The sequence below is a fragment of the Labrenzia sp. OB1 genome, assembly GCF_001624695.1.
Lineage (GTDB): Bacteria > Pseudomonadota > Alphaproteobacteria > Rhizobiales > Stappiaceae > Roseibium.
In genome coordinates, this window is sequence record NZ_JSEP01000019.1 from 1 (window position 1) to 57053 (window position 57053).

At 57.2% G+C, this 57053-nt stretch carries 53 protein-coding genes, 1 tRNA gene and 2 pseudogenes (1 of these 56 running past the window's edge); 29 read left to right on the forward strand and 27 right to left on the reverse strand.

Annotated elements, in window-relative coordinates:
* Together OA90_RS21020 and OA90_RS21025 are read right to left on the reverse strand one after the other, a co-directional pair.
* A pseudogene (locus OA90_RS21020) lies at positions 1-452 on the reverse strand (phage tail protein); the annotation flags it as partial.
* A 246-nt stretch (positions 453-698) separates the two neighbouring features.
* Positions 699-935 (reverse strand): hypothetical protein, encoded by a 237-nt coding sequence (locus OA90_RS21025; RefSeq protein WP_156510585.1) that lies wholly within the window; start codon positions 933-935, stop codon positions 699-701.
* A 129-nt stretch (positions 936-1064) separates the two neighbouring features.
* On the opposite strand from OA90_RS21025, the gene OA90_RS28135 reads away from it, so the two are divergent.
* Both OA90_RS28135 and OA90_RS21040 read left to right on the forward strand, forming a co-directional pair.
* Positions 1065-2525, forward strand: a complete 1461-nt coding sequence (locus OA90_RS28135; protein WP_082837185.1) for a tetratricopeptide repeat protein — start codon at positions 1065-1067, stop codon at positions 2523-2525.
* A gap of 64 nt (positions 2526-2589) precedes the next feature.
* Positions 2590-2994 (forward strand): annotated as a pseudogene (locus OA90_RS21040) (transposase); the annotation flags it as partial.
* 127 nt (positions 2995-3121) lie between these two features.
* Here OA90_RS21040 and OA90_RS21045 read toward each other — a convergent pair.
* From OA90_RS21045 to OA90_RS21055, 3 genes are read right to left on the reverse strand one after another with little or no spacing between them, the layout of a single operon-like run.
* Complete coding sequence (locus OA90_RS21045) at positions 3122-3634, reverse strand: hypothetical protein (RefSeq protein ID WP_068417026.1); 513 nt, start codon at positions 3632-3634, stop codon at positions 3122-3124.
* Complete coding sequence (locus tag OA90_RS21050) at positions 3631-4725, reverse strand: hypothetical protein (protein WP_068417031.1); 1095 nt, start codon at positions 4723-4725, stop codon at positions 3631-3633. Before OA90_RS21050 ends, OA90_RS21045 begins: the two co-directional genes overlap by 4 nt.
* An 11-nt stretch (positions 4726-4736) precedes the next feature.
* Entirely contained in the window at positions 4737-8405 is a 3669-nt protein-coding gene (locus OA90_RS21055; RefSeq protein WP_068417034.1) for a DUF4815 domain-containing protein, read from the reverse strand.
* A gap of 44 nt (positions 8406-8449) precedes the next feature.
* Here OA90_RS21055 and OA90_RS21060 point away from each other — a divergent pair, with 44 nt between their 5' ends.
* Positions 8450-9211 (forward strand): hypothetical protein, encoded by a 762-nt coding sequence (locus OA90_RS21060; protein WP_068417036.1) that lies wholly within the window; start codon positions 8450-8452, stop codon positions 9209-9211.
* A 96-nt stretch (positions 9212-9307) separates the two neighbouring features.
* Positions 9308-10186, forward strand: coding sequence for a pentapeptide repeat-containing protein (locus OA90_RS28665; protein ID WP_199823795.1), 879 nt, complete (start codon positions 9308-9310; stop codon positions 10184-10186).
* Positions 10187-10198: 12 nt separating this feature from the next.
* Here OA90_RS28665 and OA90_RS21070 read toward each other — a convergent pair whose 3' ends face one another.
* Both OA90_RS21070 and OA90_RS21075 read right to left on the reverse strand, forming a co-directional pair.
* A complete protein-coding gene (locus OA90_RS21070; protein ID WP_068417041.1) occupies positions 10199-10507 on the reverse strand; it encodes a hypothetical protein in 309 nt (102 codons plus the stop codon).
* Positions 10501-10728: a hypothetical protein gene (locus OA90_RS21075; RefSeq protein WP_068417044.1), complete on the reverse strand. Its 228-nt coding sequence runs from the start codon at positions 10726-10728 to the stop codon at positions 10501-10503. The genes OA90_RS21070 and OA90_RS21075 overlap by 7 nt, the downstream gene beginning before the upstream one ends.
* Before the next feature lie 260 nt (positions 10729-10988).
* Here OA90_RS21075 and OA90_RS21080 point away from each other — a divergent pair, with 260 nt between their 5' ends.
* Positions 10989-11306: a hypothetical protein gene (locus tag OA90_RS21080; protein ID WP_068417047.1), complete on the forward strand. Its 318-nt coding sequence runs from the start codon at positions 10989-10991 to the stop codon at positions 11304-11306.
* Positions 11307-11450: 144 nt separating this feature from the next.
* Positions 11451-12644, forward strand: a complete 1194-nt coding sequence (locus tag OA90_RS21085) for a pentapeptide repeat-containing protein (RefSeq protein ID WP_068417050.1) — start codon at positions 11451-11453, stop codon at positions 12642-12644.
* Positions 12645-12648: 4 nt separating this feature from the next.
* On the opposite strand, the gene OA90_RS21090 is transcribed toward OA90_RS21085, so the two are convergent.
* A complete protein-coding gene (locus OA90_RS21090) occupies positions 12649-13158 on the reverse strand; it encodes a hypothetical protein (RefSeq protein WP_068417053.1) in 510 nt (169 codons plus the stop codon).
* 119 nt (positions 13159-13277) lie between these two features.
* Between OA90_RS21090 and OA90_RS21095 the strand changes: the two genes are divergently transcribed.
* Both OA90_RS21095 and OA90_RS21100 read left to right on the forward strand, forming a co-directional pair.
* Complete coding sequence (locus tag OA90_RS21095; RefSeq protein WP_156510586.1) at positions 13278-14195, forward strand: helix-turn-helix transcriptional regulator; 918 nt, start codon at positions 13278-13280, stop codon at positions 14193-14195.
* A 127-nt stretch (positions 14196-14322) separates the two neighbouring features.
* The gene (locus OA90_RS21100) at positions 14323-14601 is read left to right on the forward strand and encodes a hypothetical protein (RefSeq protein WP_068417060.1); all 279 of its coding nucleotides are present in this window, start codon (positions 14323-14325) and stop codon (positions 14599-14601) included.
* 406 nt (positions 14602-15007) lie between these two features.
* Here the strand turns inward: OA90_RS21100 and OA90_RS21105 are convergent, their stop codons facing one another.
* Both OA90_RS21105 and OA90_RS21115 read right to left on the reverse strand, forming a co-directional pair.
* Positions 15008-15772, reverse strand: a complete 765-nt coding sequence (locus OA90_RS21105) for a hypothetical protein (RefSeq protein WP_068417063.1) — start codon at positions 15770-15772, stop codon at positions 15008-15010.
* Between the two features lie 685 nt (positions 15773-16457).
* Positions 16458-16718: a hypothetical protein gene (locus OA90_RS21115; RefSeq protein ID WP_068417070.1), complete on the reverse strand. Its 261-nt coding sequence runs from the start codon at positions 16716-16718 to the stop codon at positions 16458-16460.
* An 89-nt stretch (positions 16719-16807) separates the two neighbouring features.
* On the opposite strand from OA90_RS21115, the gene OA90_RS29330 reads away from it, so the two are divergent.
* Positions 16808-17170, forward strand: a complete 363-nt coding sequence (locus OA90_RS29330) for a GapR family DNA-binding domain-containing protein (RefSeq protein ID WP_068417073.1) — start codon at positions 16808-16810, stop codon at positions 17168-17170.
* Here the strand turns inward: OA90_RS29330 and OA90_RS21125 are convergent.
* Complete coding sequence (locus OA90_RS21125) at positions 17167-17460, reverse strand: hypothetical protein (protein WP_068417075.1); 294 nt, start codon at positions 17458-17460, stop codon at positions 17167-17169. The two genes, OA90_RS29330 and OA90_RS21125, sit on opposite strands and share 4 nt — an antisense overlap.
* A 176-nt stretch (positions 17461-17636) precedes the next feature.
* Between OA90_RS21125 and OA90_RS21130 the strand changes: the two genes are divergently transcribed.
* The 7 genes from OA90_RS21130 (at position 17637) to OA90_RS21160 (ending at position 23330) form a co-directional block, all read left to right on the forward strand.
* Entirely contained in the window at positions 17637-17954 is a 318-nt protein-coding gene (locus tag OA90_RS21130; RefSeq protein WP_068417078.1) for a DUF2312 domain-containing protein, read from the forward strand.
* Complete coding sequence (locus tag OA90_RS21135) at positions 17954-18217, forward strand: hypothetical protein (RefSeq protein ID WP_068417081.1); 264 nt, start codon at positions 17954-17956, stop codon at positions 18215-18217. Before OA90_RS21130 ends, OA90_RS21135 begins: the two co-directional genes overlap by 1 nt.
* The gene (locus OA90_RS21140; protein WP_068417084.1) at positions 18214-18840 is read left to right on the forward strand and encodes a hypothetical protein; all 627 of its coding nucleotides are present in this window, start codon (positions 18214-18216) and stop codon (positions 18838-18840) included. The genes OA90_RS21135 and OA90_RS21140 overlap by 4 nt, the downstream gene beginning before the upstream one ends.
* Positions 18841-19094: 254 nt before the next feature.
* On the forward strand, positions 19095-20231 hold the full coding sequence (locus OA90_RS21150) for a tyrosine-type recombinase/integrase (protein WP_082837186.1): 1137 nt from the start codon (positions 19095-19097) through the stop codon (positions 20229-20231).
* Positions 20232-20554: 323 nt separating this feature from the next.
* On the forward strand, positions 20555-20920 hold the full coding sequence (locus OA90_RS28675; protein WP_156510587.1) for a hypothetical protein: 366 nt from the start codon (positions 20555-20557) through the stop codon (positions 20918-20920).
* A gap of 32 nt (positions 20921-20952) precedes the next feature.
* On the forward strand, positions 20953-21444 hold the full coding sequence (locus tag OA90_RS21155; RefSeq protein ID WP_199823796.1) for a type II TA system antitoxin MqsA family protein: 492 nt from the start codon (positions 20953-20955) through the stop codon (positions 21442-21444).
* A complete protein-coding gene (locus tag OA90_RS21160) occupies positions 21444-23330 on the forward strand; it encodes an AAA family ATPase (RefSeq protein ID WP_068417098.1) in 1887 nt (628 codons plus the stop codon). The genes OA90_RS21155 and OA90_RS21160 overlap by 1 nt, the downstream gene beginning before the upstream one ends.
* A 378-nt stretch (positions 23331-23708) precedes the next feature.
* Here OA90_RS21160 and OA90_RS21165 read toward each other — a convergent pair whose 3' ends face one another.
* The 4 genes from OA90_RS21165 to OA90_RS21180 form a co-directional block, all read right to left on the reverse strand.
* The gene (locus OA90_RS21165; RefSeq protein WP_068417102.1) at positions 23709-24326 is read right to left on the reverse strand and encodes a hypothetical protein; all 618 of its coding nucleotides are present in this window, start codon (positions 24324-24326) and stop codon (positions 23709-23711) included.
* A gap of 435 nt (positions 24327-24761) precedes the next feature.
* Entirely contained in the window at positions 24762-25247 is a 486-nt protein-coding gene (locus tag OA90_RS21170; protein WP_082837195.1) for a DUF192 domain-containing protein, read from the reverse strand.
* Between the two features lie 277 nt (positions 25248-25524).
* Positions 25525-26106, reverse strand: a complete 582-nt coding sequence (locus tag OA90_RS21175) for a cold-shock protein (RefSeq protein WP_068417105.1) — start codon at positions 26104-26106, stop codon at positions 25525-25527.
* A gap of 137 nt (positions 26107-26243) precedes the next feature.
* Positions 26244-27023 (reverse strand): Sir2 family NAD-dependent protein deacetylase, encoded by a 780-nt coding sequence (locus OA90_RS21180; protein ID WP_068417342.1) that lies wholly within the window; start codon positions 27021-27023, stop codon positions 26244-26246.
* A gap of 52 nt (positions 27024-27075) precedes the next feature.
* On the opposite strand from OA90_RS21180, the gene OA90_RS21185 reads away from it, so the two are divergent.
* The 3 genes from OA90_RS21185 (at position 27076) to OA90_RS21195 (ending at position 30216) form a co-directional block, all read left to right on the forward strand.
* Positions 27076-27516 (forward strand): VOC family protein, encoded by a 441-nt coding sequence (locus OA90_RS21185; protein ID WP_068417110.1) that lies wholly within the window; start codon positions 27076-27078, stop codon positions 27514-27516.
* A gap of 125 nt (positions 27517-27641) precedes the next feature.
* A tRNA-Glu gene (locus OA90_RS21190) sits at positions 27642-27717 on the forward strand.
* Between the two features lie 960 nt (positions 27718-28677).
* On the forward strand, positions 28678-30216 hold the full coding sequence (locus OA90_RS21195) for a caspase family protein (RefSeq protein ID WP_068417113.1): 1539 nt from the start codon (positions 28678-28680) through the stop codon (positions 30214-30216).
* Between the two features lie 111 nt (positions 30217-30327).
* Here the strand turns inward: OA90_RS21195 and OA90_RS21200 are convergent, their stop codons facing one another.
* A complete protein-coding gene (locus tag OA90_RS21200; protein ID WP_279625826.1) occupies positions 30328-30750 on the reverse strand; it encodes a biopolymer transporter ExbD in 423 nt (140 codons plus the stop codon).
* A gap of 202 nt (positions 30751-30952) precedes the next feature.
* Here OA90_RS21200 and OA90_RS21205 point away from each other — a divergent pair, with 202 nt between their 5' ends.
* The 3 genes from OA90_RS21205 (at position 30953) to OA90_RS21215 (ending at position 32627) form a co-directional block, all read left to right on the forward strand.
* Entirely contained in the window at positions 30953-31390 is a 438-nt protein-coding gene (locus tag OA90_RS21205; protein WP_199823797.1) for a DUF1036 domain-containing protein, read from the forward strand.
* 70 nt (positions 31391-31460) lie between these two features.
* Positions 31461-31892 (forward strand): hypothetical protein, encoded by a 432-nt coding sequence (locus OA90_RS21210; protein WP_156510588.1) that lies wholly within the window; start codon positions 31461-31463, stop codon positions 31890-31892.
* A gap of 51 nt (positions 31893-31943) precedes the next feature.
* On the forward strand, positions 31944-32627 hold the full coding sequence (locus OA90_RS21215; protein ID WP_068417128.1) for a MotA/TolQ/ExbB proton channel family protein: 684 nt from the start codon (positions 31944-31946) through the stop codon (positions 32625-32627).
* A gap of 10 nt (positions 32628-32637) precedes the next feature.
* Here the strand turns inward: OA90_RS21215 and OA90_RS21220 are convergent, their stop codons facing one another.
* From OA90_RS21220 to tssI, 11 genes are all read right to left on the reverse strand, one after another.
* Complete coding sequence (locus OA90_RS21220; protein ID WP_156510589.1) at positions 32638-34431, reverse strand: hypothetical protein; 1794 nt, start codon at positions 34429-34431, stop codon at positions 32638-32640.
* Entirely contained in the window at positions 34428-34850 is a 423-nt protein-coding gene (locus tag OA90_RS21225; protein WP_068417145.1) for a biopolymer transporter ExbD, read from the reverse strand. Before OA90_RS21225 ends, OA90_RS21220 begins: the two co-directional genes overlap by 4 nt.
* A gap of 32 nt (positions 34851-34882) precedes the next feature.
* Positions 34883-36814: a serine/threonine-protein kinase gene (locus tag OA90_RS21230; RefSeq protein WP_068417150.1), complete on the reverse strand. Its 1932-nt coding sequence runs from the start codon at positions 36812-36814 to the stop codon at positions 34883-34885.
* Positions 36811-37578: a protein phosphatase 2C domain-containing protein gene (locus tag OA90_RS21235; RefSeq protein WP_068417159.1), complete on the reverse strand. Its 768-nt coding sequence runs from the start codon at positions 37576-37578 to the stop codon at positions 36811-36813. Before OA90_RS21235 ends, OA90_RS21230 begins: the two co-directional genes overlap by 4 nt.
* Entirely contained in the window at positions 37575-38270 is a 696-nt protein-coding gene (tagF, locus tag OA90_RS21240; protein WP_068417163.1) for a type VI secretion system-associated protein TagF, read from the reverse strand. Before tagF ends, OA90_RS21235 begins: the two co-directional genes overlap by 4 nt.
* Positions 38271-38413: 143 nt before the next feature.
* A complete protein-coding gene (gene tssM / locus OA90_RS21245) occupies positions 38414-42067 on the reverse strand; it encodes a type VI secretion system membrane subunit TssM (protein ID WP_068417166.1) in 3654 nt (1217 codons plus the stop codon).
* Positions 42068-42105: 38 nt separating this feature from the next.
* Complete coding sequence (gene icmH / locus OA90_RS21250; protein WP_068417169.1) at positions 42106-43713, reverse strand: type IVB secretion system protein IcmH/DotU; 1608 nt, start codon at positions 43711-43713, stop codon at positions 42106-42108.
* On the reverse strand, positions 43713-45047 hold the full coding sequence (tssK, locus tag OA90_RS21255; RefSeq protein WP_068417172.1) for a type VI secretion system baseplate subunit TssK: 1335 nt from the start codon (positions 45045-45047) through the stop codon (positions 43713-43715). The genes icmH and tssK overlap by 1 nt, the downstream gene beginning before the upstream one ends.
* 60 nt (positions 45048-45107) lie before the next feature.
* A complete protein-coding gene (tagH, locus tag OA90_RS21260; protein WP_068417174.1) occupies positions 45108-46907 on the reverse strand; it encodes a type VI secretion system-associated FHA domain protein TagH in 1800 nt (599 codons plus the stop codon).
* Between the two features lie 22 nt (positions 46908-46929).
* Complete coding sequence (locus OA90_RS21265; protein WP_068417176.1) at positions 46930-47526, reverse strand: hypothetical protein; 597 nt, start codon at positions 47524-47526, stop codon at positions 46930-46932.
* 64 nt (positions 47527-47590) lie between these two features.
* Positions 47591-49420: a type VI secretion system tip protein TssI/VgrG gene (gene tssI, locus OA90_RS21270; RefSeq protein ID WP_199823798.1), complete on the reverse strand. Its 1830-nt coding sequence runs from the start codon at positions 49418-49420 to the stop codon at positions 47591-47593.
* A gap of 388 nt (positions 49421-49808) precedes the next feature.
* On the opposite strand from tssI, the gene OA90_RS21275 reads away from it, so the two are divergent.
* The 7 genes from OA90_RS21275 to tssF all read left to right on the forward strand — a co-directional run.
* On the forward strand, positions 49809-50489 hold the full coding sequence (locus tag OA90_RS21275) for an OmpA family protein (RefSeq protein WP_068417183.1): 681 nt from the start codon (positions 49809-49811) through the stop codon (positions 50487-50489).
* A 73-nt stretch (positions 50490-50562) separates the two neighbouring features.
* Entirely contained in the window at positions 50563-51849 is a 1287-nt protein-coding gene (locus OA90_RS21280) for a type VI secretion system ImpA family N-terminal domain-containing protein (protein ID WP_068417184.1), read from the forward strand.
* Between the two features lie 292 nt (positions 51850-52141).
* A complete protein-coding gene (gene tssB / locus OA90_RS21285; protein ID WP_068417187.1) occupies positions 52142-52696 on the forward strand; it encodes a type VI secretion system contractile sheath small subunit in 555 nt (184 codons plus the stop codon).
* Positions 52697-54220, forward strand: a complete 1524-nt coding sequence (gene tssC / locus OA90_RS21290) for a type VI secretion system contractile sheath large subunit (RefSeq protein ID WP_068417190.1) — start codon at positions 52697-52699, stop codon at positions 54218-54220.
* 205 nt (positions 54221-54425) lie between these two features.
* Positions 54426-54911 carry a type VI secretion system tube protein Hcp gene (locus tag OA90_RS21295; RefSeq protein WP_068417192.1) on the forward strand — a complete coding sequence of 162 codons (486 nt, stop codon included), beginning with the start codon at positions 54426-54428 and terminating at the stop codon, positions 54909-54911.
* A gap of 142 nt (positions 54912-55053) precedes the next feature.
* Positions 55054-55605 (forward strand): type VI secretion system baseplate subunit TssE, encoded by a 552-nt coding sequence (tssE, locus tag OA90_RS21300; protein ID WP_068417195.1) that lies wholly within the window; start codon positions 55054-55056, stop codon positions 55603-55605.
* Positions 55602-57053: the 5' portion of a type VI secretion system baseplate subunit TssF gene (gene tssF, locus OA90_RS21305; protein ID WP_068417197.1), read on the forward strand. Its footprint extends 546 nt past the window's final position; the window shows 1452 of its 1998 coding nt (coding positions 1-1452); its start codon is at positions 55602-55604; its stop codon lies beyond the right edge, outside the window. The genes tssE and tssF overlap by 4 nt, the downstream gene beginning before the upstream one ends.

The window sequence follows — 57053 nt, forward strand, 5'->3', positions numbered from 1 at the left end:
CCGAGATTGGCTTCCAGCGCCGCAATCACCGGATTGGTCGTGTCAAGACCCGGACGCCAGGCAGTCCGACCGGCAACCACAATGCGCGGGGTCTTGTTCACCTTGGACGGGATGCTGGCAATGTCGTTGACCACGGCGGCGATCGATGCGGCTGTGGTCGCCGTATCGACGCCTTCGGCCACCCGGACAACAGTCACGTCTGCGCCCGAATTAAGGTCATTCAACTGGTCGTGGATGCCGTTCACCGCATCGGCAAGCAGGCCGGTACCAAGGGCATTGACCTTGGCTGCGTCACTCGTTGAAAAGCGAACCGGCTCGCCTTCCGGAAATTCGACCGCGGACGCGTCTTCCGAGGTTTCGATGATCAGGACATGCGAGAAGTCCGCACCAAGTGCGGGGATGACTTCATCATCCGGGCGCGTRAAACTCATTCCGAAGGTAGGGGTAGTCATGTCTTTCTCCTTGCCTGGCTGCGGGCACAAAAAAACCGCCTCRAGGGCGGTGTGTGAGCTGTTTGAGGGCCATTGTCCTGGTGGACACAGACCGAAATGGTGAAGCCGCGTCAGGCTACGCGGCGGGAGGTGTCAACGTCAGCTTCGAGCCCTCCTCTGCTTCTTGGGAGCCACAACGAGATTGACTCTTTCGGGCCGGAGCGGTCGTTCGATCAAGTCGCAGCGAATTCGCACTTTCCGGCCATTCTAGCCGCGATCTTCCCGCGGCGCTGTCGTGGCAGGTTTGTTGTGAAAGTGGCATCTGTCACCGGTGAGCTTTTCCGCCAAGTCGTCGATCGCGTCCATGACATATCCAGCCAACCGATACTCCATTGAGCCAATCTTCGCCTCTCGTGACAGCTGCACCGCGCCGTCGCGGCCGAGCGCAAGCTTTTCCAAAATCTGATCCGTCTTGATGTGTCCGCGACCACTTCTGCGTGCCAAGTCGGGTCACCGGTTGATTGTTCGTGTCCGGTGAAACAGGGGCCTGTTCAGGGGTGTTTCATTTGAGACATCTGTCGAGAAGGCCCTCGGATAGAATGAGGCATCGAAGCATGACATGGAGTTCACGAAATGTCCGGAATTTCGGCAATGACCGCAAATCGTTCTGCTCAAGGCACCGGGCTAACTCAGAGTGACCCACCAGCTGKGCAAGTCCCATCGCAGCCTGAGTTTCGTGCAAGTCAGAGCCAGCGACAGCCAGTTGTTGTTGCCAACAAATCTGCCGGAAAAATACAAGGGTTCTTCGAGCGCATTGCCTACRATRYCCATGAGTGGAAAAAAAATCGTGCTGAAAGTGCTCTGAATAAATCTGCCGATAAAGCAGGTAATGAAATTTTGAATGGTTTGAACCATGACAATCCCAGAAAGGTCTATCAAGGCCTTAAGCGACTTAACAACGCARCGCAAAAGTTCGGCCSCAAAACTGACGACTTTRACGAGAAAGMTTTTCTACGGAAAAAATGCAACAACCTTTCTGAAAGGATTAGCGGCGACCCAAAGTTGGTGGATAAGTTGACTGAATACGCCAACCGAAGCGAAGATTACGTCAATAATCATTCTGATCGTCATACGTGGTTTCATCGAATGCTCACTGGATTGGCAAAATACGGCTTGGTGTCCGACAGCTCCGTGAAGGCAAGAGAAAAACGTATAAAAACTCTTGACGCTAAAATCGTTACTTCGTTGAAGTCGATAAATGCCATTTTTTTGGAACCGAAAGCCAAGGCTGGAGACCCTCAGGCAATGTTCGACCTAAGTATTTGTTATGAGCACGGTCATGGTGTGGAAAAGAATGAGGAAGAAGGGCTAAATCTACTTCATCAAGCACATGAAGCTAAACACCTTCCGGCWACGCGCGACCTAGGTAATCGTTATCTGGATGGTGATGGTGTGGAAAAGGATGAGGAAAAAGGGATAAATCTACTTCATCAAGCAGCTGAAGCAGGGGACGATAGAGCAAAGAGCGATCTAAACTCCGCCACTAGATTCAACGACGATCTAAAAATCATCGAATTGAATTTAAAGGTCAAGGCTAGAGACCCTAGGGCAATGTGCGACCTAGGTGATCGTTATCTGTACGATGGTGGTGGTGTGGAAATGGATAAGAAAAAAGGGCTACAGCTATTTCAGCAAGCAGTTGTCGCTGGAGACCCTCCGGCAATGTGCGAACTAGGTGATTTTTATAACTCCGGTCGTCATGGTTTGAAATGGGATGAGGCAAAAGCGGTAGAGCTATATCAGCAAGCAGTTGAGGCTAAACACCCTCCGGGAATGCGTAAGCTAGGTATTTGTTATCTGCTAAGTAATACCTTGAAAAAGGATGAGGAAAAAGGGATAGATCTACTTCATCAAGCAATTGATGCTAGAGACACTCTGGCAATGTACGAGCTAGGTCGTATTTATCTTTTCGGTCGCGGCGTGGAAGTGGATAAGGAAAAAGGGAGAGCGCTAATTCAGAAATTCCTTAACGCAGGGGGCAAATTGCCCCGTTTTGAAAAGAACGATATTCTTAGAGATATGRTGCCGATTTAAAAGCAGTTGAGTGATATCAGTAGGTTGTTATTCAACCGTCCTTGTCGAGAAGATCGAGGATCAAATGCYCTGGACTGATATCACTCGCGGTCAGCGCAACCGGGACCATTTGCGTTATCCAACTGATTTGACGGATCGGGAGCGGGCTGTTTTGACACCACTGATCCCTCCCGCCAAATCCGGCGGCCGGCTGCGCAAGACCGACATGCGAGAGGTGACGAACGCGATCCTTTATATCCCGGGCAGTGGTAATCAGTGGCGGGCTCTGCCGAAAGACTTCCCCCCGGCCTCCACGGTGCGAGGCTATTTCTGTTGCTGGCGCGATACCGGTCTTTTGCAGACCATCAACCACATCCTTGTCGCAGCCACGCGAAAACTTGAAGGAAGCGAGGCCTCGTCCACAGCCGGGGTGATCGACAGTCAGTCGGTCAAAACCACGGAAAGCGGCGGGACCTCTGGCTATGATGCCCCCCTCTCAGCGATGCTTCGCATCGCCTGCCGGGCAACGGGCAAGAAGATCAAGGGACGCAGGATCGCAACCTATAGTTTTGTCTCATAGACTTTTGAATCGGACTCTAAGGCTAAAACGCCAGAGACTAGATCGTCCGGAAATACTCCCAAAGATCATCCATGACCTCCGGGGTGTAGCCGAGAGCGGCGCCGATGGTTTCCACCAGGGGATGATCCCGTCGGAACTCTGCAGCGTGTTTCCACTCGATTTCAGCAGCAGCGGCTTCGAACGGGTCCGCGATGGCGTTGAGATGAGCCTGCACCTCTGCCGAGGCTGTCCCGGAATTGAGGAGCCCAAGGTGGAATTGCCGGGCTGTGAGGGCTGGCATCGCCGCACGGATTTCCTCGGCAGTCGGCTCTTTCCACTCGGGGATCTCACCACCGGCATCCCGCCAGGCCTGTGCTGCCTCGATGACCTTCAGGTTCCATGCATTGTTTTCGCCGGGGCGGAGGCCCGTAACAAGGGCTTCGGTGTCCCCATCGTCATAGACAACGGAATAGTGAGCAGCGCCTATGATCTTGCTCATATCCGTCTCGGTGTGGTCGGTTTCCTTGTGGGGAAGGAAGCCGTGGAAGTTGGTGATCGTTGCTTTCATCATGCAACCCTCTGATAGATGTAGGTTTCGCCACCGGAGGCTACGCCACGGGCGCGGTAAGTCCCGGCCAGGATCGAACCTTTTCCGCTTGAGTGGGTGCTATCCACATACTGCTGACTATTGCCGGTGTAGAGGTAGATGCTTCGGGAAGCGTTGCGGTTCGTCCCGCCCTGAAATGAGGCCACGAGGACATGGCCAATTGGGAAATTGGTCGCAGAGGCGGAAGTCTGTGTGTCGCAGAAAGCGAGCTTATGGAAGCCGCCGTCATTCTCCTCTGCACCGAAGGCGTTCTGGCTGTCATCCCATCCGAGGTTTCTCCAGGTGTTGGAGTTGTCGTCGTAGAAAAAGGCCCAGCTATCTCCGCCGCCATTCTTTCCGACGTATATGTTGGTGTGAACTGTAAGGTTCCCGGCGATGGTGTAGGACCCACTCATCGTGTCGTTGCCGTCGGACCGCACCAACTGAGAGCTGTTCAGCCCGTCCAGCTTGTCGCTGTCAGCGGCCTTGCCCCCGGTAGCAAGCTTGCCGTCAAGAGCTGACTGCAAGCCGGTGACTTGCGAGATGGCATGGCTATGACTTGAATTGGCTTTGCCTGCCAAATCTGCGGCAGAGGCCTTTCCATCCAGAGCCGATTGCAGGCCGGTCACATTCTCGATCGTATGCGTGTGCACCGTCGAGGCCTTGCCTGAAAGCGAGACCGAAATGCTATCGAGCTGGCCTTCGACGCTGCCTGAACCGCCGTAGGTGACGTTTGCGGACGCGATCTTGGCCGCCTGCCAGGTCGAACCGATAAAGAGCAGGACTTGACCGTCCACCGCGCTCGAAACGTTGACGTCTTCAAGCGAGGCAAGCGTCGGGGATTGCAAGGCCGTGATCGCATTACTCAGCGCGGTCAGCTCATCGTGAAGACCCTGGACACCCGCGATGACATGATCATGCCCTTCTGCGGCTTTGCCGCCCAGGGCCGTATCCAGGCCATGAACCACACTCTCAAGCGCCAGAACCATATTCCGGATGCGGACAAACTCTTCACTGGTGAGGTTTCCTTCATCCGGAATCGGAAGGTCATAGTGAGGCGAGCGAGCATCTGCCATGTGAACTCCTCTTAAATGCCGTAGGACCGGATATCGGCGATCGAGGGCCGCGCGCCCGGGCCACCGTTCAAGGTGATCCTGAGGCGGCCACCCGTGGTGGCGTCATGCGGTGCAATCTCGTAACGAGGCTCTTGCCAGCCACCGCCAAGATCCGCACTTTCCACCACAGCGAGCGGTGCCCAGTTGCCGTCAGACTTGTCCATTTCGACCGTCACGGAAGCCCCGGGCGGCAGAAGCTGCGCAAACAGGGTGTTGGCGCGGGTGAGCCCCCTGATCGGCCACTCTTTGGTAACGTAGTCGCCGCTGCTGCGAACTCGGCCGGCAATCAGGGTCGTGCCCGACCACAGGATCGGGCTCTCGGTCGCTGAGCCATTCAACACGGCCCGAAGCGTCACCACTTCGTCGATCAGTTCGTCAAACTCCAGAGGCTGTTCCGGTGCCACCCGGATAACCTGGCCACTTTCGCGCACAAGTTCGTAGCGGAACGTCGTATTCGCAGTGGGCAGTTCCACCGCCCCCCGGATCAGGAGATCCGTGAAGGCGCTGAGTGTTCCGGTATAAAGGTCCACGGTCTTTTGAACCGGATTGAAGCGGACGCCGATCAGCTCAAACCACAGATCCTCCTCCTGGTGCGCCGTCCAGGCCGTCCGGTTGGCCGAGGAAAACAGCGTGCCGACCGTATAAGGCTGGGCGCTGACAAGTTGTCCCGTTGCCGGATCAACATCCCCCATGCGGGCGATCGAGAGCGCATGCGCCGCGTCGTCGGTCAGGATGACGAAACAGAATTCGCGCGCCGGCGGAAGATAGATCGGTACATCCCAACGCGCTTCCAGGATGTCGCCCACCTGGCGCCCCTGCATCGCCAGGAAGTCTTCTGCGATAATGTCGTTGGTCGGATAACCGTTGATCACGGTGCATAGCTGGACACGGACACCGTTGTTCGGGTCACCGATCTCTCCAATGCGGATATTCACCCCGGCGATATGAGCGCCCTGAAAAAGCGAGAACGTCTGTGCCAAAGGGTCTTGGCTGGCGGCGCCACCCGTCCGGGTGACCACGTTCGTCACGTTCTGCGTCACGTTGGTAATGTTGGTGATGTTTACCACCGGGGGCGGCGCAGCGCGCGTGACCAGGTTCACCCGGCGCATAACCTCTGTCTCGATCGTACCCTCGCCAACAAACAGAGCCTCCGCGAAGGAGTCTGCTGCTCCCTCGGCCCTTACCAGCCGCACCCCGGTTGGCACCAGGGGCGGAATGGTAAGAGTGCCGCTGATCTCTCCGTTGAGATCGGCGACCGGCGCCGGATCCGGCGTGATGTCGATACCATCGAAGAGGAGCGCGGTGAGCGGTTCGTTGGCGGCAAAGCCCTCGATCGTGAACTCCAGGTCAATCTCGCGCAACGTAGCTGCCGCCGAGACTGTTTCGCTGACCTCTTCCGTGAGCGTTGTTTGCCCCGGAGGCTGGTCCGGTGCCGCGGTGAACTCGCGCGTGATCGCGCTGGTGAACTCGGTGATATGATCCGTCCAGAAATCGCTGGCAGGCTGAAGCCTCATCGCTCCCGGCATGGTCAGAAAATTGGCGTAAGGGTTGATCCTGAGCGAGCGCGTCGAAAGACGCTGGAACAGGATAACCTCCTCCTGCCAATCAAGCATATGCGTTCCGGCAACACTCTGCACGTCCACACCATCGACGGCGAGTTGAAGAACCCCACGATTGATCGCGGCGGTCTGCGGCTCGCCGGCATCCCTGTAGAAATCATTCTGCAACAGATCGGTGAATATTCCATCGCGTGCGACACTATCGCGCGAGTGAATATCACGGCGCTGCTCCGAGCGGTCGAATTGCTGCACAACGGTTTCGAGCAGCTCGAAAAACCGGCGCATCTCATCGTAGGTATAGTTCTTGGTGCCGTTGTTGATCACCGTCGGCACGCTCTGCCAGTCGAGATGCACGTCGGCAAGCTTCAGAACGTCGCTTGGCGCTTTTGGCGCAACGGCGTTTTTGCGCGCGGAAACCCCGTTGATATAGACGGCAGCACCGGTCTGATCGAGGCCGATCGCGTCAATGCGCGGCTTCTTGGACTGGTAAGTGATCGTCACTGGCTTGTTCACCGCGCCACCCGACAACTTGACGGTTGTCTCAGTCACTTCATCCGGCGTTACGGTGTCATAATAAAGATAGGTCACCGAGTAGCTGGATGCCTGTGCAGGCTCCGCGCCCGGGGGCGCCCAGGAGATCGAATTGCCTTCAAGCGTATATGTCGCCGGATCGAACGTGCTCGCACTCTGCTCGACCGACAGGATCTCGACGATCGACGAGTTGCCCAACAGATCGGAACCACCGGGAACCGCGCCGCGGGTAATGACTTCCGTGATCTCCTTCGTCACCGTGGCAGCGGTGACCGAAGCAATAGGCGGCAGGTGAATCGAAATCACTGCGGAGCCATCGCCACTGTCGATGTAGGTGTGCGGTTCCAGGTCGACCGCTTCAAGCTCAGGATCTTCCGGAACCGCAAGCCTCAAGGCAGATTCCCGAATGCGCTTCCAGCCGCGAATGTTCGCTATGCCCGCACCGATGGAATAGACCTGTTCGGCGCCGGATCTGCCGAGCGGAACCACGTTGCAGCCTTCGACGATATAGTGACCATTGCTGTCAAAATCGTAGCCGGAGATCTGCTGCAGCACACCCGTCAACGCCGGCGGCGGGCCTTGATCAATGATCGCGCCATCGCGCATCGTGTAAACCTGTGCGAAGTCCCCTTCCAGGCCATCGCCGTCGATCGACCAGGTCAGATGACGCGCTTCACGCACCGCCCCCGGTTCACCGAAGGACTCGGTTCCCTCGTCAATGCCGAGAAGATCTTCCTCATCTTCGTGCGTGATGTAGCTCTTTTGGACACGCACTCCGACAGAAACGTCTCCGACCATCGATACGCCTGGGATCGTTTTCGCCGGCACCGGATGGATCAATCCGCCAACATAGATCATGCCCTCCGCAAGCTGCACCATCGCGGTCGTGGCGGGATCGTCTGGCGTCACGATAATGTCGCCGCCCGATCTGCGGTTGCCATCGGCCGCGACCAGGTTCCCAACACCTTTGAGTTGGTGCAAAAAACGGCTCTGCATCTCGTTGTATTCGGACGGCTGCGTATAGCGGCCGGAAAGGTAGACAAGCGCCGTCCAGGCAGATGCCGGATCGAAACGATCGTTGGCGCCCGCGATCCCCGAGGGATGCTGAAACATCAGATGATCTCCAAAAGAATTTGAACTTTGTCCCGGACTGTTTCGCCAAAGGGAATGTCCGTCGGGAAAGGCCTCCTGCTTGCGCCGCCTGTCTTCGGCCTTCGCCCTGTCCGCCGCAATCCGGTCCGGGCTCAATGGCTCCGCTTCAGCGTTGCCGCCAAGCCGCTCCATCGCCTCGACAAAGGAAAGCCCCTCCACCGTTTCCAGAAACGTGAACTGATCGCCGCTCGCCCCGCAGCCAAAACACTTGTAGCGATGCTCCCTGTCGAGACAGTGAAACGACGGCGTGCTTTCTGCGTGAAACGGGCAACACGCCCAAAAGTCGCCGGTCCCGGCGTTGGTCTTCGCCCGGTCCCAGGTCACATGCCTGCCGATGATCGTCGAAATCGGGTTCCTGTCCTTCACCCGCTCCTTTTCGGCTTCCGTGTAGCGGGTCATGGGCAGACTCCCATCCGCAACCGCTCCGTGTTATGGGCAAAAGCATGAAACCTGTACATTGGCTCGCCATCGGGACGATGATCCCGATCATTTTGTTCCTGATCGTCACAGGCCTCGACACAGCGTGCTCCCCTACTGCACTCATGTCTGCGGGGGAAAGTCCGCGCGTTTGCTACCGAGAATGGATTGGCGCTCTGAGTGGCTGGGTTGCCGCATTGGCTGCTGGCGGGACGATTATTGCGTTGTTCCATCAAATCAGACGAAACGAGGAAACCGCCCATAAGCGTGCTTTGGAGGCGAAACAGCTTTTCGTGGAAGAAATCGAAGTAACTCTTCGCCAACTCAATCGAGCTTGGAAACATGCAGAAGATATTGATGAGGAAATCAAGCGCGGAAAAGGTGTAGAAGAATTCATAGAAAAATTGAAGCGCGAGATGAAGCAAATCGATTTTGACCTCACACAAGGGGAGTTCGAAGATCTCCTTCAACTTATGCTTCCACGCCATCGCGCAAAGTGCGCAACGTTGTTGCGACGCATAAAGGCAGCTGCCAAGGAGAAGGAATTTCCAGCCTTTACCTCGGAGGGTCACGAATACACACGTGAACCCGACAATGAGGAGCTCGTTGAACTGCTCTTGTGGTGCTTCGACTACATAAATCGCGCGATCGAAAGCGATCACCCGGAGCTTGCCGGTATATTCGCCAACCGCAGCCCTGTTCGGAACCAATACGATGAATTCGCTGACGGCTTTTTCAATTCCTTTCTCTTCGGCAAGTTTCCAAACAATCCCAACAACCCTTATTGATGTCTCTCCATCTCGCATTCGCCTGAACGACCTGCACTTGCCCCCTCCCACACGCTCTGATTTCATGAACTTGCACCGCAAACCTCGGGACTTTTCATGAAACGAGACAACACACCGCGTCCGAAGAGACTGGCGGACAGACCGGACACGCAGCCGGCGCCGCAACCAAAACCTAGCCACGCGGAAATTTTGGCTGCGCTTCGCGAGCACCGGCGCATCGAGGCGGCGGAAATGGGGTTTCTGCGCCGGCAAGCCAAAAGGCTGCGCGAATCGTGGTTTGTCGTCGGACTTGAGGCGGTCGGCCTGATCGGCCTGCTCGTCGCCTCCGGGCTTTTCGTGGTCGAACTGCGCGAACGCCAGGACGAACGCATCGCCCGCGCCTGGCAACTCGTGACCACCCCGGCCCCAGGCAACAGCGGCAAACGCGAGGCGCTCGAATATTTGAACAGCGAGACACTCTGCCTGTCCGGTGACTGGAGCTCGCCGTTTTATGGACACTGCTGGAAATCCCGAACCTCGCTGAGAGGCATTGATCTTTCCACAGACACCCATGGCGACGCTGTGTTTCTTGCAGAAGTCGATCTCTCCGGCGCGGACCTCCTGGGTGCCAATCTGTCCGGCGCAAGCCTTTGGGGCGCTAATTTGTCCGACGCAAGACTTTGGAGCGCCAATCTGTCCGGCGCGGACCTTACGTTGACCAATCTCTCCGGCGCAACCCTTTGGAGCGCCAATCTGTCCGGCGCAGACCTTACGTTCGCCAATCTGTCCGGCACACTCCTGGAGAATGAGATGATGATTGACAAAACGCGAATCGAAGGCGCTTGGGCCTACAAGGACACGCCCCCCAGCGAAATGCCCGAACAGATCGAAAACACCATCGCCTATCGCAACACCAAAGAAACATGGGAAAGCTTCGCCGAACGCATGCTGCTTGAGCGGCCCGACCTCGACTTTGAGGCTGCCCTGGCGTGGTGATACCCCCCCCCCTCACGCTGCCCTCCCCGGCTTCGGCAACGCCGGCCGCTCCGCAAACTCCATGTCGATCCACTCCAGCACCCGCACATAAAGCTGCTCGAACACCGGCAGCGAGCCGAGGCCCTCGCGCTGCCGGTCGCGGTTGGCGGCGGCAACCTCCGCTTCGAAGGCCCAAAGGTCCATTTCCGAGAATTTATCCGCGAAGCCTTCCCTTGCCATAGCGGCCGGCCGCTTGCACAGCGCCTCCAGCACCGGGCGCAGAAAGCCCGCGTTCCAGAAATCCTGCGTGTCGCAATAGCCTTCCGTGCGCATCTTCAGCATCCCCGCCCCTCCCTTGTCTCAAAGAACAGCTCCGGAAACGCTTCAACTGCTGCAAACATCCCGAACCATTCCAGCGCGCGTACCCGCGTTATCACCTTGTCGGCAGGCTCCCTCGGCTCATAAATATCCGCCGGAGGCCCTTCCGGATGCGAGGCCCAAAGCACTGCAGTGGTCGGGTCTATTGTCTGGTTGGCCGTCTGGAGAGACATCCCGTTAGTCATCGCCCGCTCCGCACCGATCTGCTGCGCCGGGCATCAGGCCGCAGCGTGTTTCCAGAAGCTGCGCCAAAAGTCGCGCGCTCTCGGCGGGCAGAAACGTATCGCCCTCCACCGCGCCGGAACGGCGCCAGACCAGCCGGCAACCTCCGGGAGCGGCAAAAACATCCAAGGTTGAAAAACAAAGATCTGCACAACTAAGATGATGCCCGTCCTCTGAGGGCAGAAACCGTCCGAGTTTCCGCCTCAAGTCTGGAGTCTCAGCCATGGCCGGTTTCAGTTTTTCCGCATCAGACATTTTGAAAGTCCTCGATAGCGTTCCGCTTTGGAAGTCGCTGGTGACATTGCCGAAAAGAGTTGCCGAGCTCGAAGCCCGGCTCGCTGCGCTTGAAAAAACGAAGGCCGATCAGACAGCGCCCGCAGCAAACGCCTGCCCGCGCTGTTCGGCGGCAATGGTTTTTCAAAACGAGCGCCCGCACCCGACATTCGGCCGCATGGGTGTCAAACTGCATGAATTTAAATGCGACGGCTGCGGCTTCACCGCCGAGCGCCGCTACGATCCGGGCAAGAATGCCTATACGTGATCCCGACATCCTCCTCACGCTCCCGCCGCGCTGCGGCACAGACCTGCCGGGCGGACACCCCTCAACTCGAAAGGACGTGTTGAACCGGCCTGCAGTCTCCGGTTTAGTGAAACCGTTGATGAATTGATTGCGGGACTGCGTTGCATGCACGAGGACGGCAAAACCAGACTTGCGGATCTGTCTGCTCGGCTCGATGAAGCCAGGGCGCGGCAGGCGGCGCGGCCGGCCCCGGAAGCGTCGTTTCGAAACAGGTCTGCGAGAAAGTCTCTGGCCAGCTCTTGGCGCCTCACCAAGCGCGGATATGCAGGCACCAATTCCGTCCTGGAAGCGATTGAAAAGTCGCCAATCGTGAGGCTGGTTATTGCCCTCGTCTTCCTGATGACCGCCACAGCGGTGCTGTTCGATCTGTACGACCGGAATACTCAAATCGAGATTGCAGCGTGGGACCTTTTCGAAAAGACAAAACCCGGGACGCCGCAGAGAACGCGGGCGGTCAACCTGCTTGCATCCACGGGTGCCCCTCTTGACCGAATTGACTTTGGATTGAAAAGGCCTGGATCGCACCTTGAAGACGCGATCGACATGCACTCCAACTATGCGGAGCGTTATGTGGTTCTTGAGGAAATGTTCTACGAAAACCGCTTGGAATATTGTCTGTCTGAAAACGGAACGATGCGCGGCGTTGATTTTTCCGCCAACACTGTCGTCAAAGTTTTTCAGTTTGGAATATTTTCTGACCCGACGACTGCCGAGGGCGGAAAACTCAATTGTCTCTTTATTGACGGAACTTTCGAAGAAGCAATCTTGCATAATGCTGAATTCATTTTCTCTGAAATTCAGGCGACAACCTTTGCTCAGGCGGCTTTGTTTGACGCAAGATTTGACGCGGCTTTCTTGGATAAAGTGTCCTTCCTGGGCGCCAGTTTGCAGTCTTCGTCTTTCCGGGCTTCTTACTTGGTAGAAACAGTTTTTAACGACGCTGACCTTCTCTGGTCCTCGTTTGAAGGCGCAAGTCTCTACAAAGTGGATTTCACCGGCGCGCGTCTCCAGGACGTAAATTTCAGCAACGCCGCCTTCTGCGAAGACGACATTGAAATTTGCGGCGAGAACAAAATCAGCCAGAAGCAACTCGATATGGCTTGGGCATGGGCGGACAGGCCCCCAATCGGTCTTGAAAAGCTTGATCCGCCTTTGAAGATTGGCTTTCTCTGCAATCCGGCGCTTCGATTGCCGGCCACTCAGCTGGCGCCCGAACAGATCGAGGAACCGAAGCAAATCCGGATGGTGCCGAAAGAATGCTCTTGGCGGACGAGACGGACCGACCGGAACGCAAACTGATTGTTCAACCATCAGCCGCCCTCCCCGTTCCCTCTGGTCCCGTCTCCACCGCCTGTGCATGGCCGTCCAGAACCGCAAGCGCCTCGATGGCGACAGACAGTTTCGCCCTGATGTCCAGGTCCTGAATTTCTTCCAGGCTGATCCGCCCGTCATCGCTCAAGGCCTTGCAGATCGATTCCGCGGCTTCCGCGCCGCTGCGCACCATCGCGCCAAGCTGCATGGGCCAGCAGGCCGCATCGCGCCGTGCCGGCAACAGCGGCACGAACACCCCGCCGGCCATCCGGCACAGCGTGCGGACAACCTCCGCATTGTCCGCATCCATCGTCAGGTCCATCAGCACATCGGCTGGAACATGGTCGCTGGCGTGGTGGGGCGAGCCATAGCGCGACAGCGCCTGCTGTCCGACGCGCGTTGCACCGGCCGCTTCGGTCTGGCCGCCGGCATCTCTCAAAAGTCTGCGAAAGGCAGCCTTGATCGCGGCCCGGTCCTGCTCCGTGGTCGGGCGACAGCTCATCGCGTGACCACGCCGGATTTACGCGGTGACATCGTGTCTGTTTGCGAAGAGGATGAAGACCGTGAACGTGGGCGGACCGGTCGGGACTTATTCTCTCCGTCGCTTGCCGCATTTAATAATTGGGTCTGCGCGGTAATGTAGTCGAGTACCCGACGTTCTGTGGATCGGTAGATTTCACAGCCAGTACGCAACCGCTCCAGCAAGCGACCATTGTTGACGGCCCTGTACCCAAACGTCCAATCGCTTATTGGTTTTCCCTTGGCGGTGGACAATTCGAGGAAGGTGTCGATTTTGCGAAGAAGATCATCAGCCATACAAGCCATTTATCACGCTTTAGCGTGTTATGGAAGTTCTTTTCTTCGTTTTTCGTGCGTGCAATGCTGATTTGCACCCGGTATAAAGCACGCATGGGCGTGACATGGCTGACCCGCATAACTGTTGCCGCCGAACTGAGCGGCCAAACCAAAGCTGACATTTCCAAATCGGCTGGCTTTGGGGTGAATTATGTTTCCCAAATGCTCAAGGACGGCAAAATGCCGAGCGTTGGCCGGCTGACCAAGCTTTGCACGGTCCTGAATATCAGCGACGGATGGGTTTTCTCCGGCACGCCAAGAAACTCAAGGCTAGACCCTGTTGTTGAGTTGATAGCCAAGCTGCCAAAGGCGCTTGAAAAAGCCGCATACTCTTATCTCACCAATCGGGCGGATGTAACACCTAGTGAATTGGCACAAATATCAGACCACGCTAAAATTAGCTTGGATGAGTTGCGACGCCTTCAAATCATTACTCGGGATCCCGCCCACACCCTAGGTGTAACTTCTCGCGAATTTTCCACAGAAGCACTCCCCGATTTGAATGGTTCTGCAAGTGACATAGATCATGAAGTCTTTTCTGCGGCACTTGAAGAGGCGTTTGAAATAGAGGAAGCAATGAGAGACCGCGGAGTTCTGACGTCTTCTGCCAGCTCGGAATCCCGAAGCAAAATGATCGCGCTCCTTTATGCAAAACGAATGGCGCGGAAGCTATCCGGAATTTGAACCCTACTTTTTTGGTTGTGTTATTTTCGCTTGCATTCCTTGGTATATTTAGCAACCATTTCAAGACGGGTGGGTATCGTGCTTAGCCGGTAGGCAACCCCCTCTTTTCAGGGGCGCAGGAGGGCAGATGAAGGAACTGGACGGCGCGATACTAAACGCTGCGCTAGAAATATATAGTCGCGACCAAAATCTCACACTTGACCAACGTCTAGACGAAATTATCGAGAGATCCAAGAAATACTCCTGCTACATTACAATTACATCGATTGTTTGCTCGGGTCTTTTCGGCACAAGTGACCCTTACGGCCTCAATACTCAGCAAGCAGAGATGTTTATCTATGATGCAGAGAGAGTTATCCAGAAGGCTCACCTTCAACACATTATGCGCAAGTCTCAGGAGCACTGAAAAATGCGGCCGCTGAATGTCGAATTTGACGTTAGACAGGTCGACAACGGCGCAGCCGACGATTTGGCGCGCGATTTCCTGAGGATTTGGCGGCAAAGCGCCGGCGGAATAACTTCTGACCTAGAACCTATCGCTTCCCACTTGGTGTTGTTTGACGGTACACCAGGGCCACTAAACGATGTCCCGGATCCTCTGTCTTGCGGACCTAATGCTCTCTCAAGCCGGGTCTTCGGGCGCGGATGGTCGGAGCACCCTGAAAGGGCAAGAGAACTTTTAAACAGAGACTATCGAGTGCTCGCAGCCGCATCATACCGAAAAGCGGCGAATTACCGAGTTCCAGTATTTGATTTGATCCATTCAAACGTCAGCGTCGGCACCTCTCAACACGTCGTGTCCTATCAACGTCTCATACTACCATTTTTTGAGGGAGGAGCTGGGTTCCTCCTATGCTACTCGCATCAATTGTCTCAGGACCTGTTCCAAGAATGTCCCGAAGCAACTGCCACACACCGTGATGATCGCATCCTAGGAAGCATAAATCAGCGTATTCAGAGATCTCCGGAGGCTTTTCCCAATCCAGTGCGTGAAGGTAGGTGATCGGGAATCCCCACCTTAGCGGCAAGCCTTTCAATGCATGCTTTGGCCTCATCCAAGCGTATATATAAGCAGGCTTCCAGTTCATCGCACAAAGAATAATGCACATCCTGCAAAGCAGGGCTGCCAAATCGTTTCCATTATAGTCCTTGTCCACGAATGTATCGCCAATATACACGAACGGCCCATGTAGATCGGCAGCGAACGAGGCACTATCGGACAACAAGACTGCTGGTGAGCCGTCTGCGGACTTGAATAGCACACTCCAGAACCTCCTCACGTATTCCTGCAAAGACCAGCCAGAAACGTCATCGTAGCGATTTGCCGTCGTCGCAACGGCGCGCCCGTCCTGATCATGTATTGAAATCGCATAGAACCGGGACGGAGGGAGAACATTGAGCGTCTCTCGAAAGTGTTCGCCAACGGTAGCCTTGTTACTGTCCGAGACAACTCTAAAGAAACTGGACGGGTCATCGTGCGTTCGAATGTCAACAAGACCCAGGCCGCGTATCTTCTCCTCCAGCGCGTTCACTGCGCGAGAGGCGATTAACATATCAAGACGCACGTTCTTTCCCATCCCAAAAGCCTAATCTGTTGGATTTTACATCTTTTTCCATGCTTTGCACGCTGCTGACGGCGCTCATACGAAGCCTCATATGCACGCTTTTTTTTACTTTTTCTTCTTTACTACACGCTTTAGCGTGTTATGACTCTTCGTGATCGGTTGTGCGTGCTTATGGAAATCGCGCTTCAAGCGGTCAATCGCTCGTCTGTTTGACCCTGACCGCGAAGGAGACCCTCATGAACGCTACTCTTAATACTGTGAGCATGAGCGCCCCTTTCGCGCTAATGGCAATCGTCGGCCTTTGCCTTGCAAATACGCTATGGATCGTCATTCGATCGAGGCTGAAAAAGCGGGATGGGCACTTATTTGGCTGTTGGCCATCCTCTTCCTGCCTCGGAGAAGTATCTTCCCAGCGATGCGAGAGGCCGCTCTGGTCGCGCGAGCCTTCCTCACATCAACCGGGCAGAGATCCGGCCTCTGCGGGTCCGGCTAGACCTGTTGTTCACAAACCACTCAAACGAAAGGCGCGCAAGCAGTTCCCTGGTCACTTTGTGCCGTCCTCGATCGTCGGCGTCTTGCAGGATGAAAGCGGCTCTGACCGGATCGGTATCGTCTTGGATGCAGGCCCCACAGGCCGACGCCATTTTCTCGTCAGCCAGCACGATATCGAGTTCCTGTTTTCGGCTTTAAACGCTGTTCAAGGCGCCGGACCGAAAGGCACATACACCCAATCGGACAGGTCATCCGGCAACTCCAGTTCGGCAGGCCAAACACCGCTGGACGGCGTGAACGTGCTTCCGCCAACCAGCTCCTGCAATGCAATCTGCGGCGATTGATAGGTTCCCAGATGCTCGTCCTCGAAAAACGGCACCCAAAACCCGTTATGCGGGCGGATCGAAAATGCGCAGTCACCGGCCTGATAGCGCCAAAAACCTTTCACATTTTTCCCGACCACCATGCTCCGTTCTCCCGGATTTTGCGGACCCTAATCTGTCAAAAAACAATCAACGCGCTCGGGAGCGCGGTGCGCAACCCAAAGGAGCGAAAATGACAAACCCAGGCGGCGTTGCCGCAGACCAGCTACGCGCCTTCATCGAGCGTATCGAGCGCTTGGAGGAGGATCACCGTGAAAGGCTTGCAGCCAAAGATCGGGTGCAAGGGCCCGAGCCCTCATGTCAGGTCGCAGAGTTCTGGGCCGAATGCACGGAAGAAATCCTCGACGCCACAACCTCCTTCCAGGACCTGTTCGAGGAGTACCGGAACTGGAGCTGGGAAAGAGGCCAACGCTGTCAACAGGTATTCACTTTCGGATGCCGGATCGAGGGCAAGGCACAAAAAACGAGGCTCGGGTGCAGGCTTCAATTGCTCGGAATTCGCCTGCGCAACGCCTCTCCCCAATCCGCAAGCTAAGTCTTTTCAAGGGCATCGAGATGCGCACCGGCATAATTCAGAAACATATCACCTGCGACAGTTGCAGCTGTGTTGTAGGGCTTTCCGCCTTCAAATCGTTCGCCGGTTGGGTCGAGAACAACCGCAGTCTCGGCTGCGGCTCGAATGTCCTCCAGCCATTCAATCGGGTCTTGTGTCCCGCTGTTGATGCGCGCGACTTCCGCCCCCAGGCGCGCCACCAGGTTCAAAAGCATAGCGTGAGCGCCTTCAGCTTCATGAATGTCGTCTTTCAACGCGTAAGTTTCAGCCATGTGGTTTCTCCGGCATCGCATGGTTGGAAAGGCGCCCGCGCGTCGTGGTTGGAGCGCGGGCGTCACTTTATCTGTACCGTCTTTGTTCTCTCCTCCGCAAGCACCCAGAGAACTCCAGCCGCGCAGCGCCTGCAATCGGCTTCATTCGGCTTTCTCTACCAAAAAGGAGCTTCCTTATGACCAACCCCGGCGGCGTTGCCGCGGACCAGCTACGCGCCTTCATCGAGCGTATCGAGCGCTTGGAGGAGGAAAAGAAGGTCATCTCCGATGACATCAAGGATGTCTACGCCGAGGCCAAGGGAAACGGCTTTGACGTCAAGATCCTGCGCACGGTCGTTTCCCTGCGCCGGAAACAGCCGCACGAGCGCGAAGAGGAAGAGGCCGTCCTGGACCTCTACATGCACGCACTCGGCATGCTTGGCCCGGGAGTGGACCCGGGCGACGCCCAAAAAGCTGATCCGGACACCGGTCCTTCATCCGGGGATGCGGATTGATGGCCCTCGTGTCCGCCATTCAAGCTGACGACGCGAAGCGTCTGAAGCCGCCGGCGGCACACCGGGCCGGCATGTTCCTTCGCGAAACCGGTGACCTGGTCGCGGACCTCGGCGACCTGCAGCAGAACCTCACAGCCTGCCTTGAGAGCCGCCCCCACGACAAGGCGGAAATCCTCTGCCTTGTCGACAGCTTCAAGAAACGCGCGATGGCGCTCCACGGCCAGGCCGTTCTGGCCAGCCAATCCATAAAGGATGGACGATGACCCGACAAACCAACCTCGCAGCCGAAACCGCCTCGATCGCGCCGATTCAGATGGCCTCTGGTCAGGTGGTCGATCTTGCCGCCCTCTCGGCGGCGGACATCCATTGGCCGGATCTGGTCGAGAACCTCGTCAAGCTGCCCCGCTTCAACGGCGCGACGCCCCATGTCACCTACACCACCGCACAGCACTGCTGCCTGATGTATGACCGCGCGCCGGCGCCCTTAAAGCCGCACGCGTTGCTGGCGGATTTCCACACCGCCTTTTTCGGCGAACTCACCCGGTCGTTTCTTCACCTGGCCGCGCATTTCTCAACCGATCCCGACACCTTTCTGGACAACATCCACTTCGCGCGCGACCAGGTCACCGCCGTGATCTACGAAGCCGCCGGTCTGAAATTCCACGAGGCCGACGAAGCCCTCGACGATCGCCTCAACACCATTGCCCTGATGGACAAGATGCAGACCGCTGCCGAAGTCCGCGACCTGATGGCCCCCTGCCGCGTCTCCGGCCACTGGCGCCTGCCCGCGCCTTTCCCCTATCCCGTCAAGCCCTGGGGCGAAGACAAGGCCCGCACCGAACTCACCCTCCGCCTCGCCATGATCGGCATCCATATCAGAGCCTGAATGATGGAAGCTGTCCCCCTCAGCGTGCAAAAATCCATGGACGATCTCTTCGATGGCCGGCCGCTGGTTTCGCATGCGGTTGCGGCCAGGTTCATCGGCGTGCACGCAAAGACATTGACACGCTGGGGTGATGATGGCCTGATTTTCTACAGACTTCGCGGCGCGCGGCGCGCCTATGCAAAAGAAGACATTGCCGCGGCCATAACCGGGCCAAACACGGGGCCAGAAACCGGGCCCATGAGAGGGATGGCGACATGTCAGTCTTCAGAGCGCGCAAACGCGATCCAAAAACGGGGGAATGGGTCTATACGTCCCCCTACTACCACTTCGATTTCGTCCTCACGATCAACGGGCAGCGTTGTCGATTTCATGGCTCAACTGGAGAGACGACAAAAGCTCGCGCGAAAAAGTTCGAAGACGCGGAAAAACGACGGGTAAGGGACGAAGGCCCGAACGATTCCATGACCCTCGGCGAAGCCTGCCTTCGCTACCACGAGGAAGTCATCAAGGGCAAAGCTTCCGAAGTCGATGAACTGATCGCCATGCGGCACTGCTGCCGGCTGATCGGCAGCGACCGCCGCCTGACCAACCTGACCACCGACGATTTCGCCATTGCCGTCAGGAAGCGCGCAGGCGAGACCAAGGGCAAGAAGACCCCCAAGCTTGTCGCACCGGCCACCGTCAACCGCCAGATCGTGGAGATCATGCGCAAGGTGCTGCGCCGGGCAAAGCGCAGTTGGAAGGTGCGGATCGACCTGGACACCTTTGCCTGGTCGGACATCCGCCTGAAGGAACCCAAGGAACGCGTGCGGGAATTTGTCGGCGACGAAGCCGACCGCTTCCGGGATGCCCTGCGGCCGGACTATGCGCCGTTCATCTGGTTCATGCTGTCACGCGGCCTGCGCGTCAACGCCGCGATCGGCATGACCACCGACCGCCTAGACGAACCGCGCCGGCGGATCCAGATCTGGATCAAGGGCGAAGGCTATGTCTGGGTGCCAGTCACTCGCGAGCAGATGGCCGTGATCGTCCAGGAGGCGAAGAAGGCGCCCGGCAAGGCGGTCTGGAGCTACGAAATGCAGCGCCACCCGCACCGCGGCAAACGCAAGGCGATCAGCTACGAGAGCCTGAAACGCACCATGGCGACAACCCTGAAGCATGCTGGCATCGCCGATTTCAAGATCCACGACATGCGCCACGACTTCGCCTCGAAGCTCCTGCGCGCGACGCGCGACCTGGCTTTGGTGCAAAAGGCACTGCGGCATGCCGATATTTCATCGACGGTGCGCTATGCGCATGTGCTGGATGAGGATGTGCGGGATGGGTTGGAGGCGCTACATACGGTTAACGCTAAAAAACGAACCGAAAAACGGCGCCGAAAATTTTACTAGAACTCTTCGCTAATTGATCTCAATTGCCTTCACTCGTTTCTTTTTAAACCTCGAGATTTGGCATTAGGCTTAAATTTGGGGCAGAATGCTGTTCGAATTGCCATCAACCGCCTATTAAATTTCGACTAATTGTTCTGCAATCCATCAAATAGAGGGCTAATCGACTATCGCCACACCACGCAAAGTGCACGTATTACGATTAAGTTTGGCACAAACTCGCTAAAATCTAATATTTTATTGCTTGCGCATCCTCCGATGCACAAACCATCAAAGTTGTTGACAAAGGGATCAGAGTATCATTTGATACCAAGGCAAGGGGCAGGATGGCAGCAGATACAGTCAATGAGGCGATCAGGCGCATGCTGGCAGCTAGGTGCGTCTCAAAACGCACCAGAAACACAAGATTCTCGACAAGCCAACCAACTGATTGGAAGCCCAACTCCTTGCGCGACCCAAGAAATCCATCTCAATATTTTACAGAGGATTCCGCTTGGCATTTTATCTCCGAGCTAATTTGCAACGGCTGCGAATTAGAGACAGTGGCACTGGCAAAACCACCCGGCAAGACTGGTTACGTCATCAAAATTGCCGGACACCCACCAGTGTCCCAAATCTATATCAAGCTTCAATTAGGATCGGCCAATGTCATCGGGCGTAGTTTCCATGAAAGCTATGTTCAAAGGACCTGACTGAAAGGTATCAAATGATGCAGCATTGTGAAATGTGCGAAGCAAAGAGCGTCACGGTTCAACTTCTAGAGGAGAAGTTTGTTTATGGTTGTGGCGATGATCAGGTCCTGCTTTCGGCCACAGTCCCGGTCTACGAGTGTGGTGAATGCGGAGAGATGTATACAGGTGATGAAGCAGAACAGCTTCGTCATGAAGCCGTTTGCAAACATCTAGGCCGATTGACTCCTAAAGAAATCAAAGCGATCCGGGATAGTTACGATCTAACACAAGAGAAATTCGCTGAAGTAAGCGGGTTCGGTGTCGCCTCAATAAAGCGCTGGGAGCGAGGAAATCAAATACAGGGGGAATCGGCGAACAATCTTCTGTTGTTACTTCGCATGCCCAGTAATCTTCGTCTTGTTCGAGAAGCCAATCGGAGAGCAGCGTTCCAGCCAAGATTTCGAACCAAAATGTCGGAGTCCACGCTCAAGCAGTCACTCGAATTCAAACTCCGATTTCCTGTTACACGGGAAAAAGCGGCCTGATGTTCATCATTACCTTTTACTCCTACAAGGGCGGCGTTGGCCGCACCATGAGCCTCGTAAACGTTGCCTGCGAACTTTCGCAACGTGGTAGGAAGGTGCTTTTGGTCGATTTTGATCTAGAAGCCCCTGGTATTCCAAGTTTCCAGCAATTCTCGGCTGCTGAAGACCAAGTTGGGATTGTCGATTACGTTTCATTGTATATAGAAACGTCTATCGCTCCTGATGTGAAGGATTACATTGTTGAATCGCAGCTGGAGACGCAGAATGAAAGTGTGCCCATCTGGGTCTTGCCGGCAGGAAAACGTGATCATCATTACGGCATGAAGCTGTCATCAATTGATTGGCAAGATTTGTATCAAACTAGAAGTGGGTTCCTTCTATTTGAAGACTTGAAACAACAGATATCTGACGATGATAGAGGGTTTGATTACGTTCTGATAGACAGTAGAACTGGCCATACAGATGTTGGAGGGATTTGCACGCGTCAGCTTGCAGATGCGATCGCGTTCATGTTCTTCCCAAACAAACAAAACATTTCTGGCCTCAATTCCATCGTCAATGAAATTCGCTCAGACCCGTATGTCGAAGATAAACAGATAGAATTGTTCTTCTGCCCTTCCAACGTGCCTGACCTGGACGATGAAGACGGCATACTCAAATGCATGCTTGATGAAGCGAGCAGTGAGTTAGTCTATGATCAACCAGCTGCAACTATAAGCCACTACAACAGTATGTCTCTTGTTGATCAGAAGGTTTTCGTCATCAACCGCCCTAAGACAAAGCTTGCGGCGGAGTATCGAAAGCTTACAGAAACCCTCATGAGTTCGAACATTAAGGATCGCGACGGCGTTATTCTGAAGCTTCAAAAGCTAATATATAAATTTCGCGGTGAAGCAAGAAGAGAACCACAGAAATCGGCATATCGTACTTTGACTCTAAGCGATATCACTAGTGAGCTTGAGAGGATAAATTCCATACATGGACAAGATGGAGAAATATGCTGGCTGATGGCAGCGCTCTACCACGATCTTGGTGATTTTTCGAACGAAATGGAAGTACTGGACGGTGCTATCAATGCTGGCTTTAATGTTGAAAAGGCACATCTCAGGAGGGCATTGGTACGCTTGAGCATGTCTCGTCAGCAAGAGGCAAAAGAAGATCTTCTTGTGGTGCTCCGCTCACCGCTGACGGAGCCTAAAGATTTAAGGTCCGCGATTGAGGCTCTAAAATCGGTCGGTGCGGATTGGACCGAACTGGTAGAAACTTCTCCGTTACTCGAACATCTCGCTCCGGAGGACGTAAGAATTATTTCCGACACCCTTCAATCGGACGAAAGGTCAGTATCAATAGCATCAAGGCTACTGGAAAAAGCCTATTTGGAGAATTCTGGTTCAGACAGCCTGAACGCGCAGATTCACACAAGTCTAATCTTGTCATTGATTTCTAGCGGTCAATTTCGAAAAGCAATGGACACAATACTCAAGGAAGGCGAACCAAGCGATCTGAACGCCGACATAGTAGATCTATTCAACTTTGCGATTGCAGAGTGGGGACAGAATGGCACTCCGACAGTAGACTTGTTCAAGCGCGTGCTTGAGCTCAAAGAAATGGAACGGAACTACGACGGTGCAAACTTTTATCAGTGCCTGGCGCTCGCCAGCGCAGCCATCGGTGAAACTAATCAAGCGTTAGCTTTCCTAAATTGCGCAAGAGATAGGACACAACAGGGCACAGTTTTCAGTTGTTGGACCTATTTGGTCAGGCGGCGCGCTGAGATGCTGTCTGACCTAGACGCTATGGAAACAACACTCAAATCCGGAAAAATTGTTCCTCCAGTTATTAGTAGAAATACAAAAATGAGCTACTCTCGGGAAATGGGACACTGACGCAAGATACGATTTGTTGTCTGCTGGTCGTCTATGTGCAAGAAGAACAGATATGTCGAAACGCAAGAAGCACTCGCCTGAGTGCAAGGCGAAGGTCGCCCTGGAAGCGGTTGAAGCCAAGCGCAATTGAACTGAACCGATGCGCCCATTCCTGCCTGCCTATTGACATTGTTCTCTATGGATGCATGACGTGCTTGTTCCAAACCCGACTGCACAGGTCGAGGAGCTCCTTGTAGGACTTGAAGAAGCGGTTTGAGAGCCAGTTTTCGCGCATGAACTCCAAACGTTCTCGTCAGGATTGAACTCCTGCGCTTCGGGCGACAAAGGCGGGATCATGATGCTCGGGCACTATTCCTGCAATTCAGACGAAAATATCCGCTAGGGCGAAACTGCTGGCGTTGGCCCGAGAAGAATCGCCGGCTGAGCCGAAGACAAAACTGCAAACAAACCGATCAACTCAATAAGTAGGTAAATGCCTGCGGCAAGCCCTAACACAAGGAGGAAAAGCACCAACATTTGTCCCCACGCTGGAAGCAATCGAATTACTGTCAAAGGAATCGCCTTGCCTGTCGTCTCTTTTGAACGAACGCTCAAGATGGCAGGTGCTTCATTCGTAAAAGTCAGAACGTTGAGCGACACTTGCTCTTTCGGGGCGATGCCGCCGAAACACACGATGAACCGACCGTTCGGGTTCACGCTGGTTTCATATTGTCTCTGTGGCCAAACCTCAAAATTCTTCGGAATGTAATTGAATGTAACTTCTACGTCGGTAGCCGCCTTCCTGCCTGCATTGGATAGCAAGTGATAACTGGTGCCTATCAGGATATAATCGTTTTGATCATCGACAACTTTTTCAAGCGTCACATTATGCAGAAAACCATGCGAGCGGCCCCAGACCAACTTAACTTTCGGCTGGAAAAAATACTTCGCGAGCGCTAGTAGCACCGCCAAGCCGAACGCCACCAACTGCGCACCGTATTGCCCCAAAAGCTCCATCTCGAAAACCTTATGAAGAACTGTTAGTTATTTGAGGGTAGTAGCAGGGTTGCACACTGTAAATGCTACAGCTGGAAAACGGCGATGGCATCGACAATTTCGAGCAGCAGCCTTCCGGATTATGGGCACCCTGGACAGCATTGGCCTGGACCATCGGAGTCCCAGAATAGTCCCAGAACGCTGATTTGAATGGTATCGATGCGGTGTTTTTCGTGAGGTTTCTCAACGACCTGCAGATTTGAGCCAAAAAACTCCCAAACCAGATGCGCTACCAGGCTGCGCTATGCCCCGATCCGTTGATTTGTGGGGTGTATCCGTGAACGGTGCTGGCGTCAAGTGCGCATGAACGCCACAGATTCCCACTGCTGTGGAAAGCACTGTGCTGACGGCTGTTTCCGGCACTGTCTTCCCCCTGATCGTAACCGCATATAAAGCTTAGTCGGTCGCCATTGATGGACTGGAAACTGCGTCGCCGGGTTCGATGCCGAGCCGGGCGGACGTTCCGGCATTGAGCTCCAACACATATCTGGCCGGTGCGCCCGAGGGGACGACCGCTTCCGAAAAGGGCGTCGTGTCAGCGGCGATGCTGACGATCCTGCTCTCGGCGCTGATATAGATGATATCGAGCGGCAGAGGCGTGTTCTTCATCCAGAAATAGCGATCCCCCTCTCCTTCAAATATGAACAGCATTCCGTGGTCGGCAGCCATTTCCTCCCGGAACATGAGACCTCTCGCCCTTTCACGGTCGTTTGCGGCGACTTCGACCTCAAAACGGTGTTCCCGGTCGCCCGACCGGACCACGAGGCTCTCCATTCTGAGCTTAACCTGATTGTCGTCGGCGGTTGACGAGAGGGGCGCCGTGACAAGGATCGCGCATAGCGTGAAACAAAAAGCCGCAAAAAGGGATAAGCGTGAAACCATTGTGAAATCCATAAGCTGATCTGCAGCGAACACCTGCAATCCCGTGAAAGCAGGAACGGTGCGCCACCACTTTTACATTCGTCAACGACGTGCCCTCCCTCCCGCCGTTTCGGACAGGAGGCGTTCAGACCTTTACACTGAACCGTTCGGCTTGTGCGGACAATCCCGCAAATGTTCAGTTTCAGAGGGCGAATGATCCCGCGACCATTTCCGGCAAACAAAAAAGGCCGGAACATGTCCGGCCTTGAACGCAGCATCTGGAATTCGAGTACCCCGATCAATGGGAAGCTGGAATATGGGTCCCTGTCCCCAACGGACGGATTTCAGCGGCCATCCGGCCCTTGGGGCCCTGGCCGAACCGCACCAGAACATCCTGTCCGGGGCGCAATTCCGTGATACCGAAGCGGCGCAACGTTTCCATATGGATGAAGATGTCTTCGGTTTCTTCGCCCTGGGTGAGAAAACCGAACCCCTTGACCCGGTTGAACCATTTGACCGTCGCTTTTTCAAAGCCACCTTCTGGCACGACCTGAACATGGGTTCTGGAAGGCGGAAGTTGCGAGGGATGCGTTGCCGTCGTCTCATCCATGGACAGAATGCGAAACGCCTGCAGCCCGCGCGGCCGATCAAGCACTTCGCAAACGACCCGTGCCCCTTCATAGGCAGTTTGAAAGCCGTCGCGCCTCAGGCATGTCACATGCAGAAGAATGTCATTCTCACCGCTGTCCGGTACGATAAAGCCGTAGCCCTTACCGACATCGAACCACTTAATCGTTCCGGCAATCTCGAATACGTCCAGGGCGACATCATCCGCCAGGGTCTCGAGTTCGCGGGGTTCGCGTGCGGTTTTAACCCCCATAGCCATTTGTCCCGTCTCTGGTCCGCGTCCAATGGCTGGTAGGCAGCAAACGACTCACCCTTCAGCCCATTTCTGATAAAAGGATAACATTGCGTATTATCGCGAGAAGGGAAATTGTGGGACTAACCACAGACCATTTACGTCATCTGTGCAGATTCTTTGCCAAAACTCACAAACGTTTGAGCCAAAGGCGTGCGAATGACTGTTGACGCCAGAGAATCGAGCGGCGTTTCCTCACCATTCAGAATCACGAGTTCGGCGCCGCCCTGAACAGCCATGGCGGGAAGATGGGCCGCAGGATGGACAACTAGGGACGAACCGAGCACCAGAAACAGATCGCAGTTCTGCGCCGCCTCGGCGGCCGTGTTCAGTTCATCTTCCGGCATCTGCTGTCCGAAACTGATCACTGCTGCCTTCAGATAGCCACCGCAAACTCCGCAAACCGGGCTGATGCCGGCCTCGACATAATATCTTTGTGCTTCCAGCTCCGCCCTCTCGCCACAGGACAGGCATGTGGCAAAGGTCGAATTCCCGTGGATCTCGGTCAAACGCTCTTGCGGAAATCCGGATGCCTGATGCAATCCATCGACATTCTGAGTGATCAGGCGTTTCAGCCCCCCTGATCGCGCCAGAAAGACGAGCGCCATATGCGCGGCATTCGGGACTGCTTCGGAAAAGAACGCCATCATCTCGAACCGCCGGTCCCAATCCTCCAGGCGGCTCTCCTCGGACGCCTGAAAATCCTGATATTGAACTGGACGCCGCGTCGACCATATCCCGCCCGGCGAACGGAAATCGGGTATTCCGGACTCCGTCGAAATGCCCGCGCCGGTCAACGCAACAATCCGGCTGTAGGCACCTCCATGAAATTGTGCAACAAAGTCCCGGGCTTCCGGCAGGCTTGTGATAAGTGTCATGGGCAATCCCGGCAGGCTCCGCCAATTCCCTCGATCGAGGAAAGGATAGAACATGCGTTATTTGCACACCATGGTTCGTGTAACCAACATCGAAGATTCCCTGGATTTTTACTGCAACAAGATGGGCATGCAGGAAATCCGCCGCCACGAAAACGAAAAAGGCCGCTTCACACTGATTTTCCTGGCCGGCTCGGAAGATGTCGAAGCTGGAAAAGCCGACTCGGCTCCCCTGCTCGAACTGACCTATAACTGGGATCCTGAAGAGTATTCGGGCGGCCGCAATTTCGGGCACCTCGCCTATGAGGTCGATGACATCTACGCGTTCTGCGAAAACCTGCAGAAACATGGCGTGACGATCAACCGCCCGCCACGCGAAGGCCGCATGGCGTTCGTTCGTTCGCCGGACAACATTTCCTTCGAACTTCTGCAAAAGGGCGAAGCCCTTGAAATCAAAGAACCCTGGGCCTCCATGCCGAATATCGGCGAGTGGTGAAACCGGGTGGTTTTCAACAATGGCAGGCCCGGACATCCGGGCCTGCAAAAAATTGTCGCATTGGCTCTTGCGGGCAACTAATTTCCCGCCTATAAGCCTCCCCACGACGCAGCCGCGTCGGCCGCGCGCCCATCGTCTAGCGGTCTAGGACGCCGCCCTTTCACGGCGGAAACACGGGTTCGAGTCCCGTTGGGCGTACCACACTTCCAGCAAAAGCTTATATTTGAAACTGCAGCCAATCCATACGGATCGACTGGTTGTTTGCGAGCCGTAACGCCCTGTGGCCGGCTGTGCGGGATCGTCCTTGCGGAACAACTTCCAGCCTGAAAATTCGCGCTGACAGAAGGCGGCGATTTTATCTGCCGACAGTCCGGTATGATCAACCCGGCCGAAGGAGATTTGAAAAGATGCGCCTGGCCTCCAGCGCCTTGTCGTAATTTCCTCCGCAACAGGCTTCTTCTCCGGTTTTCCGGCGCTCTGCTTCCCCTCGGTGCGACTTCAAAGTCCGTCGTCATGGCCTTGCAGTAGAGCCGCTTGACTTCCGCATATCCTGCGCCGCTATGCTGAAGAGATACCATGTTTGTCCGCCGGACGATAATTTCCACGGTATTAAAGTCTCGACGCGGACCGGAACACACCAATGTGCCGCTTCCGCATGCGCTTGAGACTATCCGCTTTCCCAGCCATGCAAGGCCAAAGCCGTGTTTTTCAGAACGTAAAATGTGTTTGCTTGAACAGCTTAAAAAACAACCGGGCCGGGCGTTCAAGGCTGTGACATCGGTCACGGGATTTGCAGAGGCTCGATGCCTCTCAAGCTGTAAAAATTTCACACTTCAGGCAAATTCATCGCGAATTCAGCGAAGCAGTGCACATCCTCGTTAATCAGTTCCGAAAAGAAAGCGAAAACGCAGCGTCAATTGTGGCGTTCTCGTGATCTATTGGATATAGTGCTCGGGTAATTTTGTATTTTAGCAACGAACCGGCTGGCGTCGGGCCGTTTTTTTAAAGTCATTTGGGGCAGGTTTCGCAGATTCAAGTTCTTGTGACACGTATTACAGAAACATCATGCCGCCCGGCGTATGTCCTTTCCCAAGAGGACAATAACCTTGAGTGAAGATCGGTCGCACCGACAGGCAACAATGATCGACGAGAGGACAGGACATGTTCAAACGAATGATCGCCGTGCTGGCAATCGTGATTGCAGGAACGGCCCCGGCACTGGCCAAGCGCGTAGCCCTTGTCATCGGCAACGGCGCTTACGAGCATACAGTACAACTTCCCAATCCCGCCAACGACGCCGAGACGATGGCGACCAAGCTGCGCGGCCTTGGATTTGACGTCGTAGCGGGTCAGGACCAGACCTATGGCGACATGCGCCGGACCGTCATGGAATTCGCCAAGAAAGCCTATGGCGCCGAGATCGCTCTTTTGTTTTACGCCGGACACGGCATGCAGATCGCCGGACAGAACCTGCTGGTTCCGATCGACGCAAAAATCGAGGATGAAACATCTCTCGATTTCGAAACGATCTCGGTCGACTTCATCCTGCGCCAGATGTCCAAGGACGTGAAAGTGCAGATGGTGTTCCTTGATGCCTGTCGCGACAATCCGCTGGCACGGACGCTGGCCCGCCGCATGGGTCCCAGCCGTTCGGGCAATGTCGGCGCGGGCCTCGCTGAAATCAAGGTGCAGGAAACCGGTGGCGAAGGCTCCGTTATCGCGTTCGCCACCAGTCCCGGAGACGTTGCCCTTGACGGTGAAGGCGACAATTCTCCGTTCACATCCGCCCTCATCCGGCATATCGACACGCCCAACGTCTCGATCCAGACCGTGATGACCCGTGTAACGGGCGATGTCTACGACGAAACGGAAAAGCGTCAGCGCCCCTGGGTGAATGCGTCGCTGATCGGCGAGGTATTCCTGAACAAGCAGGCGGTCGCCGCCGCACCGACGACCGAAGTCGCCTCTCTCGGCAATACCGCCACCACGGCTCCCGCCGTCAATCAGGCAGCGGTCAATACGGCCACTCAATCCACGATCTCCTGGGAACGGGAAAAACTGGTTTGGGAGACGGTCAAAGACAGCGACAATATCGCCGATTACAAGTCCTATCTGGAAACCTATCCGAACGGCACATTCGCAGGTTTCGCGCGTAACTCTATCAAGCGCCTTGAAACCCAGTCGCAGGTTGCTTCCCTGAACCCGTCGGCAACGGCAGGGACTGCTCCGCAGGCGGGAACCGGACTAGTCGCCGGTCTCCCGGATCCGCAGAAAGCGGTTCCCGGAACCCAGGCAACCGAATCCAGCCTTGGCTGGAACCGGACGGCACGGCGGGAAGTCCAGACGCGCCTGAACCTTTCCGGTCATAATGTCGGCAATCCGGACGGAGCCTTCGGGCCGAAAACCCGTGCCGGTATCGCTGCCTGGCAAACCGCGAACGGCATCGTCCCGACAGGCTATTTCACGGCTGCTCAATATGCGTTTCTGACCACCCAAACCGCAGTCCAGTACACAGCCTATGCGGCTGAAGTACAGCGCAAGCAGAAGGCAGCCCAGGCTTCCCGCAGCGCAACGAACTCACGGCGCACCACGAACACGAAGACCCGTGCGAAAAACAACGGTGGATCGATGAACCCGGCCGGAGCCGCCTTTATCGGCGGTGTGGTCGGCGGCATCATCGGTGGCGCCATCGGACGCTGAGGTGTACTAAAAACGAAAAACTGAAAGCCCGGCAATCTGCCGGGCTTTCTTATATTTGCAAATGCAACCGCGGCCCAATTCATAAATCGAGCAGCGTCCAACCGATTTCCATCAGTCCAGTTTCAAACTCACTTTTTTTATTCTTGAGGACCTTGCCTCGTCCAGAATTCGCACGACAGCCTGAAAGCCGGTTCCGCCTGTCGGCACAAGGACCGCAGCCTCCGCACCGAGGCCGGCCAGTCTGTCCAGCTCATCGGCCAGTTGATCCAGCCTCAGGTCCCGACCGTTCACGTTAAGTCTCATTGGTCCCGTTTCAGATTGCGGGCGTGCAAGAATCAGGACCGACGGCGCGGGTTCCAGGGACTGCGAAACACTTTCTCCTGTCCTTGTGCCACCAAGGGAAACCTCCAACGGCCGCCAAATGCCAAAAGTTGACGAGAGGAGAAAAAACATCACCAGGATGAAGATCACATCGATCAACGGCATCAGCGGTATGCGTCTGCGTTTAACAAGCGGTGTCCGGATTGAAATCATCAGATCGACCTTCGCGATGCATTTCCGCAAGGCAGCGTCACCCCACTGCCGCCCAGTTTGCCCTTGCCGCAATCTTCACGTCAACTTATCCGCCACCGGATGATGACGGTTACGTCGATGGAAAATTGACCGGTGGCTGGCATTTCCTTAGCGTGAGTGACCAGAAGAAAACCAGGCCAGCTTGATTATGCGGACACCGCAGTTGAACAGACGCAGGAAGGATCTTGGAAGCTTGCTGAAAACCGCTGCCGGAGTTGTGTCCGTCTGGGGAATTCTGGCGTTTCCAAACGTTGCCGAAGCCGGCCTGCGGGTCTGCAACGGGTCCGTTGACCTGGTGAATGTCGCGATCGGTTACGAAACAGAGGAAGGCGTGCGGACGGAAGGCTGGTGGACGATCACCTCGAACGCCTGCAGTCAGATTCTCCAGGAGGCGCTCGCAGCCAAGCGTTACTATCTTCATGTCGCTGACGGTTTCAGCGAAAGCCGACTTGGCGGTGACATTACCCTTTGCATTCGGGAAGAAAAATTCGTTTTGTATGACGGAGACCAATGCTGGCAGCGGGGGCTGATCGAAGCGGATTTTTTCCAGATCGAGACCGAGGGAGCACAAGACTGGACCGTGCTGCTGTCCTATGACTGACTCCGGCGGCAAGACGCTGGCTTTCGCCGACGTATTCATTCGGTTCAAGGCAACTATTCGGGGGAACCACATGCATTTTTCAACACGGTTTGTTCTGGCGGGATTTCTGAGCGCTGCTTTTGCAGCTTCCACCCTGGCGCAGGAAGTGACCGGTCAGATAGGGCTTGAGCTCAATCATGTTCAAGCGACCCAGGACGGCGGCTGCCGCCTGTCGATCATTGCCACCAACGGACTGCAACGTCCCATGGACCAGCTTGGTCTGGAGATGGTCGCCTTCAATACCGATGGGCTGGTTGACCAGTTCCTGCGCCTTGATTTTTCTCGGATCTCCGCCGGTAAAACCAAGGTCCTGCAGTTCGACCTCGCCGGTAAATCCTGCGAAAGCCTGTCACGCCTCCACATCAACGACGTTCTGAATTGCGTCCCTCCGGCCATAACCGACGTTTACTGTCCCGATCTTCTCGATCTGAAAAACCGCACACCGATTGAATTCGGGGACTGATTCCGGAAACTGAACGTCCCGCGTCCGGGCGAACAAGGAAACATCGGTTGCATGGTTGAGACATCTTCCTCTTTGCTGGAACTCGGAGGCCCGGTTGTCCTCATTCTTCTGGGCATATCGGTCGCAGCGCTCGCCGTCATATTCGCCAAGGTGTTTCAGTTCTCGAGCGCCCGGGTGGGGCGTCATGGCCAGGTGCGGCGCGCCGTTGCTCAGTGGCGTGCGGGCGAGAGAAGCAAAGCCTCCCAGAACCTCCTCAAGGATCGGTCTCTTTCCGCGGCCCTTGTACGCAACGCCATGGACGCCATCCAGATGCTGGACCAGCAGAGCTTGTCCTCCCAGGAACGTGACATCAGGGAAGAGCGCCTGAGAGAAGAGATTTCCGCACGCGCGGCGGACCGGCTGTTCGGCCTGGCAAGCTGGCTGAAAGCTCTGGATCTGGTTACCCAGATCTCACCGTTGCTTGGCCTTTTCGGCACCGTTCTGGGCATGATCGAGACATTCCAGACGCTGCAGGAGTCCGGTGCCGCGGCCAATCCGGCCACTCTTGCGGGCGGCATATGGGTTGCGCTTCTTACCACTGCCTGCGGCCTCGCTGTCGCCATACCGGTGTCCGTGGCGGTGACCTGGTTCGAAGCCCGGCTGGAAAAGGAACGGGCAGCAATCGAAGTGTTGCTGACTGGCGTGTTTACCTCCGGATCCGCAGCCGTGCAAAACACGGATCCTGAAGCCTCCTGAGATTTCCGGTTTAACGCGACACCTTGAACGCGGTCAGCGAGTAGACCCCCGGCGCCGCAAGAACGTCGGAGATCCGCACGGCGGGAAGACTTCCGAACCGCGCCGGCTGACTTGCCTCCGGCCGGTTCCAGATGGCAAGCACCAGCGCGGTCTCGCTTTCCTCTTTGGACAAAAGCGTGACAGGCACCGAAAAGCGCCACGCGCCCGCAGTCAACGTATTTGATGCCGGGAGCAGATAGTCCCGGCCGTCGTGGATCTGCCCACCATCGTCAATCAGATAGAGTTCCGGCGATCCCATGCCATTCAGGGGAACACCTGCCGCTTCCGCCGCGGCGATCCTGTCCAGCGGCAAGTCCCGCTGAACAAGCCCGGATACCTGCGTTCCGCTGGGCACGATTGTCCTGTCGAGGTCCACCAGCCCTGCCGCTTCGATCCCTTCCGACAGGCCAAGGGCTTCCAGGAGCGCGCATTGCTGACGGGTCACAAGGCGAACCTCAATTTTCGCCTCATACCCCTGATCGGCGGCAAAGCGCTGATCGAACAACGCAAATGGCGCAATGCCAGCGCCGTAGGCGGTGACCGCCGCACTGTCCGCCCCAGCGGACATGACCGTCAGATGGGCACACTCTCCGGGATCGTAGCTGGCAACATAACCTGACACGTTCGCAAGCGGATCGATGCTGGCAACCTCAACCGGCGCAACGCCCTCGGCCGGATCCGATGTCTGTGGCGCCGCCGGAAGAGTGGACGTCTCGGGTCTGGAAGGCGCTATGGCCGTTGCGTTCTCCGCGGCCGGCCGCAGGGAAGCAACTTGCTGCTCGACCGGTCTGACTGCCTTAAGCGTTCCACTTTCAACCTGAGAAATGCCGGAAGAGATCGCCGTATTGCTGACGGAAGTCGCAGCTGTCGCGGAAACCGCCGCAGCGGCAACCGGTTCGGTTGCCGTGACCACTGCCTCCGGCTGCTGAATTATTGCGACAGCTTCTTTTCCGTTGTTCACAACTGTCGACGACGATGCCGGACCGACTGCCACAATGTCCTGCGCCGGGCTGACAGACGCCAGTTCCTGTGTCGCCGGAGCAGTCGGCCGGATGTCCGATGGGTCAACAGTAGACGGAGCTGTTGTTTGCGGTTGTCCGGCCACACCGGATTCCTTGCCGGCTACCGGTGTGAGGGAAGACACAGCAGGCTTAACAGGAGAGACGGCCGGCTGATTGCTCGGACCGGTGGCCTGGGCCTGAACAGCGCTCACGACACGACTCGGCTCCGGGTTTGTCACTGGTTGAGAAGAAACCGCTGTCTGCTCTATCGGTGGAACCGGAATGTTTGTCGGCTGCTGCACTGGCGTGACCGAGGCCGCGGTCACCGCCGTTTCTGGGGACTTAACCGCCGCCACTGCCTCGGAAACCTGAACGGTGACCGGGCGCGGCATGTCCGGCCGGGAAGCAGTCTGCGAAGTCGCCGGCCGCAAGGGACCTTCCTGTACCGGGCGCGTGGCAAGAGCTGTTTGCGGAACAACCGGCTGGAGCGCTTCTGAAGGAGCAACAATCGGCGCCACGGATGGGACTGCCGTTTGCGTCGGGGCACTCTCGATCGCCTGCACAGATGCGAACGTCAGTCCACCGCTGTCGATGATGACTTCGGTTTCATGAAGCGGCGCTGGATCATCCGGCTGCAAAGACATTTCCGGCAGACCGTAGATCAGCACCGAAATATGGATGGCAACCGACGTGCCCAGAACCGCGGGCCACAAGAAGCCTGGTATTTCCCATTGGCCGTCCTGATTATAAAGCGCCGCGCTCACGGCTCATCCGCCTCGACCGTAACCAGCGTAAGATGCTTGATCCCGTTCGCCCTGAGGGTATTCGCGAGAGCTGCGACCGCATCCATTCTGGTGCGCTTGTCGACCTGGACAGCCAATTTGTCCGTTTCCTCGGAAGCTTTCGCCACGAACGCTTCAAGTTGCGCGGTGTCCAGTCGCTCACCTTCGAACCACGCCTCCCCTGTACGCGCCAGAACGAGGCTGCCCTGTATACTGCCAGTCCCCGCCTCCGAGGTGGTTTCCGCCCAGGCAAAATCCTCCGGAAGCGTCGGCTTCAGGGTTCCGGCGACCAGAAGAAACACCAGCAGCAGAAAAACCACATTGATCAGCGCCAGAGAGCTGTCGGCCGACCGGTGAGCCATTGCCTGAGGCAGGTGGATGGGTTTCGTATACCGCTTCATCTCACGACCGTATCATGTCCACCTTCTCCTGTTCACGGCACAACCTTGATCGTCGTCGCGGTCGCCCGCAGGACAGGGCTGTCTTGAGACAGGCCTTCGAAGAACGGCTTTGCCTGTTTTTCGGTCTGGCTTTTGAGAGATGAAGCGATATCCGGTCCGACCATGGCGATAACCAGTCCGGTTTCTTCCGACGAGTTCGTGAGGCTCAGAGGAACCACGAAGCCCGCACCGCCGTCATCCGTCTGGATAAAGGGCGACAGATTGGCGACTTCACCGTTGCTGGAAACATAGAGCAGACCAAGGTCTCCGGTCGTCGGATCATATCCCGAGATCCGTCCGGCCATGTTTTCCCCGTTGGGTATGACGGTGCGTTGCATATCCAGGTAGAGTTTTGTCTTCGCACCTCCCTGAGGCGTGGCTCTCAGGAATGCGATCGCCGGGCATTGCGCGTCAGTCACAAGATTGACCTGGATCCTCGCCTCGAACCCCTGGCTTTGGGTAAAATCGCTGTCAAAACTGATGAACGGCGGGGTACGCGAGGCAAATCCCTCGATTTGCGCCGACCTGCTGGCGATCTCCACCGGCTGAAGATACATGCAGTCACCCGCCTGATAACCGCGGACGAAATTGCGAATGCGATCTTCCGGTTTCACGGCTTCGGAGATGACGTTTTCCGGCGTTTCCTCCTTCACCGGAATTTCCGGCGGCGCGAGACCGGTCAGTTGCTCGCCGGTTCCCGGTGACGTTCCGTTGCCCCCTGGGGCGGGAGTTTCGGTTGCCGGCGTCTCCACAACCGGCCGGGCGGTGAGTTCCGGAACGCCAGTGTTTTGCGTGCCGGTCCCCGTTTGATTTTGTTCGGTATCGGATGCCGAACTGCCAGGCCGGACCGGTGCAGACGGAGCGTTTTCGCGCGGAGCTGCCACCAGAACCGGCTTGTCCTCCAGATCCGGCACCGTCTGACCGGCCAGGAAATAGACCCCGCCGGCACCGAGCGCGGCAAAGCCCAGGAGAGACGCGGCGATGAGGATACGGCGGCCCCATCTGACCGGCGGCGGTATCTCGTCAAGAGCGGATTGCTCAGGCTGTGGGCCTGCAGGCCGGATAATCGTCGCTTCCTGCACGCGCCGCGTCATCGGCGCCCCCATCGTCCACTCGGCGATTTCAGTCATGGACGCCGGCCGATTGGCGGGATCGGGCTGCAGCATTGCTTCCAGAAGCGGACGGAAGCGGATGTCGATCCCCTCAAGCGCGGGCAACTGCCGGCGCTTTTCGACGATCTGCACCTGAGTTCCGCCCATTTCGATGTGTTTACCCGTCAGCGCCTCAGCGAGAACGAGACCGAGCGAATAGATGTCGCTGCGCGGTGTGACCTTTCCATCGAAGATGCCGACTTGCTCTGGGGAAACGTAATTCACCTTGCCGGCGAAACCATCGCCGATGATTGTCGGGCCACCGGTATTCGCTCTGGAAATACCGAAATCGATGATCTTCGCCTGTCCGACATCGCCGTTCTGAAGAATGATGTTGTCAGGCGAAAGGTCGCGGTGGATGACTTCCCGATCATGAACCGCCTGCAGCGCCGACGCGACCCTTTGGAGAAGACGATAAACGGCCTCCGGTTCCAGAGGTCCGGCTTCAATCCGTTTGCTCAGGGACGGACCAGCGACGAACTCCATGGCCAGATAATAGATGCCGAGTGTCGGCTCCTTGGCAAAGACAAAATACTGGGTCAGCGCGTCGTGCTTCAGCTTCCTCAGGATCTTGGCTTCACGCTTGAACAGATCGAGGATCATGGGGTCCCTGGCGAAACTTGCCAGGAGCACCTTTATGGCGACCGGGTCGCCGCTTTCCACATCCCTTGCCCGGTAGACAGTGCCGATGCCGCCGTCAGCAATATGCTCTTCAATCTCGTAAAGATTGTTGAGCCGCGTTCCTTTCGGCAGCAGGTTTTGAGCTGGGCTCATCTGTCGATAGCTCCTTCAGCCGCAGACATGCGGTCAATATCCACGATCACCACGGTCACGTTGTCCGAGCCGCCCCCGTCGAGCGCCCCTTTGATCAGGCATTGCGCTGCAGCGTTCGGAGCGCCGTTCATCAGAAATGTACCGACCACGGAATCGTCCAAGTGTCCGGTTAGCCCATCCGAACATAGCAAAAACCGGTCCCCCGGCAGAAGATTGCCGGACACCATTTCCAGTTCCAGATCAAGACCGGAGCCAATCGCCCGGGTTATGACGTGGCGCCGCGCGAAATTTCTTGCTTCCTCTTCGGTCAGAACATTCTGGTCAATCAGTTCCTGTGCCTCGGTATGATCCGTCGTTACCTGCTCCAGCTGGCCATTGCGGAACCGGTAAACCCGGCTGTCACCCGCCCAGATGCACGCGAAGTTGGAATCATAGGTCAAAAGCGCGGCGATGGTCGTCCCCATCTGACCGCCGTTCGCCTTGGCGGCGGCGTCTTCTATCCGGTCCTTCGCCACGATCATGCGGCTCTCGAATTGTTCAAGCAACTCTTCGGCGCTTCGCGGCAGGGCGATATTGAAAAGCGCCTCCTTTACCAGTCCGGACGCAATAGCTCCGCCGCTCATTCCCCCCGCCCCGTCCATGACGGCGAACACACCCTTGCCTTCATCAACGAAAAAAGTGTCCTGGTTTTCTTCCCGCACCCGTCCCGTGTGGGTGACCCCGACCGCATATCCGCGAAGGGCTTCCTGTAATTTCCCGATCATGTCCGACTGTCCTCCGGATGATACAGCCCACCTGATGACCCTGCCCCTTGATGTTCGTCAGTGACCGCCCCGCCAAAGGCTTCCGGCAGGATAAACCAGCGGAATGCATGTGGGTGCGGCAGCCCGGAACAGGAAAATGCAAATTCACTATCCCCTGCCCGGCAATAAAAACCGGAGCTGACCCACTCTCCGGTTTCTTCCATAGCGGCAAGCTCGGGTAGCCCAGCAGAAGGATTGTCATCCGAAGCAGCCACAGGCGGCACGAGATCGGCAACCGCCTTCTGGAACCCTGCAAGATCCGCATCCTCCTGCAACGTTTGCAACAGGATTGCCTCCACCGTCTCGTACCAGTCACCGGCAGGACGCGCTGTCTCGCTCTCGCCGGGACTGACCGGAGCAACCACTGTCAGCGGAAACTTGCGCCCTACACGGTCCACGCTCGGCATGAAGGCACCGGCCACGGCGCCCTCGAGTTTGTCGCCGTTTGCGGGTTTCATCCAGAACCGCCACACAGGCATGGTCATATAGGCCTCCTCCCAGGCGGTCTTCAGGTCCAGCCGGGACTGCGCGAGGCCTTCGAGCAAAAACGGTTCCCAGAGCTTCAGAAATCCCGCCGGGCACGCCGCGGTCACGAAGTCCCCCCGTGCGGGCAATTTGCCAAAGTAACCGCCACTGCCCCTGCCGCTAGCCATGGTCTAGAGCTCTTTCAGCAGACACGGAGGCATATGACGTGTGTTCACGCGCTTGTCCGAAGCATCGCTTCGCCCTGCACGCCGCACCTTGGTGATAAGCTGATCTGACTCCATCGAATGGCTCCGTGCTTCGTAAAGGTGCTCTAGAAACTCGTCGGGCAGCTGAAATCCCCGACGGCCGACAGGAAGAACGGATTGGGCTTCGACCGCAGCGTGATCGTGAAGGCGACCTGCCGGCCCCCAAGCGTTTCCCGGATGACAAACTTGTTCGGATCGGAACTCACCCGATTGGACTGGATGAACCTGTAGAACGCCCAGTCGCCGTGAATTTCCTGACGCGACCTGTATCCGGGAACCTCGGGCTGAATCACCAGAACAACCCTTGGTGTGGCCGTGTTGCTCGGCCAATCGAAACTCGCGGGAAGCGGTTCGATCTCCGCGTTGAAGCCGGGTCCGCGTGTGACCAGAACCAGATTGCCGTTCACTTCCAGGCTCGCTGCGTCGGCCTGTTGCGACAAGGCGCGCGGCACCACCTGAAGGCCGACCGAAGGAAAGGCGTTTCCGGTCGGAAAGAACGCCTGCTTGATCAGATCCGCGCGCTCGAACTGGCGCAGGGTGGCGTTGGACAACCGGTCCGATTGCGAAACCTCCGGCTTCCACGTCCAGGGCCTCGCCGAGGTGTCGACCAGGGGTTTCAGGTTTTCGTCGAAGAACCGCTGCATGATGCCGGAAGGCGAGAACAGCTTTGCGAACTCGGTCATGGGCACTTCGGAACGGCCATTGGTGAAGGGGAACTTCCGGCCGACGATTCCCTGGCACTGTCCGACGACCTGCGATTTCAGCTTTTCATTGAGCTGCGTGATCGAGGTCTCCTTGAATTCCTCGTCGAATTCCTTGGCCGCCTGCAGGATCAGCTTGTCGAAGGGATTGGGAAACCGTGTGGCGTTGCTCCTGAGCAGGGAGGCCTGAATCTGGACGTTTGAATTTGCCGTCTCGCTCTGCAGCGGGTTGTTGGCAACCACCAGGAGGTTGTCGAGGATGTTCTTGAAGTTGACCAGCAGCGCGTCGATCTTGCGGCTGTTTTCGCCTTCCACCAGCACGTGATAGGGGCGGAAATGATCCTCGATCGCCTTGCCTGGAATAATCTCCGGTCCGCCGCCGCCCGACACCGCGCCAAGCGCACCGGAAACACCGTTCGGCGCCAGCGCCTTGATCCCGGCCTCAAGGCCGATGCGTTTCAGCCCGCCGGAGGAGTCGAGCACATAGCGCTGGAATACCTTCTGAGCCGCTTCGCCGCCGGCATCCTGAGCGCTGCCTCCAGACGCAATCCCGGCAATGCCTTCGCTTGACAGGTCCTGTGTCAGCAAGGTTTCCCGGCGAATGCTCTCCAGGATCTGGACAACCGGCGATGTTGGTGCGGACACCGCCTGCAGCGCCGTGTAAAGCGGCTTGTCGTCGCGCATCGACCTGAATTTAAGGTTGCCGAGTGCATCTTCCCAGGCCGCGATGAAGTCTCTCGTATAGAGAGTCAGGATTTCTCCGGGCAGCGTCTGGTACTGATCTGCAAAGGCGTCGGCTTCGCCAATGTCGCCGAAAACCCAATTGTCGCGTTTAAGTTCCTCCCTGATGCCAGCAAGGTTCGGCAGGACAGTCAGGTGAAAGCCGGGATAAGTGAAGAACTTGTCGACGGAGACTGTATCCAGCGTATCTCCGTTTTCTGTTTCGAAGACGGTTTCCATATCCGGACCGCCACGCTGTTCGGCAACCCAGTCCTCGCTCGCCAGGCCCTTCGCGCGGGACTTCAGCAGGGCGTAACCACGTTCGGCCACACTGACCCTTGCAAGTTCACGCTGAACCTCCGCAACCAGTACTCCGTCGAGCTGGCTCGTCAGAACATTGCCGCCGAAGTCGAGGTCAAGCATGGCCGCGACGTGGGAATTGAGCTCGTTGCGCAGGACCTCTCCCTGGGGACCGGGGAAACTCTGAAGAAAATCCGCACGGAAGGAGTTCTTGATCTGCTCCCTGTCGATCTCCGGCGCATCGCCGGCAACCATGCGATAGAGCTTGGTGAGATTGTAGAGATCGTCGATATCCTGACCGCCCGGTCCCGTCCGGTTGTCGAGCACATCGGTCATCTGCTCTTCAATCCGGAGCAGCAGACGCGGGCGCAGCAGACGTTCCAGACCGCTACGGTAGGACGTCACGCCTGCCGCCTCCAGGCGTTCACGCTGGCTGAGTCCGAATTTTTCCATGAACGGCGTTGGATCGTTGCGGCTGTCGTAACCGGCCGGCAGCGCGCGCAGCAGCGATAGGATATAGGTGGTGTCGCGCAGGCTGTCGTCACGCACCACGCGCTGGTCCAGAACCCCTTCACCTTCGGCGCGCACGGCCGCCACCGCCTTGGCGGTCTCATCGATCAGGGCCCGATTGTTGAGATAGCTGACGGTCCAGAGGGAGCCCAGGCCGATGGTGACCAGAGCGATTGCCGCATAGGCGCTGATCCGCACGGCTGTCGCCATGCGCACCGCCTGACGATTGTGGGTGACCCAGCCAGCTTCCCCAATGATGACCTTGGTCAAAAGATCCCGGAGAAAATAGCTCTTACCCTGTCCGGACAGGGCGGCCGCCTGATAGGCGGTTCCGAAGGCCTGGCTCATGGAGCCGATGACCCGGTCGATCGCCGTTCCGGTCTGTGTGCCGGAGGTGAAATAAAATCCGCGCAGCACCGCGTTCGGATAATAACGGCTCGGCTCGAAAATGGCGTTCAAAAAGCCGGTCAGACGGTCCCGGAGCGCCGCGACCTGTGTCGGAAAGCCATAGAGCATCAGCCGCGCCCGCGGATCCGGCTCCTCCTGCAGCCTGTCGGCCATCTCCTCGTTCAGCCGTTCGATGAGAAGATCGAACTCCGCCGGCACTTCGGAGACCATATTCTTGGTCTTTTCGCGCGTCTGGAAAGTTGCCCCCCAGACCAGATTGCGCCGGCTCTCCGGGTAGGAGCCGAAGAACTCCATGAAACCGGCTATCGTGTCCGCCTTGGTGAAGATCGCATAGACGGGGAAATCGATTTTCAGAGTTTTGTAGAGTTCTATCAGTCGTGCGCGAATGGCGTCCGTATGCAGCTTCAGCTCTTCTTCGGACAAGGTCATGAGGTCTTCAAGGCTGATCGACACCATGACGCCGTTCACCGGCTGTCGTGGCCGCGCCTTGCGCAACATCTTGAGGAACCCCAACCAGCCTTCCCGATCATGCTCCGCATCGGAATCCTGAGTGGTGTAGCGTCCCGCCGTATCGATCAGGACAGCATTCTCCGCGAACCACCAGTCGCAATAGCGGGTGCCACCGAGGCCTTCCAGTTTCTGCGCTTCTCCCTGACCGCGAGAGTTGGCGAATTTCAGGCCGGAATGAACCAGAGCCGTCGTCTTCCCCGCCCCCGGCGGACCGATCATCAGATACCACGGAAGATCATAAAGATAGGTTCGGCCGCCACCGCTCGCGGTTTTCAGGGTTTTCAGCGCATCCTTCATGCGCTCGGACAGGATCTCCTTGTCCTCGTCGCTGGCTTTCGGCTGCAGAATCTCCTGTTCGAGCGCCCTGTTTGCCGCGATGCGCTTGTAGATCCTGTAGCCGGCCCAGCCTCCGATTGTCAGAAGGATGAGCAACGACAGAAGCAACCGCACCCAGAGAGGTTCAAACGGGCGTACCCCGGCAATCGCCAGAAACGGTCCGCCGAACCAGATCAAGGCAATGAGGGCAAGAATGCCAATCAGAATTGCCGATATTCCAAGCCAGAATTTCATCTGTGGTGCCTTATTCTGCGGTTACCCGGCCTTGAAGTTCAATTGTTGATCACCAGACCTTTGGTCGGCGGCTTCAGGAAGACCTCGACACGGCGGTTGAGCGCCTTGCCTTCCCGGCTGGTATTGGCGGCTATCGGCTCATCCGCACCGCGTCCTTCCACCTGCACCCGGCCGGGTGCCTGAAGGACGGCGTCCATGACGGCCGCGACAGACTTCGCCCGCTCGACGGACAGGTGCCAATTGCTCGGAAAGCGCGGATTGTTGCGGATCGGGTCGCTATCGGTATGCCCGACAACGAGAATTTCCCCGTCGACGTCACCGAGCGTCTGAGCCACCTGTTCGACTAGAAGCTGGAATTCCGGCCGCAAGGTGGCTGCGGCTACGTCGAACTGGGCCCGCATGCGCAACATGATTGCCGGTCCCGCCTGCGAGATCTCCAGGCCGTCCAGACCAGCAAGCCTATCTGAAACCGTATCGATGGTGGCGTCTTCGGGCGGTGGCGGCGGCGGTGGCGGTTTGGGCTGATAGCCTTCGCGCGCCAGTTCAACCGGCCCGTTCGGAAAAAGGGCGGATGCCCGGCTTGCGAGGACTTCGCTGCCACTGGACAGCAGCAGCATCAAGGTGACGTAGCCACCAAGCAGCAAGGCCCCCGCGACGGCGGCAACCGACCAGATCGGAACGGAAAAACCGGTTCGCTTCTGCAGGAGCTCCAGGCCACGCCAGTGGGGAGACAGATCGTCCCCCGGCCGCGGCCGGACACGCCTCAGGATCTCGTGCAGATCCCGGCGCTCGCGCTCAAGCCCCTGCTGTCCGCCCTGAATGGCCCTGTATTTGCCGTAAAATCCAAGTGACAGACAGGCATGCATCACTTCCAGAACGCCGTAATTCCGGCCTGGATCCTGCTTTGCCTTTTCCAGAAGCTGGAAGAACTCGACACCGCCGGTTGCCTGTCCGAAGAACTGGGTCAGCATGGAATATTGCGTCCACTGGTGCCGTCCGGCGGATGGCATGTTCTGCACGATATCGTCCGACGTGGCACAAAGCGCGTAGGCGGCTGAGCGGATCTGATCATCTGTGATGCCGGCGCTGCGCAAATCCTGTTCGAAAGTTTTGATGGAGTTGTAGACATCGCGCATCAGGGCATCGAACTGCGCGTCCGTCATTGTCAGATGCAGGCGCCCCAGCAACAGAAGCAATGGCGCTGCGGCACGGGAAATGGGATTGCGGTTGGCGACGCGGATCTGGTTGATGTCCGGCGTCTGGGCCAATTGCCCGGCTCCCTGCGATACGGACGGGCCTGCGGGACCGGCACTGTGCGGCGGCTGTGGGCTCTGCGGCGGTTGCTGACCGGGTGGCGGAGTCCTGAGGTCGGGTGCCTGCTGCTGACCGTATTCATAGCCGGTCGGCGTCGGTGCATAGGGATCCGGTCCGGTTCCGGCGCCGCCCTGCCACGGGTCCGGTGCACTGGCCGGGCGCTGCGGCGGCTGCGGTGGCTGTGGCTGTCCGGGTGCATTTTGCGGCGACACCGGCGCCTGCGGAGGGGTCGCGCCGGGCTGGGTTTCGCTCCACCGGCCGCCCGGATTGGGCCGGACGATGGTTTTGCCCTTGCGCTTGGAAACGCCAAAGGGATCGTCATTGTCGGCCATCACCGACCCTCCCGGATGGCGTAGAATTCAAGCTGCAGCTCCGGCCAGTTGCCGGAGAACTGAAGCCCTATCGCCGAATCCTGGCTGAATTCGCGCCACAGCGGCGTTGTCTTGTCGAGCCTGAAGTAAACCCTGTCCGTCAGGGCACGGATCTGCGCCGGTGGAACCGGCATATGGATCAGGGGAATGCCCGGCAGGTTGGAATAGACGATCTGGCGCATCTGACCGAAAGGCCCGGCCTTGAAGAGGCGCGGAAACTCGGTCTGGATTTCGGTAAGCGGACGGCGGGCGGCCACTTCTATGACGAAGCTTGCCTGCGAGAACAGATTGCGGTCGACAATCGTTGACTTGAAAGCGTTGGGAGCCAGTTGTTCCAGCGGCAGGCGGATCGCACGGCGGTCGTATCCTGCCGACAGGAATGCCTGGATGTCTGCCAGCACCGGCTTGAAAATGTCGTGCAGCTTGTCGTGATCATAGACCGGATAATTGCGGGCGCGGCGTTCGTCCGTCGCGAAGGTCGCCAGTTCTCCGGCCAGTTGCAGAAATTCCGAATAGACTCGCTCGGGATGCACATAGGCGGACTTGCGCAGATGCATCAGCAGCGGATGGGTGCGGTTGAGCAACTGCAGGGTCAGGTAGTCGAAATTCTGCAAGCCGCCGCCGGCGGATGTATCAGCCGCGTAACGGGCAAGCTCGCTGAGTTTGCGTTCGACCCAGCCAATCACGGAATCGACCCAGCCGGTCACGACAGGATGCACGTGACACGCCAGAACCGGTGGGGCGAAAGCACCGTCCGTTATGATGATCCGGTCCTTGATTTCGGTAATCCGGGCAACCGGCAGGCAGACCTGACCTGGATGCGGCGTTGCGCGGATGGAATACATCAGCCGCGGATGGGCAACATCTATTTCCTCTTCCTGCCGGATTGCGGAAGTGGAATCGATGACCGTCTCGCGTCCCTGAACATAGCGGGTTGCCGCGTCCTCACGCCCGTTCGACACTTCCACCGCGTTGACCGTCGTCTCCGGAATGCCGAGCCAGACAATCTGTCCGGCGGCATCCTCGGGAACGTCGATCGCGGGCGGCGGCGTGCCGTCCGCCGGAAAGTTGAACACCGTGCCGTCCGGAAAGATGCCCCGGCCGTGGCGCAGGGCGAAGCGGCATTGCTGACCGACATCCTGATCGATCTCGAAATCGGAAAAGCCCCAGGGATAGGCGGAAGCGAGCCTGACACGCTCGTCCAGCATATGCTCCGCGTAGCGGTCACTCTGCTGGAGGTGATGTGGCCTCAAAAACAGTCCTTCGGTCCATGCGACCTTGCTATACCACGACATTCAGGCACTGCTCCTTGACATACGAAACGCCGTAGCGCTCTTCAGGCTTTAAATACGTTTTTAGTCAATCAGCCCGGAGTGTTGCTCCGGATCTTCACTCGTCAATTCTTCATAGCTTTCCGTAAAATACTGGGTGAACACACCCACAAGACCATCGTCATAAGCGCCCGACAAGGAGGTCCAACGCTCCTGCATCCGCTCCCAGAGTTTGGCCTTTTGTCCGCCAAACGGACTTTTCGCTGTCTTTCCCTCGGCTTCTATCGCTTTGGGCGACAGGGTATCGTCAAACCGCGCCGCGGCCTTCTGCATGGCCGAATATGTCCAGACATGGTGTTTCTGAATATCCCGGAACGCGGCTTGCATCGCCTTGTTCATCGGCAGGTAGCCATTGTCTTCCGCTTCCCTGGAAAACATGGTCTGGAGGGCCATCTGCGGGGTCGGCGAGAACTTCAGGGCGTTGTTGCCGCTTCGGCTGATCAAGGTGCGATTGGCGTTGCGCGTCATCGCCTTGACCTGGCTGCGGGCCTGCAGCAGGCCCATCAGATCGCCGGTGATGCCTTGCAGAACAGATCCGAGTTCGCGGGCGAATTCCTCGGGATCGCGCCCTTGAAGCACAGTTTCCGGAATGCCCGCGCCTTGCGCGAATGCCTTGATGAAATCCGCGACCGCCTCCGGCTGCCGGGGTGCGTCTGAGGTGTTGGTGGGCCCGGGTGCGGGTGCGGGAGCCGCTGCTGCCGGTGCGGTTTCAGCGGGCGACACGTCCTTTGGCGGCGCCGATGGTTGAGCCGCCACGGGGTCCGGTTCCGCAATCGCCGCCGGCGGAATCTCTGACGTGTTTATCAGTGCTCCCGGGAATTCGGGCTCCACAGCCAGGGCGGGTTCGGCCGGTACAGGATCTGTCCAAGCGGCGGCTTCCGGAAACGGCGATGCCGAACCGGCTTCAGAGGAAGCCGCCTGCGGATGCGGCGGTGTGTTGCTCGGTGGTGAAGCGCTCTGTTCCGGGTTGCCCGGCGATCCGAGATCCGGCATGCCGAACAGCGGCTGCTCGGGGGCGTCCGATCCGCCGCCTAACGGCGGAAACGGTGAAGCGGAGCTGACCTCCGGAGGCGATTGAAGAGGAACCGGCGCTGCAGGAGCAGCCGGTGCAAGATCGGGCTGCGCCGCCAGGTGATCCAAAGGGTCCGCCTGAGCGGGTCTTGCGGCTTCCCGCTCGGCAAATTGCGCCTGCGGATCGTAGAGCGCAGGATCGGCGCTGCCCCAGCCATGCCCCTGCTGGCTCCAGACATCGTCTGCAGGCGTGCCTACTCCGGGTGCAGAGGACGGCGGGGCGTGCCGACCCTCCATGCCTGCCGATGGCGCGCCCCCCCAGGGGCCGGCACCGGCGTCCTGAACCGGATAGGGAGCCTGCTGCGGCGAAGACGGGGATGAAGGCCATGCGGGATCCGGAGCAGCCGGAGCAGCGGCCTGCGGCGCGTTCCAGCGCGGTGTGTCGTCATGAGGCATGGCCGGCGACATGGCCGCCATCCCTGCCCCGGCGTTTTCACCTGCTTCCAGAGCAACGGCGATTATGTAATCACCGATCATCAGTTTGTCGCCGGACCGCAGCGCATGGGCCCTGTCCATGCGATTGGGGCTGCCGTTGAGGAAAGTTCCGTTCGTGGAGATGTCATGCAGAACGAATTGTCCACCCTCGATGCGCACTTCGCAGTGCTTGCCGGATATCACCCTGTGCGGATCGGGCAGACTCCAGTCGAGATGCTCGTGACGGCCGATATCGAATCCGCGGTCGGCGCAGCTGTAGGACACCTGGCCGCCGGTTTCGAGCCGATCGACATTCTCGATCTGCAGAGTGATACGCATTCCAGCAAATCTCCCGAATTGCTTACGAATTGGCCGGCGCCTGCCCGTTGAGGCTGATCGTCGGCATAGAACCGCCTTCAGCGAAGGAAAGTCCCGCGGAAAGGCAAGAATTGAGCGCTTCGTCCCGATTGGCGGGCTCCACTGCGCCGAACGCGATCAGCAACGCTGTATTGACCGCTTTGGCGGTCAGATCATCGGGCGTCTCGACCCGGTGTTCCGGGTTCGGCGACAGGGATCCGCCAGACCAGCCAGCCGCCAGACCGATCCACACAGCCGCACTCTCCGTTCTGGCGGCTTCCGCCGCCGCATGAACGGCCGCACGGGCTTCCTCGTCTCCCTCACGCACCCAGTTTTCGCTCAGCACCAGAACCTGACGGTCATCGGCTGTTCCGGGTCCGTCCAGACCGGCTACGCATTTCATTCCCCACCACACGGATTCCCGTTTCGGCAGAAGATGCGCGAAATAGGCAAGCGCGGTCAGCGGTGCATCGCCATCGCGAAGCTCCAGCGTATAGTCTTGCGGTGCGATGTCGGAAGCCGGTTCTTTGACCGTCTCAGACAGTTCCGGATAGGTCTCGAAAACCTGCTTTGCCCTGGTAAAGCGGATACGTGATCCCATCTGCTCTACTCCGTTTCTTCCTGTTGACGTTTGTTCCGATTGCCGCATTTCTCGCAGGCTGCTTCTAGTTGATCAGAACGATTCCGCCTTTCACCGTCAATACCGCACTGCCAGTCACACTTGTGAGCGTGCCCTTTGCTGTCAGATTGCCGGACGCCGTCACATCGATCATGGGCGACTCGATCTTGATCGCCGCCGGGGTCATGACGATCTTGCTGGCGCCGCAGATGAACTCAATCTTGCTCCCGGCTGTCACTTTCCAGTTTCTGCCTATCTTTTCCGTCGTGTTGTTGCCGACATTTTCGGTACGGTTCACGTCGATCTTGGTATCGCGGCAGTTTTTGACATGCAGGCTGTCGTCATTTTCGACCACAGTCTCCATGTCCTTCTCTGCATGCACTCCGACAAGTTCCCGACCCTTGGTGTCGTCCAGAACAAATTCGTTGTAACCGCCGCCGCCCTCGGTGGAGTCGGATTTGATGCCAGCCTTGTTCTTCTCGCCGGGCAGATCGTAAGGTGGCATGTTTTCCGCGTTGTAGACCGTTCCGATGACAATCGGTTTGTCAGGATCACCTTCCAGAAACTGGACGATCACTTCCTGGCCGACGCGCGGGATATAGATACCGCCCCACTTCTTTCCGGACCAGACCTGAGCGACACGCACGCGGCGGGACTGCGTCTTGTCTCGGTCCCAGTGGAATTCGACCATGATCTGGCCGTACTCGTCCACATCGATTTCCCCCTTCCCGACAACTTTGGCCGTCTGGGGTCCAGGGATGCGCGGCTTGCGGGTCGTGGCCGGGGTCCTGAACGGGATTTCCGAAGCAAGAACATCATAGGTGCCCGTATATGCCTCGCCCTGGGCGCCGCCGCTGCCGCCGCTCCGGTACTGTTCGGTTATGATCTGATGACTTGCCCTGACAACCAGGTATTCCCGATTCTGAGGCGCGTGCGGATGATCCTTAAGCGTGAACAGACCACCGGCGTAGAAGCGCGGAACTTCACCGGCCGTCTGAATGCGCTTGTCCGCAGCCTGCTCCGCATCCAGACGGATATTGCTGTATTTCGTGCCCTTGTCCTTTTCGGTATAGCGGCCCGGATAATCGTAATTCTCCAGCGTACCGGCCCGATACTTGGATCCGGCTTCGCGTTCCGCTTCCAGCGAGGCACTCGGCTTTTCAAAATCGTAGTCGTTGACGGCGAACTTTCCGGTCCGGAATTTCCGGCTCGGGATCCAGTGGTAGATATGCTCTTCATCGCGCTGGCTGTCGCCGCCGAGCGCGATAAAGGGAACGGTAGAATTGCCTACTATCGGACTGTAGGACGACTTGGCGTCCGAAAGAACCATCTTGTGCTTGCCCTGCTGATGCTCGAAGAAATAGGAAATTCCGAATTCTTCCATCAGGCGGCAGCAGAAATCATAATCGGATTCCCGATACTGAACGCAATAATGGATCGGATCGTAGCTTTCCGTCAGCTTGTTCTGGAAATCGGAGAAGTCATGCTCTCCAAGAACTTCCGAAATGATGTCCGGAGCTGATTTGTCCTTGAACACCCGGCAGTTCGCATTCTTGGTCAGCAGCCAGAACCAGGGGCGCAAGGTCAACCTGTAGACATAATAAGCGTCGCGGTGCCCGAGCCACTTGGCGTCGGTGAGAAGCCCGTCGAAATACCGGTTATCGCCGTTGTTGGTGACCACCTTGACCGTCATATGGGTGGCGATTGCCTTGTCGAAATCCAGATCTTCCTGCTGGCTGATGACCTCCAGGCGGATTTCAAAATCCTCGCTCACGCCCTCGTCACACTCGATGGAGATTACCGAGAGCTCATCTTTCCCGTAGACCGAAGTAAGTTCGGCCATGCGGTTTGCTTGCTTGAGTTGTCCCTGGGCCACGAAGTTCTCCTCGGAAATACTGTGGTTCCTGACGGTTCCGGCATTTCTGCCGCTTTCAGTCAGTTCCTAAGGCGTTTCCGATAAAAATAATGTGCTCAATAACACAATTGTTGCAAATGATTTAAACGCCAACCCTGTCTGTTCGAACGTTGTAATACGCCCTACGCAATTGTCCATGAATTTCAGGTTGGCCCAGCGTAAGTTATTTAATCACCTCGATAAAGTCACGCTAACGGCCCTCTTGCTAATTGTGCGCAATAGGACATACTGATATCAAAGCGTACTTTAGTGACTTTCGCCACACCATTATTTTTTGAAAACTGGCACGATGCATTTCTGAACCCATTGCCATAACGCCTTCAAGCACTCCACGAGGAGGACTGATATCGTGACCAATCCCCTGACTACGCATGACCGGAATGCATTCTGTTTCTCCAGGCTTGGCCGTCTTCTGCTGGCGGCAACGCTTTCCGTTGCACTCACCGGCCTTGCCACCGTTTCCGTGTCCGCCCAGGACGCGACCTATTCCGCCGATGACGTCACGCGCCACTTCAAACAGCTCAAGACACGTTCCCTGAAGCCGGCCGGCACAAGCCGGGCGCTTTGTATCGGGACGCGGGATGAGTGCAATCCCGATGCCGCCAAGGCGGAAGGTGGCCAGGTTGCCGTTACGTCTGATTCCGGCACCGACGGGCAAGCGCTCGTCGCGGATCCGGAAACCAAGGCGATCGGCGAAGGCTTCAACCTGCTGGTATCCTTTGAATATGCCTCGGCACGGCTCAGCCCCTCCGCCAGGGTGAACCTGCGTGAATTCGCCAAGGGCATCGATGACCCGGCGCTTTCCAGCGCCACCTTCGTCATCGAAGGACATACCGACGGCATCGGATCCGCTCCTTACAATCAGCGCCTGTCGGAAGACCGGGCCGCAGCGGTAACGGAATTTCTCGTGTCGCTCGGTGTCGGACGGGATCGTCTGAAGACGGTTGGTTACGGAAAGACCCGGCCCAAGGTTGCCGATGTCAACGACCCGTCCAACCGCCGGGTGGAAAGCAAGCTGGTGCTTGAATAGATCTGTTTGTCAGTTTGTCTTCAGCCTGCTCTGACGGCCGGCTGAAGCCTTTTTATCCGCGCCGGGAGGGTGCATGAGTTTCGATCCCGATACATACGGTACGGAGATTACGCCCGGCGCAGGTTGCGGGCCGGATCTTTATGACTCCGAGCCCGCTTTTGCCGCGCTCCTGGATTCATGCGAGGAAATGCTGCCGGAACGGTTTAGCGAATTCGACCGTTCCGAGATCGAATTCACCGACCTTTTCAAACAGATGGATGGCTTTTTAAAGCAATCCCGGGACGTCAGACTGCTCGTTCTGCTAGGCCAGTTCGGTCTTCTCAACGGCCAGATCAACCTGTTCGCCAATTCAGTGAGGATTATCCGCCGGCTGCTTGAAAATTACTGGGAGGAAGTGCATCCCTCAGATGCCGACTTCGGTCATATGGAACGGATGGGCGCGCTCGAAGCGCTCAACAACCGTCCGACCGTCTTGCTGCCTCTTGAAGCCGCTGCGCTGGTCAGAACCCGCCGGGCGGGGCCGATCAGTTTTCGCACGATACAGATTGCGTCAGGAACCGCCACCGCGAGGCCGGACGAACACACGGTCTCACTCGGAGCGATCGATGCCGCACTCACTTCCGGCGAACTGGAGCAGGAAGATATTGACGAAGTTCTGAAGGATCTGGCTGAACTGCCCGGCGAACTTCGTGCGATCACCGACATATGTACGGAAAAGCTCCAGCAAAGCGGCGCCAAGGCCGCCCCGCCGGTCTATGAAGAAATCGCCACGCTCCTGCAGGACATGTACAAGGAGCTGAACACCCGCCTCGGACGTATGACGGAAGAGGCAGGTGACGCGTCCGGCGATGATGAAAGCGGCCAGGAAGATGCCGACGCTGTTCCGGCAAACCAGGCATCGCAATCGGAAATCCGCAATGCGGCCCAATCGAAACTGATCCTGGACGCGGTTGAAGACTATTTCGCCTCCCGCGAACCGTCGCATCCGGCGCTCTTTCTCGTGCGTGAAGCGCGGGGCCTCGTCGGAAAATCCTATCTCGATGCGCTGAAGATCCTGATGCCACGCAGGTTCGACGATGTCACGCTGGTCCTCGGGACGAGCGGACTTCAGCTTTCAAACGACAGACTGCTGGATCTCAACGACGGCGAAAACCGGGAAATCGACGATATCGAAGGGTTTTCGGTGATGGTCATCGAAAACCGCAACGATGCGATGAAGGCCATCGGTTCGGTCAAGGGCTATTATTCCGCCAACGAACCCACAAGCCCCATCCCTCTTCTGCTGGATGAGGCGCAGAACATGAGTTCCGGTTCTTTCACGGGCCTGCTCAACCTGTTTCTCAGACCGGAAGAAGAATGACCGCGAGAAAAGGAGAAAACGCGACCACGGCCCGCTTCCCTAGCGTTTCAGTGCTTATTTCTTGACACAAAGAGCCTATGGGTCCTCAATATTCGGGTCCTGCATATTTGACAAAGTAATTAAAGCGGCGATCGTGTGACTGTCGTCACACCCCGCACCAGACAAACGATTTACATAGTTAGCAACAAGACGAAACGCAGATTCGAAAAACACAAACCAAAATGCCCTGCGTGAGTATCTGACTAAATTTGACCTCGCCTAAACCGGGTCAGTGAAACGAAAGGCAAGTACAATGGCATCCAATAGTGGGCAAAGCTTCATCAAGCGCAACCGGCCCCCTCGCGTCCATATTTTTTACGAGGATCCGTTCGACGCGGAACAGAAGGTCGAACTGCCCTTCGTCATGGGCATCATGGCCGACCTTTCGGGCGATAGCCCCGGAGTGGAAAAGCAGGATATCGACGATCGCAAACTTCTCGATATCGACATGGACAATTTCACCAAGCGCATGGAAGCCATCGAGCCGGGCACGACCTTCACGGTAAAGGACAAGCTTTCAGGCGAAGATAACTCCAAGCTGAGCGTCCAGCTCCGCTTCAAGAGCATGGACGATTTCACACCAGGCAAGGTCGCTGAACAGGTTCCTGCCCTGAAAAAGCTCCTGGATGCGCGCCGCAGCCTCGCCGCCCTGCGAACCATGATGGACGGCCGCGTGCAGGCCATCAGCCAGCTTGAGGAACTGACACGGGATCCGGCTCTGATGGCGGCTCTTGCTCAGCAAATCGATGCCGAGAAAACGCAGGCCGATGGCGATGCGAAAGACGGCAGCGGGACAGAGGAGGCTTAAATGAGCAACACGGAAACCAGTGCCCAGACAAGCGGTGCAACGGCCGGCGAAGCTGCGGGTGAAAAAAGCCCCGAAGAATTTGCCTCTATCTTGAAGCAGAACTTCCGCATCAAGACCGAAAACGACACGGCCAACGCGCTCGTCGACAACGCGATGTCCACGTTCCTCTCGGAAGCCCTGTCCGATCAGGGGCTCATCAAGGACGATGTCTACGACACCATCGACGAGATGATCGCCAAGCTTGACGAGAAGCTTACGTCCCAAGTGAACGAGATCATTCACGCCGAGGAATTCCAGACGCTGGAAAGCGCCTGGCGAGGGCTGGACTATCTTGTCCACCAGTCGGAAACCGACGCCTCGTTGAAACTCAGGTTTCTCAACATCTCGAAGAAAGAGCTGGCCGGCGTCCTCAAGAGCTATCGCGGTGCGAAGTGGGACCAGAGCCCGCTGTTCAAGCAGATCTACGAAGCGGAATTCGGCCAGCTCGGCGGTCAGCCCTACGGTTGTCTCGTCGGCGACTACGAGTTCTCCCACGAAGCACAGGACATCACCATCCTGCGTGGAATGGCGAAGATCGCATCGGCGGCGCATGCCCCGTTCCTTGCAGCCGCCGATCCGCAGCTCATGCAGATGGACAGCTGGACGGAACTTCCGGCCAAGCGTGACCTGTCAAAGATCTTCGACACGGAACTTCATGCACAGTGGCGCACCTTGAGGGAATCGGAAGATGCCCGCTATCTGGGTCTGACCATGCCGCGCGTGCTTGCCCGCCAGCCTTACGGCGCCAAGTCCGATCCGGTCGAGGAATTCGCTTTCGAAGAGGAATTCGGCGAGGACAGCCACGACAACTACTCCTGGATGAATTCCGCCTATGCCATGGCCTCGAATATCAACAAGGCCTATAAGGAATTCGGCTGGACCGTCCGCATTCGCGGCGTGGAAAGCGGCGGGCTGGTCGAGGAACTTCCGACCCACGTTTTCGAAACCGACGACGGCGGCGTCGATCAGAAATGCCCTGCGGAAATCGCCGTTTCCGATCGGCGGGAACATGAGATTTCCCGCCTGGGTCTGATCCCGCTCATCCATCGCAAGAATACCGACCAGGCTGCCTTCCTGGGTGCCCAGTCGGTTTTCAAACCCAGACAGTTCTCAGGTCCGGACGGCAAGGATGCAACCGCGTCCGACAATCTGTCCGCCCGTCTGCCCTACATGTTCGCGACCACACGTTTCGCCCACTACCTCAAGGTGATGGTGCGCAACAAGATCGGCTCCACCAAGGAATCGGCGCAACTGCAGCGGTGGTTGAACGACTGGATCATGGACTATGTCGATGGAGATCCGGACAATTCGACCGAGGAAACCAAGGCGCGCAAACCGCTTCGGGAAGCCAAGGTCACTATCGTCGCGGACGAGGAAAACCCCGGCTACTACAGAGCCCAGTTCTTCCTGCGTCCCCATTATCAGCTGGAAGGCATGGATATCGGCATGAGCCTGGCTTCCCGTATTCCGCAGGACGGAAGCTGATTGAAGCAACTGCCGGCGGGCGGGCGTCTGCCCGCTGGCAAGCATCCTTACGGATGCAACCCGGTCATTTCACCGGGTGGAGGTGCAAACGGGCCACATACGGCTCAGGGGTTTGGACCGTGAGGTCCGAGGTAGTTGTCAGAAATAGCAGACTTAGTGCCAGACCGAATTTCCTGGCCGTCAACAACCAAGAGGATCTATTAAAATGGCTGTCGATTTTTTTCTCGAGCTTGAAGGCATCAAAGGCGAAGCACAGGACAAGACCCACAAGGACAAGATTGACGTCCTGTCCTGGTCGTGGGGCGCGTCCCAATCCGGCACCACGCATATGGGCGCCGGTTCCGGTTCCGGGAAGGCTCACTTTCAGGATCTGAGCATCACCAAATTTGTCGATAAATCGACCCCGGTATTGCTCCAGCATGTGTCCACCGGCAAGCACATCACGAAAGGTACGATGTTTGTGCGCAAGGCCGCTGGCGACAGCCCGCTGGAATATATCAAGATCGAGATGAAAGACATTATCGTTACCAATGTCTCGACTGGTGGCAGCGGCTCTGACGACCGCATCACGGAGAGCGTCACGCTGAACTTCGGTGAGTACAAATACATCTACACCGAACAGAAGCCGGACGGCTCGAAGGGCGCGGCTCCGGAGTTTGCCTGGGACATCGCGGCAAACGAAAAGAAATAAGGGCTTCTGCCCGAATGGCTGCCGCGCTCCTGGTGCGGCAGCCTGTTTTTATGAATGCGGGGCTGCCGGGTTTTCGGTCAAGGCCGCAGCAGCAGCCTGACAGAACAGATTCCTTGGGACGCAATCAGCGTGGGCATGGCCAATGGCTAAATCGAGTGTGAAAATGCATGCCCCCCTGATGTGGGCATTCAGGGCGATGGAAGACCCGGACTACAAGGCTGCACAAGCCCGACAGAAAAACCCTGCGGATGGTCAAAAAATCAGATCCGGCCGACGTTTGTCGCGGTCCTACGGAGTTACCGAACAAACGCTTATCTCGGAAGTCCGGCGTGACCTGCAATCGCTCTTGAACACAGTGAACCTGAACTCCACCCAGGATCTGTCCGAGTTTCCCGAAGTCACCACCTCCATTATCAATTACGGACTGCCTGACCTTTCGGTGCATATCGTCGACACGGTCCGGATCGACAGGCTTGCGGACGATATCCGCGAAGCCCTGATCCGCTTCGAGCCGCGCATGGACCCGCGCACACTCCAGGTTATTCGCGACATGGACGCCGTCAGCGATACCTTCAAGGTGCGTTTTCTGATCAAGGCGGAAATCCGTTGCGATCCGGTGCGGATCGGAACTGAATTCATTGCCGACGTCGATCCCGCCCTCGGCCGCATCAAGATAGTCGGAGCGACGGGATGAACCGGGAATTTCTCGACCTCTACAATCAGGAACTCACCTATCTGCGCGAACAGGGGTCGGCGTTTGCCGAATCCTATCCCGCCGTGGCCGAACGCCTTGGCGGTCTTCTGGAAGATCGCTCCGACCCCATGCTCTCCGGCCTGCTGGAAGGCGCCGCCTTCCTTGCGGCGCGCGTCCAGTTGAAGATGAAGCATGAGTTTTCCGAATTCACGTCCAATCTTTTCGAACAGCTTTATCCCTCGGCTCTGGCGCCGATTCCGTCCATGGTGCTTGCCCGGGTCACGCCGAAATACGGCGATGCGAATTTGCGCAACGGCATCAAGATCAACCGTCATGCGCCCATGGAAGCGGTCTTTCGCGAGCGCAGCGGCGAAGTGCGCTGCCGCTTCACGCTTTCCGCACCAATTACCCTGACACCGCTGGAACTGACAACGGCCCGTTACCTGAGCTCGGCGGCCCAGATCTCCGGGCTCGGCGCGGATATGGCCGAAGACAAGCGGGCAAGAGCGGGGCTGTCGATCACGTTTACCCACCGGATGTCCGAAGATCCCGAAAACGAAGTCTCCGCCGACGACGCGCTCAAGAAGCCGGAATACCAGGTGGCCGGTTGCCGGATCGATGAACTTCCTGTCAGGCTGATCGGTCCTGTCGACCTTGCGGCCAAGGTCTATGAACAGATCTTCGGTCATACGATCGCACTTTATCTCAGAACCGAAGACGCCTACGGACAGGTCTCCCTTCAACGTATGCCGGTCGATGCCATCCGGCAGCTCGGGTTCGACGAGGAAGACGCCCTGCTTCGCAATGATCGCAGAATGTTCACCGGCTTTGACTATCTGCGCGACTATTTCAATTTTCCCCGCAGCTTCCTCGGCTTCCGCCTGACGGGCCTCCGCCGTCACCTCGACAGGGTGAAGGCGAAGTCGTTCGATCTGGTGTTTGTATTCGACGAAACCGAGACCCGGCTGGCGGCTCATGTCGAGCGCAAGATTTTCTCCCTGCATTCAGCGCCTGCGGTCAACCTGTTCGAGCGCCAGACCGACAGGGTGCCGATCAAGAAGGGACAGCATGAATTCGCGGTGATCGCGGACCGAACCCGGCCGCTCGACTACGAGATACACTCCGTGACTGAGGTCAACGCGCATTTTTCCGGTGGCGAGAAAAGAGCCGTCGAGCCGCTCTACAGCGTTGCGCCGGATACCGAAAAAGCCGGCCATGAGTGGTTCTACACCATTCGCCGGATGCCGCGCCGCCAATCCTCGTCGGAATTGCGGCGCATGCAGCCGAGTTCCTATATCGGCACCGAGACCTTCGTTTCGATTTCCAGCGGTGCCCAGGCCGCCGCCCTGCTCCAGAGCGGCGACAAGCGGCTTGCGGAACTCTCCCTGAAAGTGATGGCCTCCAACCGGGCCCTGGCAGCCGATCTCCCCGTCGGGAGTAATCCGGAC

What these genes read in the sequence shown, in the direction of transcription:
- OA90_RS21045 (WP_068417026.1), bottom strand. Translation starts at nt 3,634, where the DNA reads ATGATGAAAGCAACGATCACCAACTTCCACGGCTTCCTTCCCCACAAG.
- OA90_RS21050 (WP_068417031.1), bottom strand. Translation starts at nt 4,725, where the DNA reads ATGGCAGATGCTCGCTCGCCTCACTATGACCTTCCGATTCCGGATGAA.
- OA90_RS21055 (WP_068417034.1), bottom strand. Translation starts at nt 8,405, where the DNA reads ATGACCCGCTACACGGAAGCCGAAAAGGAGCGGGTGAAGGACAGGAAC.
- OA90_RS21060 (WP_068417036.1), top strand. Translation starts at nt 8,450, where the DNA reads ATGAAACCTGTACATTGGCTCGCCATCGGGACGATGATCCCGATCATT.
- OA90_RS28665 (WP_199823795.1), top strand. Translation starts at nt 9,308, where the DNA reads ATGAAACGAGACAACACACCGCGTCCGAAGAGACTGGCGGACAGACCG.
- OA90_RS21070 (WP_068417041.1), bottom strand. Translation starts at nt 10,507, where the DNA reads ATGCTGAAGATGCGCACGGAAGGCTATTGCGACACGCAGGATTTCTGG.
- OA90_RS21075 (WP_068417044.1), bottom strand. Translation starts at nt 10,728, where the DNA reads ATGACTAACGGGATGTCTCTCCAGACGGCCAACCAGACAATAGACCCG.
- OA90_RS21080 (WP_068417047.1), top strand. Translation starts at nt 10,989, where the DNA reads ATGGCCGGTTTCAGTTTTTCCGCATCAGACATTTTGAAAGTCCTCGAT.
- OA90_RS21085 (WP_068417050.1), top strand. Translation starts at nt 11,451, where the DNA reads ATGCACGAGGACGGCAAAACCAGACTTGCGGATCTGTCTGCTCGGCTC.
- OA90_RS21090 (WP_068417053.1), bottom strand. Translation starts at nt 13,158, where the DNA reads ATGAGCTGTCGCCCGACCACGGAGCAGGACCGGGCCGCGATCAAGGCT.
- OA90_RS21100 (WP_068417060.1), top strand. Translation starts at nt 14,323, where the DNA reads ATGAAGGAACTGGACGGCGCGATACTAAACGCTGCGCTAGAAATATAT.
- OA90_RS21105 (WP_068417063.1), bottom strand. Translation starts at nt 15,772, where the DNA reads ATGGGAAAGAACGTGCGTCTTGATATGTTAATCGCCTCTCGCGCAGTG.
- OA90_RS21115 (WP_068417070.1), bottom strand. Translation starts at nt 16,718, where the DNA reads ATGGTGGTCGGGAAAAATGTGAAAGGTTTTTGGCGCTATCAGGCCGGT.
- OA90_RS29330 (WP_068417073.1), top strand. Translation starts at nt 16,808, where the DNA reads ATGACAAACCCAGGCGGCGTTGCCGCAGACCAGCTACGCGCCTTCATC.
- OA90_RS21125 (WP_068417075.1), bottom strand. Translation starts at nt 17,460, where the DNA reads ATGGCTGAAACTTACGCGTTGAAAGACGACATTCATGAAGCTGAAGGC.
- OA90_RS21130 (WP_068417078.1), top strand. Translation starts at nt 17,637, where the DNA reads ATGACCAACCCCGGCGGCGTTGCCGCGGACCAGCTACGCGCCTTCATC.
- OA90_RS21135 (WP_068417081.1), top strand. Translation starts at nt 17,954, where the DNA reads ATGGCCCTCGTGTCCGCCATTCAAGCTGACGACGCGAAGCGTCTGAAG.
- OA90_RS21140 (WP_068417084.1), top strand. Translation starts at nt 18,214, where the DNA reads ATGACCCGACAAACCAACCTCGCAGCCGAAACCGCCTCGATCGCGCCG.
- OA90_RS21150 (WP_082837186.1), top strand. Translation starts at nt 19,095, where the DNA reads ATGTCAGTCTTCAGAGCGCGCAAACGCGATCCAAAAACGGGGGAATGG.
- OA90_RS28675 (WP_156510587.1), top strand. Translation starts at nt 20,555, where the DNA reads ATGGCAGCAGATACAGTCAATGAGGCGATCAGGCGCATGCTGGCAGCT.
- OA90_RS21155 (WP_199823796.1), top strand. Translation starts at nt 20,953, where the DNA reads ATGTGCGAAGCAAAGAGCGTCACGGTTCAACTTCTAGAGGAGAAGTTT.
- OA90_RS21160 (WP_068417098.1), top strand. Translation starts at nt 21,444, where the DNA reads ATGTTCATCATTACCTTTTACTCCTACAAGGGCGGCGTTGGCCGCACC.
- OA90_RS21165 (WP_068417102.1), bottom strand. Translation starts at nt 24,326, where the DNA reads ATGGAGCTTTTGGGGCAATACGGTGCGCAGTTGGTGGCGTTCGGCTTG.
- OA90_RS21170 (WP_082837195.1), bottom strand. Translation starts at nt 25,247, where the DNA reads ATGGTTTCACGCTTATCCCTTTTTGCGGCTTTTTGTTTCACGCTATGC.
- OA90_RS21175 (WP_068417105.1), bottom strand. Translation starts at nt 26,106, where the DNA reads ATGGGGGTTAAAACCGCACGCGAACCCCGCGAACTCGAGACCCTGGCG.
- OA90_RS21180 (WP_068417342.1), bottom strand. Translation starts at nt 27,023, where the DNA reads ATGACACTTATCACAAGCCTGCCGGAAGCCCGGGACTTTGTTGCACAA.
- OA90_RS21185 (WP_068417110.1), top strand. Translation starts at nt 27,076, where the DNA reads ATGCGTTATTTGCACACCATGGTTCGTGTAACCAACATCGAAGATTCC.
- OA90_RS21195 (WP_068417113.1), top strand. Translation starts at nt 28,678, where the DNA reads ATGTTCAAACGAATGATCGCCGTGCTGGCAATCGTGATTGCAGGAACG.
- OA90_RS21200 (WP_279625826.1), bottom strand. Translation starts at nt 30,750, where the DNA reads ATGATTTCAATCCGGACACCGCTTGTTAAACGCAGACGCATACCGCTG.
- OA90_RS21210 (WP_156510588.1), top strand. Translation starts at nt 31,461, where the DNA reads ATGCATTTTTCAACACGGTTTGTTCTGGCGGGATTTCTGAGCGCTGCT.
- OA90_RS21215 (WP_068417128.1), top strand. Translation starts at nt 31,944, where the DNA reads ATGGTTGAGACATCTTCCTCTTTGCTGGAACTCGGAGGCCCGGTTGTC.
- OA90_RS21225 (WP_068417145.1), bottom strand. Translation starts at nt 34,850, where the DNA reads ATGAAGCGGTATACGAAACCCATCCACCTGCCTCAGGCAATGGCTCAC.
- OA90_RS21230 (WP_068417150.1), bottom strand. Translation starts at nt 36,814, where the DNA reads ATGAGCCCAGCTCAAAACCTGCTGCCGAAAGGAACGCGGCTCAACAAT.
- OA90_RS21235 (WP_068417159.1), bottom strand. Translation starts at nt 37,578, where the DNA reads ATGATCGGGAAATTACAGGAAGCCCTTCGCGGATATGCGGTCGGGGTC.
- tagF (WP_068417163.1), bottom strand. Translation starts at nt 38,270, where the DNA reads ATGGCTAGCGGCAGGGGCAGTGGCGGTTACTTTGGCAAATTGCCCGCA.
- tssM (WP_068417166.1), bottom strand. Translation starts at nt 42,067, where the DNA reads ATGAAATTCTGGCTTGGAATATCGGCAATTCTGATTGGCATTCTTGCC.
- icmH (WP_068417169.1), bottom strand. Translation starts at nt 43,713, where the DNA reads ATGGCCGACAATGACGATCCCTTTGGCGTTTCCAAGCGCAAGGGCAAA.
- tssK (WP_068417172.1), bottom strand. Translation starts at nt 45,047, where the DNA reads ATGTCGTGGTATAGCAAGGTCGCATGGACCGAAGGACTGTTTTTGAGG.
- tagH (WP_068417174.1), bottom strand. Translation starts at nt 46,907, where the DNA reads ATGCGTATCACTCTGCAGATCGAGAATGTCGATCGGCTCGAAACCGGC.
- OA90_RS21265 (WP_068417176.1), bottom strand. Translation starts at nt 47,526, where the DNA reads ATGGGATCACGTATCCGCTTTACCAGGGCAAAGCAGGTTTTCGAGACC.
- OA90_RS21280 (WP_068417184.1), top strand. Translation starts at nt 50,563, where the DNA reads ATGAGTTTCGATCCCGATACATACGGTACGGAGATTACGCCCGGCGCA.
- tssB (WP_068417187.1), top strand. Translation starts at nt 52,142, where the DNA reads ATGGCATCCAATAGTGGGCAAAGCTTCATCAAGCGCAACCGGCCCCCT.
- tssC (WP_068417190.1), top strand. Translation starts at nt 52,697, where the DNA reads ATGAGCAACACGGAAACCAGTGCCCAGACAAGCGGTGCAACGGCCGGC.
- OA90_RS21295 (WP_068417192.1), top strand. Translation starts at nt 54,426, where the DNA reads ATGGCTGTCGATTTTTTTCTCGAGCTTGAAGGCATCAAAGGCGAAGCA.
- tssE (WP_068417195.1), top strand. Translation starts at nt 55,054, where the DNA reads ATGGCTAAATCGAGTGTGAAAATGCATGCCCCCCTGATGTGGGCATTC.